The 57,671-nt window shown below is 67.7% G+C and carries 30 protein-coding genes, 1 tRNA gene, 1 other RNA gene and 1 pseudogene (1 of these 33 running past the window's edge); 16 read left to right on the top strand and 17 right to left on the bottom strand.

The features are described 5' to 3' along the window. Positions 1-1,073: the 5' portion of a hypothetical protein gene (locus tag GXY15_08930; GenBank protein NLV41334.1), read on the bottom strand. 112 nt of this gene lie to the left of the window's left edge; only the first 1,073 of its 1,185 coding nucleotides appear in the window; it begins with the start codon at positions 1,071-1,073; its stop codon lies off the left edge, out of view. 159 nt (positions 1,074-1,232) lie between these two features. On the opposite strand from GXY15_08930, the gene ssrA reads away from it, so the two are divergent. Next, positions 1,233-1,585, top strand: a transfer-messenger RNA (tmRNA) gene (gene ssrA / locus GXY15_08925). A gap of 195 nt (positions 1,586-1,780) precedes the next feature. On the opposite strand, the gene GXY15_08920 is transcribed toward ssrA, so the two are convergent. Further along, on the bottom strand, positions 1,781-2,599 hold the full coding sequence (locus tag GXY15_08920; GenBank protein NLV41333.1) for a glycerophosphodiester phosphodiesterase: 819 nt from the start codon (positions 2,597-2,599) through the stop codon (positions 1,781-1,783). Positions 2,600-3,336: 737 nt separating this feature from the next. Continuing rightward, positions 3,337-13,728 (bottom strand): hypothetical protein, encoded by a 10,392-nt coding sequence (locus tag GXY15_08915; protein NLV41332.1) that lies wholly within the window; start codon positions 13,726-13,728, stop codon positions 3,337-3,339. A gap of 482 nt (positions 13,729-14,210) precedes the next feature. On the opposite strand from GXY15_08915, the gene GXY15_08910 reads away from it, so the two are divergent. The 4 genes from GXY15_08910 (at position 14,211) to GXY15_08895 (ending at position 20,903) form a co-directional block, all read left to right on the top strand. Beyond that, on the top strand, positions 14,211-15,278 hold the full coding sequence (locus tag GXY15_08910; GenBank protein NLV41331.1) for a hypothetical protein: 1,068 nt from the start codon (positions 14,211-14,213) through the stop codon (positions 15,276-15,278). After that, positions 15,275-17,698: a hypothetical protein gene (locus GXY15_08905; protein ID NLV41330.1), complete on the top strand. Its 2,424-nt coding sequence runs from the start codon at positions 15,275-15,277 to the stop codon at positions 17,696-17,698. The genes GXY15_08910 and GXY15_08905 overlap by 4 nt, the downstream gene beginning before the upstream one ends. Before the next feature lie 97 nt (positions 17,699-17,795). Beyond that, positions 17,796-19,088 (top strand): SO_0444 family Cu/Zn efflux transporter, encoded by a 1,293-nt coding sequence (locus GXY15_08900; protein NLV41329.1) that lies wholly within the window; start codon positions 17,796-17,798, stop codon positions 19,086-19,088. A 36-nt stretch (positions 19,089-19,124) separates the two neighbouring features. Next, complete coding sequence (locus GXY15_08895) at positions 19,125-20,903, top strand: O-antigen ligase family protein (GenBank protein NLV41328.1); 1,779 nt, start codon at positions 19,125-19,127, stop codon at positions 20,901-20,903. On the opposite strand, the gene GXY15_08890 is transcribed toward GXY15_08895, so the two are convergent. Genes GXY15_08890 through GXY15_08875 form a run of 4 tightly spaced genes read right to left on the bottom strand, consistent with a single transcriptional unit; the run spans position 20,898 to position 24,998 of the window. Next, complete coding sequence (locus GXY15_08890) at positions 20,898-22,385, bottom strand: hypothetical protein (GenBank protein ID NLV41327.1); 1,488 nt, start codon at positions 22,383-22,385, stop codon at positions 20,898-20,900. The two genes, GXY15_08895 and GXY15_08890, sit on opposite strands and share 6 nt — an antisense overlap. Before the next feature lie 43 nt (positions 22,386-22,428). Next, positions 22,429-22,719, bottom strand: coding sequence for a hypothetical protein (locus GXY15_08885; GenBank protein NLV41326.1), 291 nt, complete (start codon positions 22,717-22,719; stop codon positions 22,429-22,431). 6 nt (positions 22,720-22,725) lie between these two features. Further along, entirely contained in the window at positions 22,726-23,997 is a 1,272-nt protein-coding gene (locus GXY15_08880) for a GAF domain-containing protein (protein ID NLV41325.1), read from the bottom strand. Beyond that, on the bottom strand, positions 23,994-24,998 hold the full coding sequence (locus tag GXY15_08875; protein NLV41324.1) for a M28 family peptidase: 1,005 nt from the start codon (positions 24,996-24,998) through the stop codon (positions 23,994-23,996). Before GXY15_08875 ends, GXY15_08880 begins: the two co-directional genes overlap by 4 nt. Before the next feature lie 205 nt (positions 24,999-25,203). Between GXY15_08875 and GXY15_08870 the strand changes: the two genes are divergently transcribed. Together GXY15_08870 and GXY15_08865 are read left to right on the top strand one after the other, a co-directional pair. Continuing rightward, complete coding sequence (locus GXY15_08870) at positions 25,204-26,301, top strand: threonine synthase (protein ID NLV41323.1); 1,098 nt, start codon at positions 25,204-25,206, stop codon at positions 26,299-26,301. A gap of 39 nt (positions 26,302-26,340) precedes the next feature. Continuing rightward, complete coding sequence (locus GXY15_08865; GenBank protein NLV41322.1) at positions 26,341-26,739, top strand: hypothetical protein; 399 nt, start codon at positions 26,341-26,343, stop codon at positions 26,737-26,739. Positions 26,740-26,933: 194 nt separating this feature from the next. On the opposite strand, the gene GXY15_08860 is transcribed toward GXY15_08865, so the two are convergent. The 4 genes from GXY15_08860 to GXY15_08845 form a co-directional block, all read right to left on the bottom strand. Then, complete coding sequence (locus GXY15_08860) at positions 26,934-27,581, bottom strand: hypothetical protein (GenBank protein NLV41321.1); 648 nt, start codon at positions 27,579-27,581, stop codon at positions 26,934-26,936. A gap of 896 nt (positions 27,582-28,477) precedes the next feature. Continuing rightward, positions 28,478-29,065 (bottom strand): ATP-dependent Clp endopeptidase proteolytic subunit ClpP, encoded by a 588-nt coding sequence (gene clpP, locus GXY15_08855; GenBank protein ID NLV41320.1) that lies wholly within the window; start codon positions 29,063-29,065, stop codon positions 28,478-28,480. A gap of 62 nt (positions 29,066-29,127) precedes the next feature. Further along, positions 29,128-30,591 (bottom strand): trigger factor, encoded by a 1,464-nt coding sequence (gene tig, locus GXY15_08850; GenBank protein NLV41319.1) that lies wholly within the window; start codon positions 30,589-30,591, stop codon positions 29,128-29,130. 32 nt (positions 30,592-30,623) lie between these two features. Continuing rightward, positions 30,624-30,708 (bottom strand) — tRNA-Leu (locus GXY15_08845). 338 nt (positions 30,709-31,046) lie between these two features. On the opposite strand from GXY15_08845, the gene GXY15_08840 reads away from it, so the two are divergent. Together GXY15_08840 and GXY15_08835 are read left to right on the top strand one after the other, a co-directional pair. Beyond that, the gene (locus GXY15_08840) at positions 31,047-32,372 is read left to right on the top strand and encodes an MFS transporter (GenBank protein NLV41318.1); all 1,326 of its coding nucleotides are present in this window, start codon (positions 31,047-31,049) and stop codon (positions 32,370-32,372) included. Positions 32,373-32,375: 3 nt separating this feature from the next. Beyond that, positions 32,376-33,008, top strand: a complete 633-nt coding sequence (locus GXY15_08835; GenBank protein NLV41317.1) for a hypothetical protein — start codon at positions 32,376-32,378, stop codon at positions 33,006-33,008. Positions 33,009-33,751: 743 nt separating this feature from the next. Here the strand turns inward: GXY15_08835 and GXY15_08830 are convergent. The 4 genes and pseudogenes from GXY15_08830 to GXY15_08815 all read right to left on the bottom strand — a co-directional run bounded on the left by GXY15_08830 (position 33,752) and on the right by GXY15_08815 (position 38,668). Continuing rightward, positions 33,752-34,063 (bottom strand): annotated as a pseudogene (locus GXY15_08830) (DUF1559 domain-containing protein). Positions 34,064-34,135: 72 nt separating this feature from the next. After that, a complete protein-coding gene (locus GXY15_08825) occupies positions 34,136-34,507 on the bottom strand; it encodes a hypothetical protein (protein NLV41316.1) in 372 nt (123 codons plus the stop codon). 590 nt (positions 34,508-35,097) lie between these two features. Then, the gene (locus GXY15_08820) at positions 35,098-35,610 is read right to left on the bottom strand and encodes a DUF2269 family protein (GenBank protein ID NLV41315.1); all 513 of its coding nucleotides are present in this window, start codon (positions 35,608-35,610) and stop codon (positions 35,098-35,100) included. A 73-nt stretch (positions 35,611-35,683) separates the two neighbouring features. Beyond that, positions 35,684-38,668: a DNA polymerase III subunit alpha gene (locus GXY15_08815; protein NLV41314.1), complete on the bottom strand. Its 2,985-nt coding sequence runs from the start codon at positions 38,666-38,668 to the stop codon at positions 35,684-35,686. Positions 38,669-38,942: 274 nt separating this feature from the next. Here GXY15_08815 and GXY15_08810 point away from each other — a divergent pair, with 274 nt between their 5' ends. The 4 genes from GXY15_08810 (at position 38,943) to GXY15_08795 (ending at position 43,954) form a co-directional block, all read left to right on the top strand. Further along, positions 38,943-40,121, top strand: coding sequence for a Fic family protein (locus GXY15_08810; GenBank protein NLV41313.1), 1,179 nt, complete (start codon positions 38,943-38,945; stop codon positions 40,119-40,121). Between the two features lie 76 nt (positions 40,122-40,197). Then, positions 40,198-41,289, top strand: coding sequence for a hypothetical protein (locus GXY15_08805; protein ID NLV41312.1), 1,092 nt, complete (start codon positions 40,198-40,200; stop codon positions 41,287-41,289). A gap of 38 nt (positions 41,290-41,327) precedes the next feature. Then, positions 41,328-42,248 carry a DUF362 domain-containing protein gene (locus tag GXY15_08800; protein NLV41311.1) on the top strand — a complete coding sequence of 307 codons (921 nt, stop codon included), beginning with the start codon at positions 41,328-41,330 and terminating at the stop codon, positions 42,246-42,248. Next, complete coding sequence (locus GXY15_08795) at positions 42,245-43,954, top strand: 4Fe-4S binding protein (GenBank protein NLV41310.1); 1,710 nt, start codon at positions 42,245-42,247, stop codon at positions 43,952-43,954. Before GXY15_08800 ends, GXY15_08795 begins: the two co-directional genes overlap by 4 nt. Positions 43,955-44,253: 299 nt before the next feature. Here GXY15_08795 and GXY15_08790 read toward each other — a convergent pair whose 3' ends face one another. Together GXY15_08790 and GXY15_08785 are read right to left on the bottom strand one after the other, a co-directional pair. Further along, on the bottom strand, positions 44,254-47,859 hold the full coding sequence (locus GXY15_08790) for a hypothetical protein (protein NLV41309.1): 3,606 nt from the start codon (positions 47,857-47,859) through the stop codon (positions 44,254-44,256). Then, complete coding sequence (locus tag GXY15_08785) at positions 47,856-51,188, bottom strand: DEAD/DEAH box helicase family protein (protein ID NLV41308.1); 3,333 nt, start codon at positions 51,186-51,188, stop codon at positions 47,856-47,858. Before GXY15_08785 ends, GXY15_08790 begins: the two co-directional genes overlap by 4 nt. A gap of 583 nt (positions 51,189-51,771) precedes the next feature. Here GXY15_08785 and GXY15_08780 point away from each other — a divergent pair. From GXY15_08780 to GXY15_08770, 3 genes are read left to right on the top strand one after another with little or no spacing between them, the layout of a single operon-like run. Continuing rightward, a complete protein-coding gene (locus GXY15_08780) occupies positions 51,772-54,345 on the top strand; it encodes a DEAD/DEAH box helicase (GenBank protein NLV41307.1) in 2,574 nt (857 codons plus the stop codon). Continuing rightward, on the top strand, positions 54,342-55,712 hold the full coding sequence (locus GXY15_08775; GenBank protein NLV41306.1) for a glucose-6-phosphate isomerase: 1,371 nt from the start codon (positions 54,342-54,344) through the stop codon (positions 55,710-55,712). The genes GXY15_08780 and GXY15_08775 overlap by 4 nt, the downstream gene beginning before the upstream one ends. Before the next feature lie 3 nt (positions 55,713-55,715). Then, entirely contained in the window at positions 55,716-57,296 is a 1,581-nt protein-coding gene (locus GXY15_08770; protein NLV41305.1) for a hypothetical protein, read from the top strand. Positions 57,297-57,671 lie beyond the last annotated feature (375 nt).

Below are 57,671 nucleotides of genomic sequence, written 5' to 3'. Positions count from 1 at the left end.
ATGGCGGCCCAGTCCCGGGGCTCCTCGTCGTGTCCGCCGTCGCGGTGCCACAGGGCGGCCTTGTCGCCCGCGCCGAGGAACTCGAACACCGGCAGCGCCGCGAGCAGGGTCTGCTGGGTGCCTTCGGGGTTCGCCCAGAGGTCCTCCAGCCCGATCACGTCGAGCAGCGCGCGCGGCGCGACCAGCGCCTTCAGGAAATGTTGGTCGAAGGGCAGACGGTCCTCTCTCTTGACGAACCCGCGCAGGCGCGGGGAAAACCAGTAGTGGAAGCGCTCGGGCCGGGTGATCAAGTCCAGCGTTTCCGCTTTCTTGGGCTGGATGCGGAAGGAACCCGAACCGCCCGCGCCGGAGGCGTGCGGCGCCGTCAGGGCGAACCGCTCATCAAGCGCGCCCGCGAGCAGGGCGGCCTTGCCGCAGCGCGAGTGGCCGGTGACGGCCATTTTGGACAGGTCCATGTCGCCCCGCGTGGCCAGATAGTCGGCCACACGCATGGCGCCCCAGGCCCACATGACCAGGCTCGCGCCGTCGCTGTCCGGATAGAAGGGATAGATGCCCGCCGACCGGTCGTCCTGGTCGTTGTCCACGTCATGGTAATCGAAGCCCGCGAACGCGTACCCGCGTTCGATCACCTGCCGCGCCGTCTCCTCGTTGTGCTTCCCGTACACCGGATTGACGGCCACGATGACCGGAAACTTCGGCCCGCCCTCCGTGGGGACGATCACCCCGGCGTGCATGGCGAAGCCGTCCCTGCCGTTCATGCGCAGCACGAACTCATGCACCCGCGCCTTTCCGTCGAACGCGTCGCGGACCGTCTCGTTCTCCACCGCCATGGAATCGGGCGCGGGGGGCGGGGTTCCGTAGGCGTAATGCAGCAGCATCTCCGTGATCTCGGCGCGGCGCGCTTCCCATTCCTCGCGGGTGGCCACGCGGCGGCCATCGCGCAGGAGGAAGGGGTCGGGCAGCTCCCCCAGCACCGGCAACTGGTCCGGCTCGGGAAAGACCGCCTTCGTGTCCGCCGCCGCACACACCGCCGCGCATCCCAGAAACGCCGTCACCAGCCCGAGAAACCGCATGGCACTGCTCCCGCCGCCTCTCCCGCGAGACCGGAGAGGGGCCGTTTGGAACGGTTTGGCGCGGGCGGGGAAGCGGTTCTCCCGCGCGCCCGCGTCTTATGGTACAATACCCGTGACATGCGGCATCCCTCCGAAGGGTGCGCAACCGCAGGATACTGTGGGGGCGACCAGGTTTCGACGGGGGTGGATGAAGCATGGGCTGCGTGCCGAGGACCCGCTGGCCTCGTAAAAAGCGGGAACCACATAACTGCGAACAACAGTTACGCTCTCGCCGCCTAAATAAAGGCGACGCGCCCCCTCCGCGACTGTCCGCTAGCGGATGCGGGGTGCAAACCAGCGGACCTCAAGCCGGGGGGTGGCGATGACCCGGTGCGAGTAGCAGTCGCCTAGCGAAGCGGAAAAGCGCGTCTGACGCGTTTCCGCCGGGCGAATCACCAAAGGACAGACTACGCACGTAGACGCCCATGTGGAAGCACCTTCGGACGCGGGTTCGATTCCCGCCGCCTCCACCATTCTTTTTTTCGCAACGGCGCTCCTTCGGAGAGGTTCTCCGCGGGAGCGTTTCGCGTTTTCGCCGTGTATTTGCAGGGGTTCCCGCAGTCTCCCGCCCCGCGGGATCAGGACTTGCCTCGCCGCATTTTTGCCCGATTCGGGCATGTCAAGCCAACAACACAAACGCCAGGCACAGTGACCGCCACACGCCGCCGTTACTCGTGCTTCGCCTTCCAAGTCTGGATCGCGACAGGAATGTCCGTGCAGAAGGCGTCCACGCCCAGACCGACAGCAAGGTGATAGTCCTGCAGACTTTGGCCGGGCCAGCCGGTCACAACGAGCCCGGCTTCCTGGGCAGCCCGCACTGCGGCCCGCGATGTTTCTTCCATCCGGCAGCCGATTCGCCTGATTCCCAGGTTCTGAGCGCGCTTCACGAGGTCCGGCGAACACGGCAAGTCGGTGGTGAGCAGCAGATCCGCATCCGCATCCAGAGTTTTGATGACTTTCAGAGGCCGTTCGTCAAAGGAGGTGCAAACATAGAACGAACCTTCCGGCTCATGGGCCTTAACGGCTTCGTGGAGTTTCCGGCAATACTCGTCAAGCCGCGTGTCCGGATACAACGCTTTGTCGCCGGTCTTCATCTCCAGTTCGAGATACACGCCGGGTTTGTCGTCGAAGTAGGACAGGAGTTCCTCCAGAAACAGGAAGGGTTGGCCGGTCTTCTTGCTGGTGACGGTGCGCAACTCGGCGGCGGTCTTGTCCTCCACCGCCCCTGTCGCATTGTGCGTGCGTTCAAGGTTGTCGTCGTGCAAAATGACCAGCATGCCGTCTTTGGTCATGCGAACGTCAGTCTCGAAACCGCGCAGCCCTTTCTCATAGCTCGACCGAAACGCATCCAGTGTGTTCTCATCGAATTCGTGCGCGCCGCCCCGATGGGCAAAAATGAGTCCTTTTTCCTGCGCGGAGACCGGGCCAATCGGACCCAACATGCCGCACATCATTAGGACCGTGACAGTCACCAGTCGAGTTCTCATTACGTCTGCCTTTCTCATTCGCAGCTGCCGCGGGCTATCGTAAAGTGGTTTGCGGACAAGGTCAATCTGTGAACTGTAACTTGGAGCGCACCGCGTCTGCAAACGCGCGAAGGACAGGACAGCGGCATGAAATGGGAATCACGGGAGCCAGTCCCGTTTCATTTTTCCTCGTTTGGAGACACGCCCCCCTTTGAGGCAGATTCGAGCGGCAGCGTGGCACGAGCGACAGCGACGGTTACGAAGCCGGATTCCCCGCCGCGTCTCACCACGTTTCCCCTTTGGCGAATCGTATCTGAAATTTGGGCACGTCCTGGTCGAAGATTTCCCCGGGGAAGACACTGTTGCGCAACGAATCGAGCAGCAGCCTGGCCAAGACCGTGACGTCCTCTGATCGTCGAGACCCTCGACCCAGGGGACGACCTGCGTGGCCGGCTTGCCATCGCGTTGCGTCTGTCGCGCCAGACGGTGCTTTCGACAACCCACTGCATGACAGGGGCTTATGCGGGAAAGTCCCACGCGCGATTCCACGCAGAGGACACTCTCCCAAAAACCCTTCCTTTGCGAGGCGCGTCGGTGCGCCGACAGCGATTCCGTAAACCGTTTCTACAAGACACCTTGGAAAGAACGATCAAGCAGAGCGCCTTTTCGTTTTCAGCGCCGAACCCTCCACCATTCTTCTTTTCCGAACGGCGCTCCTTCGGAGACTCTCTCCGAAGGAGCGCCGTTCGCGTGTATTCCTAGCGGCGTCCTTCCCTCCGAATCCGGGTCGCGCCGGCCACGGCTGCGAGCAGGGCAAGCAGGGCGCAGGCCGGAGCGCCGGCGACGGGCAGGTTGTGGGATTCGATGACGTCCACAAAGGCCTCATCGGACAGCTCGGCGCTGTAGTCGTCGGAGACCTCGCAGGTGTAGACGCCTTCGTTTTCGGGCACGGCGTCGGCGATGGTGTACGTTGGCGCGTCGGGCGCGCCGGCGATGGTGTCGCCGTTGCGGAGCCAGCCGTAGTGGAGCGCGCCGACGCCGCCTTCGGCCGCCACGGACAGCACGCAGCCTTCGCCCAACTGTATCGCGGCGGGCGCGGGCTGCTGGGTGATGCGGATGCGTTCGCCGTCGGCCACGACGAGCACGGCGGGGCTGGTGAACAGGGTCGTGGGGACCTGGTCCGTGATGGCGCACCGATACGCGCCGGAGTCGCCCGGCTGGAGGTTCTCGAACAGAAGCTCGGGCCCGTCCGCGCCAGGCACGGGGGTCTCGGCCTTGTCGAGGTCCTTGGCCGCGTCGTCGCGGTGCCACGCGTACGTGAGCGCCCCGAGCCCCCCTTCGGCGGCCACGGCGAACAGATGCGATTCGCCGCGGTACTTCACCGCGCCCACGGGCTGGCCGCTGATGCGGACGGGTTCGGCGTCGATCACGGTCAGTGCGGCCGCGTTCGACGTGAGCGTCGTCGGGAAATCGTCCTGGATGCGGCAGGCGTAGTCCGCCGCGTCGTCCAGGGTCAGGTCCGGCAGCGTGAGCTCGGCTGCCGTGGCGCCGGGCACGTCCACGCCGTTCTTGGTCCACTGATAGTGGATGGTCCCGTAGCCGTTGGCGACCTGCACGGCGAACGTGTGCGATTCCGTGCGGTAGCGCGTGGCGGCCGCGGGCTGGAGCGCGATCTCCGGGGGCAGGGCGTCGTAGACAAGGACCGTGCCCAAGTTGGACGCGGCGACCGAGTAGGCGTCGCTCGCCACGCACTGGTAGGCGCCGCTATGGGCCGGGGTCAGGGACGGGAGGTTGAACGCGGCGGCGTTGGGCAGGCCGGCCGGCGCGCCGTCACGGGTCCAGAGGTAGTTGATGTGCCCGAACCCGCCCTGAACGGCCACGGCCGCGGGATAGGACGCGCCGCGGTAGCACGTCAGGCTCGCGGGGTGGGCCGTGACGGCCAACGGGACGGCGTCGAGGACCTCGAGCAGGGCGGCGTCCGAGACCACGGTTGTGGGGACGTCGTCGTGGACGCGGCAGGCGTACGCGGCGGCGTCCGGGAGGTCCAGGGGCTCGAGGGTGAGGCTGGGCGTCGTGGCGCCCGGCACGTCCGCGCCGTCCTTGGTCCATTGGAAATGGAGCGTGCCCAGGCCGCCTTCAGCGGCCACAAGGAGCGTATGGCTCTGCGTGCGGTACTTGACCGCGCCCGCGGGGTGCGCGGAGATCACGGGCGGAAGGGCGTCGCGGACCTCGAGCGTGGCCGAAGCCGAGGACAGGCTCGTGACGTCGTCCGAGACCTGGCACGCGTAGGCGCCGGCGTCGGCCAGGGTCAACGGCCCGAGCACAAGCTCGGGCGCGTCGCCGCCCACGGGCGTGGCGCCGTCCTTGGTCCATTGGTAGTGGATGACGCCGACGCCGCCACCCGGCGCGACGGTCACTGTGAACGCATGGGTTTCGCCGCGATACTTGGTCGCGCCCGCGGGCTGGCCGTCCAGCGCCAGCGCCGCGCCCGTGCGCACGTCCAGCACGGCGGAATCCGACGTCACGGAAGCGTCCGTGTCGGACACGATGCAGGCGTACGAGCCAGCGTCGGCGGGTGCGACCGGGTTGATGGACCACGAGGCATCTGTCCGGCCCGGCAGGGGCGCGCCGTCCTTGGTCCAGACGTAGCTGAGCGGGCCGTAGCCGTTCTCGGCGACCACGCTGAGGTCGTGGGCGTCGCCGACGTTCCTGACGGCGCCCGCGGGCTGCGTGACGATGGTGATGGGCAGGGCGTCGCGGACCACAAGGCTGGCTTCCTGGGTCGAGACGCCGAGTGAGTCTATCTCGACGACGCCGCGCAGCACGTGGGTTTCGGCGAGGTCGTTCCACTGGCCGTCGCCGCGCATCTGGCCGCACCATTCGATGCCGGCGGCGTGATTGGGCTCGCCGTCGCCCCAGTTCGTATAGGCCGTGGGTTCGCCGCTGGCCCAGGTCCATTCGTCCTCCATTGTGGGATCGGCAAGGCCGATCCAGAGGTCCTCGCCGCCGAAATGGCCGAACAGGAACGCGTTCTCCGCGTCGCTCGTGACCGCCGTCAGATGCCCGCCCAGAGTCTGGGCCCACGCCTCGGCCTCGGGCCACGTCATGGCGGAAGGCGTCAGGCGGTAGAAGTGGCCGTCATACGCGATCCAGTCCGCGGCCGTGTCGTCATACACCCGGCAGACATAGGCCCCGGAGTCACCGACCGACAAGGGGCCGAGTGCGAGCGAGGACGTGGTGGCGCCGGGCACGACGGCGCCGTTGGCGCTCCACTCGTAATGCAGGGTCCCGAGACCGCCTTCCGCGGCCATGTCGAACACGTGCGACTGGTCCCTATAGCGGTTCGCGGAGGCGGGCTGGAGCGTGATGGTGACCGGCGGCGCGTTGATGATGGCGATGCTGGCCGGGTTCGACACGGCGCTCAGGCCATGGTCGTCCGTGGCGCGGCACGCGTAGACGCCGGCGTCGGCCGGCGTGAGCGACGGAATGACGAGGTCGGCGTCCGTGGCGCCTGGGATGTCCGCACCGCCCTTCAGCCACTGATAGGCGACGGCGCGGCCGGCGCTCTCGGCGAGCGCGGAGAGCGTGTGCGCCTCCGTGCGGTAGCGCACCGCCCCGGCCGGGTGCAGCGAGAAGCGCGGGCCGGAGTCATGCTCGAACACGCCCAGGTCCACTGCCCCGCCCAGGACGCGCGGGCCGCCGCCCAAATCCGTGGACACGCCGGCCGCGGCGGCCGTAACACCCGCGTCGCCCGCGGGCGAGCCGGAGCCGACGTGATAATCTATGACGAGGAAGCCGTCGCCGGCATCAACGTAGCCGTCCGGGCCCGTGGCGCTGGTGACGTCGCCGAGGACCTCGACCACGTCGGCCGTGTTGTCCATGACGTAGGCCTGGCGCGGCTGGGACGTGTCGGGATTGATCAGCCGGCCGGCGAGCGCGCCGGGGGCGAAGGGCGCGCCGGACGTCGTCAGAACCGTGACGTTGCGGGCCGCGTCATACGCGGGCGGCTCCGTCCAGGCGCCCGAGGGGCCCATCACGAAGAGCGGATCGGGATTGCCGAGCGCGTTGTCGTGGCAGTCCGCGACGCGGCGGCTAATTTCGTGGCCGCCGGTCAGGCCCGTCGCGCCCTCGTCAACGAAGTCGGCCCAGCCGTTGTTGCGGAACATGCAGTGGTCAACGACCACGTCGGAGGTCGCGTCCTCTTCGCGGATGCCTTCGTTCCACATGCCTTCGATGATGCAATTGGTCAGGCTCGGCTTCGAGTTCGTGTTGACGACCACGCCGCTCGGAATCTCCCAATTGTCCGTGTGATGGCTGCGGTTGCGGCTGAGCGTGCAGTTGATGAGGCGCGGGTTCGAGTGGCCCTGGCAATAGAGCGCGCCGGCGCACCAGTTGACCGTGTAGTTGCCGCTGATGACGCAGTTGACCAGCGTCGGGCTGGCGCAGTCGTGCGCGAACACGCCGCCGCCGCCCGAGCCGTGCCGGGTGGCTCCGTTCATGGCCCACGTGGCGGCCGCGTTGCCGCTGATGACGCAGTTCACGACCGTCGGGGACGACATGATGCAGCCGAGGCCGGCGCCGTAACGGTTGCGGTTGGCCGCGATCACGCAGTCGGAGATGCGGGCATTCGCGGCGCGGTCGCACATGATGCCGCCGCCAAAGTCGCCGGTGCCCATGCCGATGTTGCCGATGACCGTGCAGTCCGTGATCTCGACCGGGGACTCGGGCCCGAGATAGATCCCGGCGCCGCGGAACGCGCACTTGTTCTCGCGGACCACGCAGTTCCGGATAAAGCACGTGGCGGCCGCGCCGTGGACCGAGACGCCGCCCCCGTGCTCCTCGCTGAACCCGTTGCGCGCGGTGAAACCGTCGAGCCCGGCCCCGGCGATCGCGCCGAACGTGACGACCGTGCCCGTGTTGCCGCCGTCGAGGACGGAGACGTTCGCGCCGGGGACGCGATCGGCCAAGGTTGCGGCGCCGGGCGCGAACCCGCCATAGACCTCCACGCCGTCGGCCATGACCACGTGTTCCTGGTACACGCCTTCGGCCGTCCACACCCACGGCCGGACGGGGCCGGGAGCCGCCGTGGCCGCATCCAGCCCTTCCTGGACGGTTGCGTAGGCGTGGGCCCACGACGTGCCGTCGCGGGGGCCTGGCGCCGAGCCGTCAACGTAGATGACGTCGCGCACGCGCAGTTCGGCGGGCAGGGCCTGGGCCGAGCCGAGCGTGACGTTCTGGAACAGGATCTCGCCGGTGTGCGCGCCCACGGGCAGGGTCTCGGCGTTCGCGTTCACCGACAGCGTGACGGCAACCGTCTCGCCCGGCGCGAGAGAACCCGAGGCCGGCGCGGCCGTGGCCCACGCCGGGGCCGCAACGCTCCACGCCACGCCGTCGGGGCCGGCGTTCGTCAGCGCGTACGACGCCGTGTCCGGCGTGAACGGGCCGCCTGCCCGGCCCTGGGCCAGGAAGCCCGTCGGCGGCGCGAGGTTCAGCTGCGGAGACACGCGGAGCGCGGCCCCGCGCACGCAGGCCCCGCCGGCCGTGATGTTTTCGAACAGGAGATTCTCGTAGTGCAGCCCCGGGGCCAGCGCCTGCGCGACCGCGCCCACGAGACTCACCGCGACTTCGACCGTGCCGCCCGGGGCCAGGGTTCCGCTGGACGGCGTCACGGCGAGCCAGGCTGGCGCGCCGGTCACGGCCCAATCGAGCGGGGCCAGGCCGGTGTTCGTCAGGACATAGCTGGCCTCGTCGGGCGCGAACACGCCGTGTTCGATACCCTCGGCCGCGAAGGGCGTCTCGGGAGTCACCTCGAGGTCGCCCGCCAGACTCCAATTGACAATGGGTGCGGCCGGGGCTGCGGCCAGGCCGGCCAGCGCAGGAGCGGGCAGGCCGTCCAGGTACTGGGCGTTGGCCAGGGCGGCGGCGTTGTCCGCATTGGCGCGCTGGCCCGCGAAGTGCATCAGCAGCACGCCCGCGTGCGCCGGAACGACCACGGGGTACGACACGGAGTAGGGCGCTTCGGATGTCGAGGGCGCCACCGGGAACGCCACGGCGTCCGGCGTCACCCCCGCGCCCGCGCCCCAGAAGTTGAAGCTGAGCGAGGGGTCATGGCTCGCGCCGCCCGGGCCGTCGTCGTCCGACGTCAGCCAACGGTCCCCGGGGGTGAACGCCGCGTCGCCGCTGGACGTGGCGATCACGCGCTGGCCCTGGTCCGCGCCCAGATCACCGAAGATCGCGACGTCGGCCTCGATCGGCGCGTCGCCGGGATTCTCGAGATACTCCAGGAAGCAGGCATAGCCTTCCCCGGCGGTTTCGGGCACGAAACAGCGCCGCGTGACGACCAGTCCGCCGAGCGCCTCGGGGCCGGTTACGACCACGCGCCCGGCAAGGTCCGTAGTCAGCGCGGACCGGGGGAAAACCGCGCCGTTCACGGACAGGCGCACGGCGCGGTCGTAGGCGTCAACGGTCTCGGCGATAGTCGGACTGCCGTCCGCCACGGCACCGTCCGTGATGAAGTCCCAATAGTATCCAGCGCCGTCTTGAAGGAAATGGACGGCGTACCAGTATCCGCCCTCACCCTCACCTTCTCCTTCGCCCTCTCCTTCGCCTTCACCCTCGCCTTCGCCTTCGCCTTCGCCTTCACCTTCGCCTTCACCTTCACCCTCACCTTCGCCCTCGCCTTCACCTTCGCCCTCGCCTTCACCTTCGCCCTCGCCTTCACCCTCGCCTTCGCCTTCACCTTCGCCTTCGCCGCCCAGGACATCGAAGCTGTTGCTGTCTCCCGTGTGTCCTTCGGCGTCCTCCGCCCGCAGCCGCATGGCAAGAGCGCCGCCGAGGACGGTCACGTCGCCGGACCACACGCCGTTGACAAAGTCCGTCGTGGTGGTCGGCGCGACCGGGATGGGGCTCCCGCCCCATAGCCGGATGTTGGGAACGCCGTCCGTGGCCGAAGGCGCGGGCGTCCGGTCCGCCCAGGTCAGCGGATCGCCGTAACCGCTGTCGGTTCGGTAATACAGCGACCGCGTCCCGCCGGGCGTCGAATAGCGGCACGACCCGTCGGTAGAGTAGCTGCTGTTGTTGAAACTGAAATCGATCATGAGGTTGTCTACGCCGTTGTACGCGAAAGACGTCTGGAAGTCGAAACGGGTCCAGCCCGTGGCCGTGACCGACTCGTTGCCCTGGTATACGACGGTCCAGTCTGTGCTCTCCCATGGGGGCGATGCGTCGTAGGCGCTCAGGGTCGTGTGCTTCATGCGGATGGTCCAGGCGCTCATGAGCTGGGGCGGTATGGCGGCGACCTCGAGGGCGAGCGCGTCAATGACGCCGGCGCCGCCGATCTCGGATTGGAGGTAGATGGTCTGCGTGCGGGCATCATGGTAGAACGTGGCCATGGGATAGGCCCAGCCCGCGGTTCCCGTGCCGATGGTCTGGCCGCCGCCCAGGCCGCACAGGCCCTGAAGCGTCACCGGGGCTTCGAACGCCGTCACCGTCATGCCCTCGGAGTCCACCGCCGCGATCGTCGCAGGGAACGCCGCGCCCGCGTTCTGCGGCGACGCGACCGGTTCCCAGGAGAACGCCGCGGCCGGCCGGGCTGTGAGCGTCACGGTCCGCGCGACGCTGCGCGTCAGCGAGAGGTCCGTGAACGTCAGCGTGTCGGCATGCGCGCCTGCGGGCAGGCCGTCCGCGGCGGCGTTGACGCTCACCGTAATTTCCACGGGCGCGCCGCCGGCCGGAATCACGCCGTGGTCCGGGACGGCCGTCAGCCAGGGCTGGACGTGTTGGACGCGCCACTCGACGGGCTCGGCGCCGACGTTGGCGAGCGTGAATGTCGTGGATTCCGGGGCAAAGGGCCCGCCGGCCGGCCCCGCGAAGTCCGCGCCGGCCTCAGGGCTCACCGCGAGGGCGTCGGGCACGTCGCGCAGGAACCGGATATCGTCGAGGTTCCAGCCGGGGTAGTCCGCGAGGCTGTCCGTGGGGCCCATGGCCCAGCGGACGCGCCCGGCGGCCGCGTCGGCCAGGGTCTCTGAGAGGTCGAAGACGCATTCGGTCCAGGCCGCGTCCGAGACGTGGTCGGCGCCGTTCGCCCAGACCTCGGTCCAGGCGCTTTCATCGGGGCTGACCTCGAGCCGGGCGTGGTCCGCCCAGGCGGACTCGACCCCGAGCCACCGATAGCACTGGAGCCACACGTGTCGCGCGCCCGAGAAGTTGAGCGCGTCCGTGGTCAGGGTGTGCGGCGCCACGAGATTGGGCTCGTAGTCGCCCGCGAGGTTGTAACCGTAGACATTCGCGCCCGTGTGCGCCGCGGCCGGGTCGTGATGGAGCGACCCGCCGCCCAGGGGCGCGCCGAACTGCCACTTGCCTTCCCGGGTCCAGCCGGGGTCGGTGTCGAGCGGGAAGAAGTAGGCCGTCACCAGCGTCTTGAACCGATACGCCCGTCCGTCGTTGTCGTCCGTCACGGCGTTGCCGCCGCGGTCCCACACGTCTACCTCGAAGTAGTAGACCGCGTCGGATTCGAGGCCGGTCAGCGTGACCACGTGCTCGTCACGCAGGAGCGGATCGGCCGCCTCAAAGGGGTAGGGCCCGCCCGCCGTCAGGCCGTAGCGCACGCGCGCCGTGGCCGGACGGTCCGTGGCGAACCCGATCTTGGCCGTGCGGACGGCGATGTCGTAGACGTGGACGCTGGCGATGGCCGGGGCATCGCATTCCGCCTCGGCCGTGTCGTGAACCGTGGCCGGGCCCGCGCCACTGTCGGCGTCCTCGTACGTCGCCGTGATCGTCTCGCCCGTGGCGGTCTGGAGCGTCCCGTCGCCGACGGACAGGGCCGCGCCGGATGTCGCGATGGCGCCGGCGAACGCGCCGCTGTTGGGGGGCGTTTCGGTTAGGGCCAGCGTTTCAAGATCGCCGCCGGTGGCCGTCAAGAGGACGTTCTGGCTGCCGGCGCCGGCCAGGTCCGTGTCCACCAGGCTGACGCCCAGCGTGTCGGCGCAGGAGCAGTACGCCTGTTCGAGGAAGACCTGGCCGGCGGACCCGCCGGCCACCGCGGCCGCGCCCTCGTAGGGATAGTAATTGGCCGCGGTGATCGTGACAGCCAACGGCCCGCAGGATTCGGGGGCGATCTCGGCCTCGAAATGGCCGGCGGCGTCCGCGATCCCGCGCGCGTACACATCGTCCTTGGACAGGCAGACGCGCGCGCCGGGCGGGCAGCCTTCGACCGCGAACGTCTGGCGGCCCAGGGGAATGGCTGTGGCGTGGGTCGGGTGGGCCGTGGCCGGGTCGGCCGTGTACAGGGGAAGTTCGGGGTCGCCCATGAGGTTGAGCGAGAACTGCACCCACCGCATCGAACCGTCATAGGAACAGCTGCCGATCCAGTATTCCTTCGTGCGGGCAAACACGGACCCGACGTGGCCCGGATACGCCGCGGGCAGGCCCTGGAACAGGAGTTCGTAGAACGTCCGGTCGTAGAGGAACGACGTGCCGTGCGACGACCCGCCCGTGTCCCATCCGAAGCGGCTGCCGCCGATGTAGGTCACAGCCCCGCCGTGCGGATTCCGCATGAAGCCTTCGCTCAGGCTCGGCTCGGCTATGTCGAACGCGTTCGTCGAGCACGCGATCGTAAGGACGTTCGTATAGGCGTTTGTGTTGCCGACAGCCCCGGCCGCATCGGCCGAGTACCCCTCACCACGCTCCGTGGCGAAGATCGTCTCGCCGCCGTGCGTGGACATGTGGTAGAAGTTGTAGCCCCGCAGGATCTGCTCGTTCATGTTGGGCGTGCACACGTCGTACCCCGGCCCGGCCGCCAAGGGCTGCTCCCCATCGCACGCGCCGCCCGCGAAGTCCGTGTTCGAGTCGTAGAACCGCCAGCGGGCCCCGGACCAGTACGGGTGGATGTAGCTGGTGAACATGGACTCGGACTTGCCTTCCGAGTCGCCCGCGCTCCACAGCTTCACCCCGGTCAGCAGCATCTCCTCCGCGAACCCGCCGGCCGGGATGTGTTTCTCATAGGCCAGCGTTTTGTTGGCCACGGCCTCGGCGTCCGCCACCGTGCGAATCGGGAGCCGGCCCACAAAGACGTCCGGACCCATGTCTATGGTGTCCGTGGTCTCCGCGGCCAGGCCGTCGCCGTCGTCGTCCCAGTTCATGTCGTCCAGGCCCGCGTAGTAGAGGTCCGTGGGAATGGCGGTGTCGCTGTCCGAACCCATGTTCACATAGCAGTCGCGGTCCGGGACGATGGCGTCGTCGCCGGCCAGCGCGACCCATAGCGTGCCCTTGCGCTCGACATACTCCTTGATGCAGGCCTTGATGCGTTCCTGGGTGTCGGCCCCGGGGTAGTTGGCGCAGATCCATTGGACGTCCACAGCCTCGGCGGGCACGCCCTTCTTCGTCTTCCAATCGAGCAGCGGCTGGAACGCGCCGAACATCGACGCGTCCCCGATGAGGAGATACTGAACCTCTCCGGATTCGGTCATGGACAGCGGCCGCATCGGCGCGTATTCCGGCTTGTCCGCGGCCTCGGGGTTGATGACGTCCTCCCGGACCAGGCGCTCGAACGTGGGCGACGGCACCGCGTACGCAGCCGGCGTCGCCGGGGCCGCCTGGGCGCCAAACTCAAGGCGCAGCCGGATCGCTGTGCGCAGGAGCACCTGCTGCCTGGCCGGGACGTAGTCCACGGGATAAACCCGCACAATCGCCATCCGATAGCCCCGCACGAGCGCCGTATCAACCAGCACGGCCGCTTCCGGATGCAGGGGTCCCGTGGCCGCGTAGGCCGCCGGATCGGGCGGGACGAACGCGGCGTCGCGCAGGCCGTTCGTGGGCACAGGCGGCTGCGCCGGATGCAGCATGTGCGCGCCCTTGAGCGGGACTTCCTCGAGCACCTCCGCCGAGACGGCCGCCACGGCGCGCTCGCTTGGGATGAGAATATGGACGTTGCGCACCGGCAGCCACGGCGCGCCCGGGGCGCCCTCGAGGGAGCACTTGTCGCCCGCGATCTCGACGATGTCAAAGCCGTTCTCCGCGGACAGGCGCAAGTCGGCCTGGGACGTGGTGACGACGAGTTCGTCGGGCTGAGCCGCCGCGCCGGCGGCGACGGCGAGCGCAATGATCACGCCGGCGGCGACGGCGTACGGGCGCGGCATGGCAAGGGAAGTCATACTGTGTCTCCTTGCCCTGACGAAGGCCTCAGGGCGTTTGAAAAAGATAAACCCCAACTTCAACAGGAATAGTGTGCCTCAAACTCGCGCGCACGTCAAGTCCGACCGGGCCTCAGCTCAACGATCTGGGCCGTTAGGAAATATCGGCGCGGTGCTCAATTGTAGCGCAATATGATGGTGGAACGGTTTAACCAGAGCGGCGCGGCGGGATTCAAGGTCTAGGCGGAACGCGATGGGAGTCTCAGGGCAAAGCGATTGTGGATGCAAGAAAGCATGATCAAGAAGGGCGCCTTTTCGTTTTCAACATCGCCCCCCCACCATTGCCTTGAATGCAACGACGCACTCCCGGGCCGGCCCGGGAGGGCGTTCTACGTTCCGGGCTTGAACCCGCCCATGGCACGCCTTGATGCCGGAGCCGTGACAGGCGCACAGTATTCAGACGTGCGGCGGTGGTTGAGGCTTCCAAATCTGGAGGGACAGATATGCCGATCCGGTGTCTGAGGCGATGCGCCGCCATACTGGCCCTGCTTGGAACCGCGCCGGCGTTGCCGGCGGCGGCCGACGCCACTTCGGAGTATCGCTGGGTCAAGATTGCCCTGGAGGCCCCGTTCACGCCGCGCGATGGCGCCGGCGCCCTGGTGTACAAGGACAGAATGTGGCTCATCGGCGGCTGGAACAATGTGGACAAGGCCTATTTCCCGCGCACCTGCGTCAATGACGTCTGGAGCACGGCCGACGGCGCGGCCTGGGTCATGGAGCGGCCGAACACCTTCGGCAGGCCGGAATTCGATGCCGCCCGCGAGTGGGAGGGCCGCCACACCGCCGGCTGCGTTGTCTTTCAGGGGAAGATGTGGATCGTGGGCGGCGACCCGCTGCAGGGCCACTACCAGAATGACGTGTGGAACTCGGCGGACGGGAAGAGCTGGACGCAGGTGAACCGGGGGGCGCCGGTTCCCTGGGGCCCGCGGGTCCTCTTCCACACACTGGTCTTTGGGGACAAGCTATGGGTGATGGGCGGGCAGACCACCCCGCAGTATGCCCCGGCGGCGGAGCGGTCTTACAACGACATCTGGAACTCTGAGGACGGGATCCACTGGAACCGGGTGGTTCCGGAGGGGGAGCACTGGTGTCCGCGCGGCCTGATCGGCGGACAAGCCGTCTTCAAGGACCGCATGTGGATTCTGGGCGGGGGCACCTACGACACGCCCGCCGTCCCGGAACGCCGGTTCTTCAATGATGTGTGGAGCTCCCCGGACGGCGTCTCGTGGGAGTGCCTCGTCCGCCACGCGCCGTGGCATCCCCGTGAGTATCATGACGTGGCGGTGTTTGACGGCAGAATGTGGGTGATGGAGGGGTGGAACAGGGAGAACCGGAACGACGTCTGGTGTTCCGCCGACGGCGTTCAGTGGGAGGAGATTCCGGACACGCCCTGGAAGCCCCGGCATGCCGCGAGCGTCTTTGTCTTCAAGAACGCCCTGTGGATGGTGACCGGAAACAACATGGAGTCCGATGTCTGGAAACTGGAACGGGTGAGGGAGTCCGCACCATGAAGAAGAGCCTGCCGCTTTCCATTGTCCTTCTGTTCCTCGCGCTTTCCGCGGGCGCCGGGCCGGTGAGCAGGCCGGCCACGGAGGTCCTGCGCGACCCGCTCCCGTCGGAGGATCTGGCCTGCACTGAAAGCGACACGGCGATCACCGTTCAGGGGCCGACGTTCCGTTACGTCGTTGACCGGGCCACCGGCGCGGTCTCCGAACTGCAGGCGATGCGTGACGGCAAAGAGGTAGTCAGGCTCAGCAAACCGGCCACGCTCTGGCTCGATGACGCCAGTATGGCGGTGTCGGCCAGGGGCGCCACCAAGATCCTGAAACAGGAAAAGGACCAGGTAATTCTTCGGACGGAAGGCGTGTGGTGTCCCGGTGTGGCGTGCGCAATCCGCCATGTCCTCTACAACGACGGCGTGCTGGTCTCGGAAGTGACTTTGACGCCCGAGACGGACCTGGTCCTGCGCCAGGGGATCCGCCATGAACTGGAAGCGGCCGGCCGGTTCACCGGCTATCTGCACAAGCGCCGCGACACCGAGGGGATGGACTGCTTCCAGGGGGCGCTGCCGGAGCCGGGCGAAACGGCGCGCATGCACACGCCCACCTCCTGCCTCGAAGTGTTCAGCGCCGAGGCGGCGCTGGCCATGTTCACCGACATGGGCGACTTCCACCGGGCGCCGGCGGAGCTTGACACCGCCGCGGTCCGCGTTGATTCCGGCGGGGAAGGGGAGGCCACCCTCGGGCTGCACCAGCATCTCATCCATGTCGGCCCGGATGCGGAGCCGTTCACCATGCGCGCGGGCGAGCCGTTCACCTTCCGCGTCGGGCTGGCTGTCGCGCCGAACCGCCTGCCCCACCCGCGCCGGCCGGACCTGCGCATGTTCATCTGGGTGGGTGACGGGAAGCATCCCTACCCGTCCGACGATGAGATCAACACGGCGGCGCGGCTCGGTTTCACCCTGTTTCAGATGCACCGCCTGGGGCCGCCCGGACAGCCGCGCCCGCCCGCCGAGGAACTGGACCGCGTCATCCGGACGGTTCATGACGCCGGCATGCTGTTCATTTGGACGGCGAACGCCGACCTCCAGTACGCCCATGCGGAGCGTGTCGCGGAACTGGTCGCGGAGGGCAGGTGGGACCTGTGGCGGGGATTCAACTACGGGGGGAAGTACACGGCCGCGATGGACGGCTTCTGCAACACGCTGGCCACGTGCCTTGCGGCGCCGAACGGACTGGCCGGTTACCGGATCGAATGCAAGAGGCAGATGCTCGAACGGTATCCGGTTGACGGCATGTACATAGACGACAATCTGCCGTATGCGAACTGCACGCTCTGGAGGGAGCACGGGCACCCGCAGCCGGTCTACGACTGCCTCATCGAGCTGCATGACATGAACTGGCGGCGCAGGCAGGTGCTGCGCGAAAAATGCCCCCATGCCGTGCTGATTGACCATTCGAGCCACGGGTTCATTCTCCCGGCCATTTCCGCGTTTGACTGCCACCTCTTCGGTGAGGGCTACAGCTTCCCGTCCGTGGAGGCGTTTCGCGCCACGTTCGGCACGTATGGAAACATGCACGCGCAGGGCTGCCTTTTCGCGGGCGACAGCGAGACCACGCGCTGCGGCGCCGAGGTGGCCTACGCGTTCGACCTGCTCACGGGGGGCGGGCAGTACTGCTACCTCGACTGGCGGCTCTGGCCCGAAAAGTTCCCCCATGCGTCGGGCGTCAGCGCCCACGAGCCGCTCTTTGTGAGGACCTACAATCTGGCACAGTACGATTTCGGCCTGTACGAGTGCGGGCCCATGGCCGAGCTTGGAACCACCGCCGCGGGGCTCTACGGGACGCTCTATCACAACCGCGTATGGAACGAGAACTTGGTTGTGCTCGCGAACATGAACCAGGACGCGGCGGCCTGTTCGCTGGCTGATCCCGGCGCGCCGCTGGCATTGCCAGGCGAGACGGGGCCGACGGTTGTCTATGACATCCACGCCCGCAGCGCCGTGGTGGCTGGTGACGGCCGGGCGGAGGCGTCCTTTGTGAATGTTCCCCTTGAGCCGAACGAGGTCCGGCTGCTCCATGTCCGGAAGGTCTCGGCGGGCGCGGCCTATCACCAGTGGGGCGGCAAACGCATCTCGGAGGCGTGGGACGCGGACGGACGCAGGCTCTCGCTGCGGCTCCAGGGCCCGGGCGGCATGGAAGGGGTGGTCGTGCTGGGCACGGGCGGAAACACCCTTGGGCGGGTCACTGTGGACGGGAAACCGGCGGAGTTCTTCGCCGATCCCGGGCGCGGGCTGGTCCATGGAAAAGTGACCTTCGCGCGGGGGCCGGTGCGCCTGGAAACGGCCGCGGTGTCCGATACGGGCGCGGGCGCACTGCCGCAGCGGCCCATCACGGCGGACGAATTGACCACGGACTACAGGGGAAAATGACAGGGACGGGTCGCGAAGGCGGGTCCGTGCCCGTGCGGGGGGGAATGACCGCGCAAGAAGCCGGGTTTCCGTTGAAAGAGAAATGGTGTGACAAACGATGGCCGTGATTCTGGACATAGCGCGGGAAACCTGGGTGGTGGCCGGACAGATGTCCCCCTACCTGCTTTTCGGGTTCCTTGTGGCGGGCGGGCTGAGCGCCTTTGTGTCGCCGGAATGGTTTGAGCGCCATCTCGGCGGACGCGGCTTCAGACCCGTTCTCAAGAGCGTGCTGCTGGGCGTGCCGCTGCCTTTGTGCTCCTGCGGGGTGATCGCTGTGACGGCGTCCATCCGCGCGCGCGGGGCGAGCCGCGCCGCGGCCACGGGCTTCCTGCTGTCCACGCCGCAGACCGGGGTGGACTCCATTCTGGCGACCTGGGGCATGCTGGGGCCGCTCATGGGCGTGTTCCGCCCGGTGATCGCCCTGCTGAGCGGCCTGCTGGGCGGCGCGCTGGTGATGCTCTTCGGTGAGCCGGAGGAAACCGCGCGGGCGGCGGACCGCAAAGCGGAATGCTGCCCGGACGGCTGCCATGACGGGGACGCGTCACCGCCGGCGGGGGCGTGGGCGAAGACGCTGCACGCGCTGCATTACGGGCTGGTGACGCTGCCGGGCGACATTGCGCGGCCGCTCGCGGTTGGAATGGTGATCGCGGGGGCCGTCTCGGCCCTCGCGCCACCGGGGGTGCTGGGCCCCTCGCTGGGGGAAGGGCTTCCGGCCATGCTCGTCATGATCGCCGTGGGCGTGCCGTTGTATGTCTGCGCCACGGCGAGCATCCCACTGGCGGTCAGTTTCGTTCACCTGGGCGTTTCGCCGGGGGCGGCGCTGGCCTTTCTGATCGCGGGCCCCACGACCAATGCGGCGACGCTGGCGACGGTGTGGAAAATGATGGGGCGGCGGACCGCACTCCTCTATCTGGCGGCCGTCGTGCTGACCGCCCTGGGCGCGGGACTCGGCTTTGACGCGCTCTCGCTGGGCTTCTCCGGCGGCACCCTGGACCCGGCCCACGCGATGCACGGCGCGGAGGCCGGGGGCGGCCCCCTGTGGGCGGCCGTGCTGGTGGGCGTGCTGGTGTGGAGCGTGCTTGAGCCCCGTGTGCTGCGGCGGGTTTCCCGCGCCGCCGGGGAACGTCCCGTCCCTGCGGGGGCGGCCACGGTCACCCTGGAGGTGGGCGGCATGACGTGCAGCCACTGCGCGAACGCCGTGGCGCGCGCGGTGCGCGGGGCTGCGGCGGGCGCCGAGGTGGTGGTGGACCTGGCGGCGGGCCGCGCGACGGTCACGGGCGGAGACCTGCCCGCGGAGGCCCTCGCACAGGCGGTGGCGCGTTTGGGGTATGATGTCCGCGTGTCCGAATGAGCGGACCACACCCCCGCAGGCACGCAGCACCGGCAAATGATCCCTGAACCCGACATTCCCCCCCAGGACGGAAAGCTTGCCCGCCTCCGGACCGTTTTCCTGTTTGCATCCCCCGTGCTGGTCGCCTGTCCGTGGTCCTATGGCCTGACCTCCTTCCTTCATGCCAAGGAGGCCGCGCTTGCCCTGTGGGTGCTGGTCATGCTGCCCCTGTGGCTGGCGGCGCGGCCCCCGCGCGCGGCGGGGCGCGATTTCGCCCTGGCTCTGGCGGCCTTCTTTGTGTTTCTCGCGGGCATGGCCTTCCTGGAATCCGGAGAGCTGACTTGGTGGACCCGCGCCGCCCTCGTGCGGGCGGGGCTCCTCATCTCCGGCCTGCTGCTGGTTGCGGACCTCTTGGGCCGGGACAGCGACGAGGGACTGCTGCGGGCGGTGCTGCTGTCCGGCGCGGCGGTGTCCGCGCTGGCGGTGCTGCAATACGCCGGGAGGCTCCCCCGGCTCTTTCCCGTCTTTCCGGGCTACGACCAGCCGGCCTATTCCGTGTTCGGCAACCAGGATCTGCTCGGCGGATACGCCGCCCTGGCGCTGGCCGCAGGCATCGGGCTCCTGTCACGCCGTCTGGCGGAGGGGTGCCGGGCGGGCCGGACAGGCGCCTTTGCGGACCTTTTAGCGGCCCTGTGCTGCACCGGCGGGCTCGCGGTGTCCATGAGCCGCTCCGCCTGGCTGGCGGCGGCCGTGGGCGGTGCGGTGGCGGCGGCTTCCGCCCTGTGTCGGCGCGGAATCCCCTGGCGGCGGCGGATCGCGGCGGGGGCTGTGCTCGCGGCGCTGGTGCTGCCCGCGCTTCCCGTGCTGTCCCCCGTGCTGGCGCGGGTGGACGCCACGTTTGACGCGGGCGACACGGGCTACCATGTCCGCCGGTGGCTGTGGGCGGGGGCGTGGGACATGTTTCTGGACCGCCCGGCGACCGGCGCGGGGCTGGGCGATTTCGCCCGCGAAAGCCCCTGGCATCTGGGGCGCGTGCTGTGGGCGGACGGCGGCGGGCGGCACACGCACAACGAGCTGCACGCGGACAACGCCCACGGTGAGCCGCTCCAGTTTCTGGCGGAGAACGGCCTCGCGGGGGCTGCGGCGCTGGCCGCGCTTGCCGCATTCTGGCTCGGGAACCTGCGCCGGGGCCGCTTTCGGAGGCCCTCCGCAGGGGTTCTCGGCGCGCTGGCCGCGCTCGCCGTGTTCTGCTGCATGAACGCGGGCCTCAAGAGCGTCCCGCACGCCTGGGCGGGGCTGCTGCTGCTTTGCGGCGCCGGCACCCAAAGGCCGGCGGAGACGGCCGTCTCCGGAGGGCGGGCGGGGGAGGGGGGCCTTCGGTGCGCCGCGGCGTTGCTGGTGTGCGCGGCGGTTGCGGGGTGTTTTTGGGGCGTGGTGCGGCCCAGCCGGCTGCTGCGGCACGCGGAAGACCTGCATCTCGCGGGGGATCCAGGCGCCGACGCGGCCTACCGGCGGGTGTTTTCCGGCGCATGGCCGCCGCCGCAGGCGGGGGAGGACCACGCCATCCTGCTGCTTTCGCAGGGGCGGCCCTCCGAGGCCCTCGGCCGTCTGGCGGCGGGCCGCCGCGACGCCGACACGGGGCGGCTGCACCTGCTGCGGGCGGAGGCACTGCACGCCCTGGGCCGGGGGGAGGAGGCGCGGGCGGCGGCGGTGGAATGCGTGTTCCGGTGGCCGGGCAACGCGCGCGCGTGGGAGATTCTCCGGGTCACCGGCCGCGCGGGGGAATGGGAACACTGGGAGGCGCGGCGGCGGGCGCGGGAGGCGAAAGGGTCATAGAAACTCGGGGATCAGCAGGCTCTGCACGATGACCCGGGCGGCTTTTCCCGGGGGGCCCTCTGCGACGATCCGGTACTCCTTTCCAGACTCCACCTCGAAGAACCGCGTGTAGGGGCGCTCCGTCACATAGTCAAACACCCGCACCCCCGTCTCGTCATAAATCTGGAATTTGACCTCGGGGACGTCCCCCTCCGGAACGACCACAAACGCGACGGGCCCCGCCCGCCGGTCCAGCCACGAGGAACCTGTCTCCCGCCAGACGACCCGCTGCTCCCAGGGCAGGGTTTCGGCGGGCATCTGGTACATGCCCGGGTTGCCGTGCCGGCCCGCGTCGCCGAGGTGGCGGGCGACAGTGTGCAGCTCGCGCAGGGGGTTGACCGCCATGCCCAGCTGGAGCGACTCTGACGCGAAGAACAGCAGCGTGCCCGCGCCAAAGACCAGAAGACACTGGATGCCCCACGCTGCGGCGGCCTTGGGCGGGGTCAGCCTGAAAAGCGTGAGCAGCAGCACCAGCGACACCAGCGCGGGCAGCAGCAGGGCGAGGACATTTGCCGGATGGGGCAGGAAGGAGAGGGCGTAGCCCAGGGCGCCCAGAAAGACGGCCGAGAGGTTTACCACCACGGGCGGGGCCGGGCGGGCCTGGCGGACCAGCCGCAGGGCCAGCCGCAGGACAAGCGGCCACAGGAAGATGATGGCGATGCCGGCGAAAATCCGGCTGGCCGGCATCTGCCGGGCCCACACGTCGGCCAGGGTCGCGACGGGGCGGGGATCCTCCACCGCGGCCCCCGCGTCGCGCAGCATCAGCACGGTCCCATACCCTCCGGCCAGCAGGAGCAGCGCGACCACTGTGACCGCGGCGACCGCGGCGGTTTCCGGGCTCAGGGTGACCGTCCTTCCCGCCGCGCCCGCGGGGGCGGTGCGCGGCTCCGGCGTCTTCACGCCCCGGCCGCCCTCCCCGCACTGCCAGCACTCCGTCGCGTCATCGAGGTTGGCGGCCCCGCAGACCGGGCAGACCTTTGTGGCGCCGGCGAAGGCCAGAGCCCCGGGGGGTTTGTTGCGCTTGGTGCGCTCCGCCGCCTTGCGCTCGCTGCGCTTCAGGCGCTCCAGGGCCTTTTCCGCCAGCGGATGGTCGGGCTGCGCCTCCCGGATTTCCTCCCACGCCCCGCGCGCGCCGGCGTAGTCCTTGAGCGTCTCCAGCACCCGCGTCATCTGCTCTTTCAGCGACAACTCGTCCGGCCACCGGTTCAGGGCGTCGCGCAGTTCTTCGAGGGCCTCTTCGTTCTTCCCGAGCCGGTAATAGGTCGCCGCCAGATACCGGCTGACGTTCAGCCGGGGCTCCCATTCCTTCTTGAGGACCAGCAGCTGCTCAAGGGCCTGCTCGTATTCCCAGGCGGCGTAGAACTTCTTCGCCAGCTTCCAGCGTTCCTCGTGGTCGCCGGGATTCCGGTCCAGATGGTCGAGCATGTCCCAAATTTCTGCCATGAATCGTCTTCTCTGCGCGCCGGGGCCCGCCCCGGCGGGGGGGTCAGCGCTTCCCGTCTTTCTTCCGGTTCTTCTTCTTCTCCAATGCCGCGCGGCGTTTCCGCATCCGGAAGGCCGCCTCGTTAATGCCCCAGGAAATCACCCCGCCCAGGATGGCGGCCATGAAGGCCGCGGAGGACAGCTTGGTTGCCGGGGCCATGGTGGAGTAGGTGTAGGTGTAGAGAAAGCGCGCGCAGGGCCAGAAAAGCAGCAGCGTGGCGGCCGCCCAGAGCATCCAGCCCCGGACGTCCTCGTTTTTCCAGGCTTTCTTGAAGGCGGCGGACCACTTCTGCATGCGCTCTCACTCCCTGTCTTCGCTCTTGACCGCGGCGTCGGGGACCAGCATGCGGAAGCATGCCCCGGACACGGAGGGGGCCAGCACCAGGCTGCCCCCGTGCTCCTTGACGATCTTCTCGGACGTGGCGAGGCCGAGTCCGGTGCCCCGCCCGCCCTTGGTCGAGAAAAACGGCTGGAAGAGGTTCTTCCGGATCTCCGGCGGCACGCCCGGGCCGTTGTCCGCCACCAGGATTTCCAGGGCGCCGCACGGGGTGACGGACGCGGTGACAGACACCCGCCCGCCCGTCTCCGGCAGCGCCTCCACGGCGTTTTGAAGGAGGTTCAGCAGGCAGCGGAAGATGCCGTCCTCGTCAACGGAGACCGGACCGGAAACCCCCTCCAGGTCGAGTTCCAGCGCGGCGTTCCGCGCGGTCAGGGCGTCTTTGACCGACTGGGCGGCGTCGCGGACGAGGGCCGACAGGTCGGCGGGGCGCCGCACGGGGACGCGGGGTTTGGCGAAGGCCAGCATGTCCTGCACGAAACAGGACATGCGCGCCACATTCCGCTTGAGGACGGGCCAGGTGCGCAGGGCCATCTCCGTGTTTTCCCGGTCCAGGGCCATCTGGATGAGCTCCGTGCTGCTGCCCAGGCCGGTGATGATGTTCTTGATGTGGTGGGTGAGGCCCGCGATGGCCTCGCCGATGGCGGCGAGACGCTCGTTGCGGATCTGCTGGCCGATGAGGCGCGCGTTGACCATGGCGGTCGCCGCCACGTTGGAGAACATGGCCATCACATGCTCGTCCATCTCGGAGAACGCGTCTCCGCCCACCTTGTTCACCACCTCCAGCACGCCGATGAGCCGGTCGCGGTCCATCATGGGCACGGCCAGCAGGCTGCGGGTCTGGAAACGCGAGGCCGCGTCCGCGTCGCTGAAGAAGCGGGGGTCTTTGGTGACGTCCGGCACCGAGACCGCGCGGCGGGTCTGCGCGGCGAGCCCGGCGATGCCCTGGCCCATTTTCAGGCGCACCTCGCGCTTGAGGGCGTCCTGGTCGCCGCTGTCGCCCAGGGCCACCTGGAAATACAGCTCGTCCGTCTCCGCGTCGTAGAGCATGACGGAGGCCGCCTCGGCCGAGGCCACGGTGCGGCTCTCCTCGCTGATGCGGACCAGCAGGGCGTCGGGGTCCGTGATGGCCCCCAGCAGGGAATGCACGCGGTACAGGGCCCCCACGGCGCGCCGCATGTCCTCATGCGAGGCGCCGTCCAGCCAGGGAAAACCTTCTTGAAGGGGTGTGCTCATTGCGCTCCCGGGGGTCGCCGGCGTTTCCAGTCCTCATCCACCGCACTGAGAGCATGATAAAGGACATCGCCGACGGCCTTCAAACTCTCCGCGCGCACCCGGTCCAGGGTGTCCTCCGCCGTGTGCCGCAGGCGCTGGTCGGAGGTCAGCGACCCCCCGTAGGACAGGTCAGCCACCCCCAGGGCGGGCAGGCCCGCCCCGCGGAACGAAAGCAGGCTTCCCCCTGCGGGCCGTTCCTGATGAAGGAAGTGGGCGCCGTAGCCCAGCCGAAGGGCCGTCCGCCACACCGCGTTTCCCAGCCAGCGGGGCGCGCCGGGGTCGCGCGGGACCCCCAGATAGGCGTCGCCAATCCCGTCCACCATGACAACCGCCGCCACTTTTTCAAACATGCCCACTTCCCGCAGATGGTCCGCAAAGGCCCTGCCCCCGGGCGGACCGTTCTCTGGAGGGGCCTCTTCCGGCAGTTCCTCGCCGTCCAGCCATACCAGCCACACCGAGCAGCCTTTCCGTTCCGGGCCCAGTGCGCGCGCCATTTCCAGCAGCCAGGCCGTCTCCGCGCCGCCCCCGTTCGCCCCGACAAAGGGGAAGTCGTCAAAATGGCGGGTGTCGTAGTGGCCCGCCAGCACGATGACGCCGTCCAGGTCGCCCCGGCACTCGGCAAACAGGTTCACCAGGCGGACAGGGCCCTCCGGCCCGGCGGCGTCCACGGCCTGCTCCCGCACCACCAGCCCCGCCGTCAGCAGCTCCTTGCGCAGGTGTTCGCGCAGCGCCCCGGCGGCCTCCGACCCCGCCGGACGCGGCCCCAGCCCGACCACGTGCTCCAGGCCGGCCCAGGCCCGCTGCTGGTCGAAGGGCGAATGCGATTCCGCGACGGCCACCAGCTGCTTCTCCGCCGGCTGCACCGCCTGGCGGAGCATGGCGGACACCGCCCACAGCAGCACGAAGATGCCGATCCCAAAGACGGCGATGAACTTAATCGCCGGCGGGCCGTTCTGGTTCATCGTCCGGTTCCCCGTGGTTTTCGGCGGCCCCCGCACGGGGGCCCCTCCGCAACAGCCTACCGCCCCGCCCCCTCCGGAGTCCAGCGGCGTGAAACGCGGCGTTTCCGGATGCTATGCTACCGTCCGGTCGCCGGGGGTGTCCCGGCGCGGGGTTTCGGTCGTCAGGGGCGGCGTGGTGCGCCGCCAACGCGGGGATCATTCAGCCATGCGCAACCCGGGCATCATCGAGCGGTACAGAAGCCACATGCCGGTGTCCTCCGACACCCGCGTCATCACGCTGAACGAGGGGTCCACCCCGCTGGTCGCCGCGCGCTCCCTGAGCGCCGCCATCCATCCCCGCCTGGAGATCCACCTGAAGTACGAGGGGCTCAACCCCACCGGGTCCTTCAAGGACCGCGGCATGACCATGGCCATCACCAAGGCCGTGGAGGAGAAGTACGAGGTCGTCATGTGCGCGTCCACGGGCAACACCTCCGCCTCCGCGGCGGCCTACGCCGCCCGCGCGGGCATCCAGTGCGCCGTCCTCATCCCCGAGGGCAAGATCGCCTTCGGCAAGCTCTCCCAGGCCATGGTCCACGGCGCGAAGGTCATCCAGATCAAGGGCAACTTCGACGACGCCCTCAACCTCGTCCGAAAAATCTGCGACCACTTCCCCATCGCCCTCGTGAACTCCGTCAACCCCTACCGCATCGAGGGGCAGAAGTCCGGCGCCTTCGAGATCCTCGACGACTTCGACGGCGTCGCCCCGGACTTCCAGGCCATGCCCGTCGGCAACGCGGGCAACATCACCGCCTACTGGAAGGGGTACAGGGAGTACAACGCCTGCGGCAAGAGCGACAGCCTGCCGAAGATGCTCGGGTTCCAGGCGGCGGGCTCCGCGCCCATCGTCCTCGGCCACCCCGTGGAGCAGCCCCAGACCTACGCCACCGCCATCCGCATCGGCAACCCCGCCAGCTGGGCCTCCGCCGTCGCCGCCCGCGACGAGTCCGGCGGGCTCATTGACATGGTCACGGACGACGAGATCCGCGAGGCCTACAGCCTCCTCGCACGCACCGAGGGCGTCTTCTGCGAGCCCGCCAGCGCCGCCAGCGTCGCCGGCGTCATCAAACTCGCCAAGCAGGGCTACTTCGACGCCGTCACCCCCCGCACCGGCGACCGCATCCGCCTCGTCTGCATCCTCACCGGCCACGGCCTCAAGGATCCGGACAGCGCCATCGCCTCCGCCCAGCAGCCCTACACCGTGGACGCCGTCGAGGAGGCCATCCTCGAGATCCTCGGATACACCGCCCCCGCCGGGGTGTGACGCTTCCACGGTTTCGGACACCTTTTGGAGGAGAGGTCTATGAAAACGCAGGTCACGTTCCGTTCCGGCGCCTTCCCGCCCTATGACGGCGAGGAGGAGGAGATCAACCCCGGTCTCTGGGGGAAACGCCTCGCGGAGTATCTCGTGGAAAAACTCGGGGAGCGGGGCATCGGCACCGACGGCTATGTGACCGAGGACTGGGGGTGCTACCTGCCCGTCACCGTCAACGGCACCCGGCTCGCCGTCTGCTGCGGGCACCACAACGACGATGACGATGAATTCCTCTGCTTCACCGAACCCGCAACGCCGGTGGTCCGGAAACTTTTCCGCAAGGTGGACTTCACCGAACCGCTGGGACGGCTGGTTGCGGTCCTGGACGAAATCCTCACGTCAGACCCCGGCATCCGCGAGCTGGCCTGGCAGGAGCCCGGCCGGTAGCGGTGGGGCAATCCCGGGTTGAGATTTGATCTTCTCGAGAGGACGTCGAGCGCGGGCACCGAGGTGGCACGGGCTTCCAGCCCGTGTCTTGGGTCATGGATGCAGCCCAAGAAACACGGGCTGGAAGCCCGTGCCACCTCGGTGCCGTGCATCCGGTCTTCTTCCGCACAGGTGAAGGGCATTCCCGACCGATGCTACCGTTCCACCCCCCGGCGGAGGGCGGCATAGGAGGCTTTCAGCAGTCTTTCGACGGCGGGCCAGTCGGCGTTTGGGCCGCCCGCGTCGCGGAGGGCGGCCGCCCGCGCGCGGAGGACGCCCGCCTGCTGGACTTCCGCGTTGCTGCCGCCGTAGAGGAGGGCGTAGAGCGCCGCGATCAGGGCGCCCACCTGTTCCGGGCTGTCCTGTCCCGGGGTGCGGCGGGCGACCCACCAGGCCAGCTCGGCCCGGGCGGCCGCCCGGGGGTCCCAGTCTTCGCCGGCGGCCTCCCCGAGGCGGGCGTAGGCCGTTTCCAGTTCCGACAGCACCTCCGCCTCGCGGCGTCCCTCGCGGTCTCCCGCGAAGATCATGGCCCCCCGTGCCATGGGCTCGATGATCTCCCGGGCGGTCCACAGGGAGACACCCATCTGCTCCCGCAGGAGCGCCGCCATCTCCATCGCCAGGTCGGTGTGGTTACGCGTGTAATAGGCCTGCCACATCCGCGTCTCCGACGCCGCCAGTAGCGACGGGTCAAAATCGCGGTTCAGCCCCCCGTTGTGGAAGCCGACCCGCCAGACCACCCCGCCCCCCACCAGCAGGAGCGCGAGCAGCACACCCAAAAGGATGCTCTTCTTCGACAGACGCATCGAACACACCTCCCTGTCTAAGGCCGCAGGAAACCACAGCGTCACAGTGTAAGCGCACCGCTCCGCCTCCTTCCACATCACCCGAATCGCCGGATCAGCAACGGCCGCGGACGTGTTCGAGGGAAGGCACACCTTGGGGGTTCACGCTGAAAGCGGCGGCGGTGGGAAAGGGGCGTGATCACCCATGAGGTGTGGAGAACCTGAGGTCTTCCGACAAGAGATTGCCGCGGCGGCCCGGGGCGGCCGCCTCGCAATGACGCGCGTTTTCCCGTCATTGCAGTGACGCGTGTTTTCCCGTCATTGCGAGCGAAGCGCGGCAATCTCGTTCCCGCGACGGATTCGGTTCTCGCGATGCCTCATCCGGCGATCAGGGAAATCGCCGGATCAGCAACGGCCGCGGACGTGTTCGAGGGGTTTTTCGTTGACCCGAAGAACGCGCCAAGAGGACGCGTCCACGTTTCCGGCCCTCCCGCAGCCCCGGGTCCGCACAGCGCGCAGCGCCTTGGAGTGCGGCAGCTTGCTGCCGCCTTTCTTCGTGCGGGCTTGCCCGCGCGGGGTTGTGGCAGGACAGGTTTTCCGGGGAAAACCGCCCCTTTCTGCGCCTCTCTCTGGCGCAGGATATATCCGCTCATCCTGTGGCCGCTGTCTGCGGCGGACACCCCGGTCCTTTCCTCACCCTCAGGAGGCGCGAAGCGGAGCTTCGCTGGCAAGCGCATTCCCAAGTAAAACTTGGGAACGCGCGAAGGAAGAAAAGGGGACGCGCGCTTGGGCGCGCGGGGCCAGGCTGGAGCCTGGCGGTCCCAGGGGGGGGCACGCCGGGGCATGGCGGAGATTCTTGGTGGAAACAGCAACGCCCCGCGCCGGGTGGGCGCGGGGCGTTCGCGTTGTCTTTGGCGTTACTTCGCGGCGGCGGGGTGGCGGGTGAGGACGGCGTCCACGAGGCCGTAGGTCTTTGCCTCCTCGGCGCTCATGAAGAAGTCGCGGTCGCTGTCGTGGCGGATGTCCTCGACGGTCCGCCCGGTGTGCTTGACGAGGATCTCGTCCACCATCTCGCCGATGCGGACGATTTCGCGGGCCTGGATCTCGATGTCCGTGGCCTGGCCGCGCACGCCGCCCATGAGCTGGTGGAGCAGGAAGCGGGAGTAGGGGAGGGCGAAGCGCTTGCCTTTGGCGCCGGCGGCCATGAGGACGGCGCCCATGCTGGCGGCCTGGCCGAGGCAGATGGTCGCCACGTCGGGCCGGATGAACTGCATGGTGTCGTAGATGGCGAGGCCGGCGGTCACGCTGCCTCCCGGCGAGTTGATGTAGAGGTTGATGTCCTTCTCCGGATCCTCGGCCTCGAGGAAGAGAAGCTGGGCGATGATGTAGTTGGCCACGTCGTCGGTCACGGGCATGCCGAGGAAGACGATGCGGTCCTCCAGCAGGCGGGAGTAGATGTCATAGACGCGCTCGCCGCGGCTGGTCTGCTGGTAGATGGTGACCATCTGCGGGTCCACCGGCGCGCCGCCCCAGGGGGGCGTTCCGGCGATGTGGGGGCGCGTCTCGCTCATGCTTCCTCCGTCTCCCCGGCCTTGTCGTCGTCCTTGAGCTCCGTCGCGATGATCTTGGCGTGCTCCAGGACGGTGTTCAGGACCTTTTCCTTCATGAGACGGGAGTACAGGTCGGACATCTGGCCCTCGCGCTGGTAGTAGGAGAGGACGGCCTCGGTGGGCAGGTTGAGGGAGGCGCCGACGGTGGCGGCCTCCTTCTCGAAGTCCTCGGCGGTCACCTCGACGCCCTCGGTGTCGGCGATCTCCTGGATGACGGAGAAGCGGCGGATCTCGTTCATGGCCTCCTCGCGGGCCTCCCCGCGCTCCTTCTCCATCGCGGCGTCGTCCTCAAGGACTTCGCGGCTCAGGCGCTTGTTGTTGAGGACGTCGCGGACCATCTCGTCCAGCATGGCCTTGGAGACCTCGAAGGTGGACGCGGCGACGATCTTCTGGAGGGCGTCCTCGCGGGCGAGGCGCAGGGAGTAGTCGTCGTTCGCGCGCTGGAGGCGCTCGCGGGTGCTTGTGGTCCAGGCCTCAAGGGACTCATAGCCGAGTTCCTTGGCCAGGTCTTCGGTGATCTCCGGCAGCTGGCGGCGCTTGACCTCGTTCACTGTGATGGTGAAGCGGGCGGTCTTGCCGGCCAGGTCCTTGTTGTGCCAGTCATCGCCGAAGGCGACGTCGGCCTCGGCGGTGTCGCCGGCCTTTTTCCCGAGCAGCGCCCCCTCGAACTCGGGCAGGCGCCCGGAGCCCATCATGTAGGGGTAGTTCTCGGCCGTGTTGCCCTCGAAGGCCGCGCCGTCAATGGTTCCCTCGAAGGTGATGAGCGCCTGGTCCTCCGCCTGCACGGCGTCCTCGACGCTCACGAAGGTGAGCATGCGCTCGCGCGCGCTGTCCATGGCCTGCGCCAGCTCCTCGTCCGTCACGGTGACGACGGGCTTCTCCACCTCCAGGCCGCGGTAGTTGCCCAGGTCGCAGCGCGGGGCCACGTCGAAGGAGAGGGAGAAGACGAGGTCGTCGCCCTCCTTGAGCCCCTCGATGAGCTCCTCCAGTTTCTCGACCTGCGGGGTCTGCCAGACGCGGAGCTTCTCGTCCTCCACGAGCTTCTTGAAGGACTCCTCCACCAGCTTGCCGACCACCTCGGCCTTCACGTTGCGGCCGAACTTGTTCTGCAGCAGCTTCAGCGGGGCCTTGCCCTTGCGGAAACCGGGAAGCTCCACCATCTCCATCAGCTCGTCGAACTGGGTGGTGGTCTCCTTCTCCAGGTTCGCCGCGGCGACGGTGATCTTGACCTCGTAGGCGCAGTCGCCCTTGTACTGAAGGTCAAAGACCGGGGCCACGGTGAAAACGAACTTCTCCTCCTCCTGCCCCTCCGCGCCGGAAACCTCGTCCGTCTCCTCCGGAGCGGCGACCGTCTTCCCTTCGGGCTCGACCGCGGCTTCGTTGTTTTCCAGGGCGTCGTTCTTGCTGTCCATGTCGCTCATTGTGGGGGATCCGCTCCAAGTTGTTCTTCATCTGGTGGGCGAGGCGGGACTTGAACCCGCACACCTTTCGGCACTGGAACCTAAATCCAGCGCGTCTGCCAGTTCCGCCACTCGCCCGGGCCGTCTCATTTGTGCAAAACACGGGAAAAACGCGGAAACATGCCCGCCGGAGCCTAGTTTGGATGAAACGCATCTCCCGGAAACGCAAAGGCAGGGTCCGCAGTGCCGGGTACTATGACAGAAAAAGGCCCCGTGTGTCAAGGAATGCCCGGATTCCGGGCATTTCGGAACCCTTTGTCCGGCATACGCTTTGCCCGGCAGAAGCCCCCCGCGTGGATCGGAAACAAAGGTGCGGAACACCGCCCTTCGTCCGGTGCCCGGGCCTCCGGGCGATGGGGGCGGGTTGTTTTCCCCGGTGAGGTATGGCAGACTGTGCGCCCGGAAGGAACCACATCATGCCCGCAGTACCCGGTCCCGAGAGCGCCGAAATGCCCCCCCTGACCTCCGAGCAGTGGAAATGGCGCTGGCGCATCCTCATCGCCACCTACACCGGCTATGCCGGCTACTACCTCACCCGCAAGGTCTTCACCATCTGCAAGACCTCCATCGCCGCGCAGATGAACTGGGAGGTCAGCGACACGGCCCACATCTGGACCGCCTTCCTGTTCGCCTACATGCTCGGGCAGTTCATCAACAGCTTTGTGGGCCGCAAGTGGGGTCCCCGGGTCATCATGCTGGGGGGGCTGGGCGTCTCCATCGTGTGCAACACCGTCTTCGGCTTCGCCAACTCCTTCGCCACCTTCATGGTGTTCATGTTCATCAACGGGCTGGTGCAGGCCAGCGGCTGGCCGGGCGCCGTGGGCGGGGTCTCCCGGTGGCTGCGCGAGAAGGAGCGCGGCACGGTGATGGGCATCTGGACGACAAACCACATCGTCGGGAACCTGCTCTTCAAGTATGCGGGGGGGCTGCTGCTTTGGCACGCGGGGTGGCGCTGGGCCTTCTTCGGCATGAGCGCCCTCACCCTGGCCGTGTGGTGGCTCCTGTTCTTCTGGCAGCGGGACAAGCCGGAGGACGTGGGGCTGCCGCCCATCGTGGACGCGTCGCGCGAGGCGAACCGGGCCGTGCAGTCCTCCGAGGAGGAGCATGTGTCCCTCTCGGAGTACCTCAAGGTGGCCTTCAACCCCCTCATCCTCATCATGGGGTGCAGCTATTTCTGCGTGAAGTTTCTGCGCTACGCCCTCGACTCCTGGCTGCCGGCCTTCCTCAACCTCCAGGGGCTGGCCGTGGACCAGGCCAGCTACTACTCCACCATCTTCGACTGGGCGGGCATCGGGGGCACCATCGTCGCCGGGTATGCCCTGGACAAGTGGTTCCGGGGCAACTGGCCCATGCTCTGCTTCACCATGTCCGTCGGCGCCATCCTCGGATACATCGCCGTCATGTACGCGGGCACCAACCCGCTCACCATCGCCCTGTGCTTCGGGTTTGTCGGGTTCATGGTCTACGGACCCGACAGCCTGCTGACGGGCGCGGCCGCCATCTCCGTGGCCGGCGGGGCGAACGCCGTGGCCGTGGCCGGGCTCGTGAACGGCATCGGCAGCATTGGCCCGGTGGTGCAGGAGCAGGTCATCGGCTGGCTGATGCGCGGGGATGTGAACGAGGGCATCCGCAACACGAACATTCTCGCCCTTTCGATGAGTGTGATGCTGGCGGTCATGATGCTGGTCGTGTCATGGAGCTACCGGCGCGCCCACCGGAAAGCGGCCAAACGGGAGGAATAGAAGATGCTGTTTCTGAAGGGGTTCGTCCTGACCTGGCCGCTGTGCCTGGCCTTTCTCGCGTTCTTCGCCGCCGTGTCCGCCGCCGCGTGGGCCCTCCCCGCGCGCAAGGGCCGCACCGTCGCGTCCATGCCCGTGTTCCATGTGTTCACCGTCCTCTGGGTGGTCACCATGGGCGTGTGCCTCACCTTTGTGGACAGCCCCCGGCTGAACCTGTCCAAGGAGGCCATTGACTGGCTCTTCATGCTGTCCTCGTTCCTGGGCATCCCGCTGACGATCCCCCTGCTCACGGGGGGCGTGTGGGCGCTGGCCCGGGGCGTGCGCGGCGAGCGCACCCGCATTTCCGACCTCGCGCTGGTCATGCTGGCGGGCTTCGGGCTGGGCTGCGCCGCGTCGAACATCCACGACATCGCGTGGTGCGGCATCATCACCCAGGGGTACACCCAGCCCTTCAAGGCGGGCTACGACCTGCTCGCCTTCGCCACGGTGGGCGGGTGGTTCGGCATCCCGGAGGAGGTGCTCTACGACTACGCCACCCTCGGTCCCTGCGCCGCCGTCCTCGTCTTCGGCGAGCTGTGCGTCTCCGCCGTGTGCTTCGCCCGCCTGCGGCGCGACGGATGCGCAAACCGCGCCGTCTGAACGCCGAAAGAAACTTTCCGCCGGGGAGCGGCCGGTTGCGCCGCTCCCCGGCGGTTTGCGTTCTAGTGGATTTCGAGCCCGTGGCTGGCTTCGTGGAGGATGAGCCCGCCGCCGTTCACGGGGAACCCGTTCCCCCGGTTGTACTCGCCGTGGCTGTCGGGAATGTAGCGCTGGAACGCGGCGTGGCCGTCCATGTACAGCACGTTGGACCCGCCGGGGATGTGGTTGAACGCCTCGTCGGCGTTGTCCGAGATGGCATCCCAGAAGACGGGAATCTCCGACTGGGCCTGCGCGCTGGCGGCGGCGTTGTTGATGTCCGTGATCATGAACCGCTCGATGCCCTCGCGCAGGCGCCAGGCCACGCCCTGCCGCGCCATGACGCTGTCCTCCGGGGCCTGCTTGGCGGCCTTCGCGCCGTGGATGTGGTCGCGGAACTCCCAGTCCTCGTCGGCGGCCTCCACGGCCAGCGCGGGGGTGGGCGCGCCGGTGATCTCGGCGGCCTTCGAGTTCACCGCGTCATGGAACACCTCGAAGTCCATGTCGGCCTGAAACCACGCGGGGACAACCGTCCAGCCGAGGTAGGTGTAGGGGTGGTCGTAGACCTCGCAGGGCTCCACGGCGCCGTTGTTGTGCACGGAAACCCCGTTGATGGTCATGCGCCCGTCCGCCAGCGCCTCCCGGTAGTTGGTGGAGATGGTGTTTCCCTGGTCCCATATCTGGACCGGGGAGCCGTTTTGCGCCGCGCTGGGACACACCAGCACCGCGAGATCCGACAGGTACTCGGGGTACGCCGTCGCCATGTCGGCCATGGTGGTCAGCCGGGTGACCACCGACCCGTCGCAGTTCAGCGTCTTGACCGGCGGAAAGCGCGCGCCCTCGCTCTCACCGGAATACATCTTGAGCACGAGACCGAGCTGTTTCAGGTTGTTCTGGCACGAGGCGCGCCGGGCCGCCTCGCGGGCGCGCGCCAGCGCGGGCAGCAGGATCGCCGCCAGGATGCCGATGATGGCGATGACCACCAGCAGTTCAATCAAAGTGAAGCCTTTTTTCCGCATGGGGATGAATTCCTTTCGGTTGCATGAAGACACGACCCTCCCATGAATGAACGGGGGGTGAAAAAACGCGTCTCAGCAGCCGGAAGGGGGGCCACGGGGCCGGTCGGGCGGGATGGACTCCCTGCCATGGGGGCGAATGGTCCCCACGGGGGGCTCCGCGGCGAAAACACAGGGGGGCAGGTCCTGGTCCGCCGCAAACTCAGGCAGGGTCTGGGGGCAGGGCGGATGGGCGGGGGTGCAGTGCGGGCAGGCATCCCCCACATGGGGATCGGGGGCGGCCTCCAGATGCTCCGCATGGTGGCAGGCCGCCAGCCCGCAATAGTCATGGGTGAGATGGTGGCTGTGGCCGAACACCGCCACGAAGCACACTCCCAGCGACAGCAGCGCCCGGCACCGGAAGCGCCGGTCCCGAATCACCCCCATGCTGTGCCGCAATGTCTTCATTTGGCCACCCGCCGTCACGTCCTGTCAGAAATCACTTCCGTCATTATACCCGCCTCCGCCGGGTCCTTGTCCATCGCAACACCAGGGCAATCACACTAAAAAGCCCCTCGAGAAACGCCTGTGGGCGGCATGAACCTCTCTCGGTTATGCGATTCTGTCTTTGTTGTCCCAACGGGACATCCGCATATAGCCCAGGCCAGGCCGCCGCCCGAAGGGCCAGGCCTGTCCTGGGTTGCACGTCCCAAAGCACTTTTTGCCCTGAAAGGGCATCCGAAATTTGCGCGCCGGGAAGAAGACACGGCAGGCGGGACGCCTGCGGTACGGAACCGCGCCCCGGAGGTCTTCTTCGCACCGCAGGCGTCCCGCCTGCCTTGTCTTTGGGTGCCCGCTGCAATTTCGGCTGCCCCGTTGGGGCATGATCCTTCTTTCCCGGTAACCCAGGCCAGGCCTGGCCCTTCGGGCGGCGGCCTGGCCTGGGCTATATTCGGCAACGCTTTCAGCGTTGAAGCGGTCGTACAACGGGCAATTACCGGACTCCATCCAGAAAGCCCCCACGGATTTTAGTGCGATTGCCCTGAGAGTAACACCGTTCAGGCGCGGCCGCTTCCCTTTTTTCGGCCCCAGGGCTTGAACACCGACAGCCAGACCATGACCGCCAGCAGGGCCACCTGGGCCATGCCGAAGCCGAGGTTCAGCCGCGCGCTGCGCAGGTATTCTGCGTTTTCCAGCGCGGCGAGACCGAGGTCGCGGGAAAGGTCGAGCATCCGGGTCTCCCAGGGTCCGAGGAAGAAGGTCCCGAAAAGAATCGCCCCCACGGTGGCGACCCACTTGAAAATCAGCCACCCGTGCCGGAAGAAGCCCCAGTTCGTGAAAAGGCTGTACAGAAGTCCGGTGACCAGGCAGCCAAACGCCCCGGGAACCACGACCACGGCCATGTCCACCCGGTGCATGCTGTGGTTGACGCCGTACAGCGCGCCGCCGTCCAGGGCCTCCCTGCCCCCGTGCAGCACCAGCAGGGACACGGCGCCCCCGATCCAGCAGCACACGGCCAGCAGATGCAGCGTCTTGAGCCATTTGACCCCGCCGGGCCCGAGTCTTTTCATTGCCTGTCCTCCAAAATGCCTGGGGTCTTGGACGGCAGGATACCTTAAATCGGCCCGGGGCCGGGAACAATGCCTACCGGCGCCGCGCGCATTCCATGCCCTCGACCACCAGGACGGGGTTGCCGTCATCGGCCTCCACCCTGCCCGTGACCACCCAGGGACCGCCCGCCGCGAGGACAGCCCCGAGCCGCCGGTAGGTCTCGGGAAAGAGAACGGTCTCGCAGACGCCCCAGCCGTCGTCGAGGCTGATGAACTTCATGCAGCCGTCGGTGCCCGTGCGCACGGCGAGCCGCCGTTCGGCCACGGGCCATCCCGCCAGCACCACGGTCCGGCCCGCATAGCGGTCCAGGAGGGCGCTCGGGGTGAGACAGCGGTCCTGCAGCCAAGGCGCGGCCTCCCGGAGGGGATGCCCCCGCAGGAAAATCTCCAGCACCTCCCGCTCGTCATCGGCGCGGCCCCGTTCGGAACGCCGGGGCCGCGCCGGGGCCACCGTGCCTGTCCCCCAAAGGGTTCCCTGACCCCCGTGTTCCCGGACGGACGAGGAAAGCGGCGCCGGTCCGGAGGCGGCGGGATCCAGCGCGTCAAACGCGCCGGCGCGGGACAGGGCCTCGCGCTCGTCGCGGGCGGCGGGCACCCGCGCCCCAAAGTCCCCCTCCGAGACGAAGGGGCCGTCCGCGTCCCGCGCCGCCAGCAGCCGGGCGATGGTCTCCCGGCCCAACCCCTTGATCTCCAGCAGGCCCACCCGCAGGGACGCGCCCTCGGCGGCGCACACCGCCCCGCTTTGGTTGATGTCCGGCGGGAGCAGGATTACCCCGCACCGTTTGGCCTCCTCCGCGTAGACCGCCGGGGCGTAGAATCCCCCCCGGTTCGCGAGGACGGCGGCGAAGAATTCGGCGGGAAAATGGGTCTTGAGGTAGGCGGCCTGCCAGGCCAGCTCGCCGTAGGCGGCGGCGTGGGCCTTGCAGTAGGCGTAGGACGCGAACTGGGCGATGAGTTCCCAGATGCGCCGGGCCCGCGCCCCGTCCACGCCGTTTGCCTCCGCCATCTCCAGGAAGCGGCGCATGTGCCGGGCCATCTCGTGGGGGCCGCGTTTCTTGCCCATGGCGCGGCGGAGGGCGTCGGCCTCCGCCAAGTCCATCCCGGCGACGGCATGGGCGACCTTGAGCACATCCTCCTGGTAGATCATGACGCCGTGGGTCTCGCCAAGCACCGCCTCCAGGGCGGGATGCTCGTAGGCCACGGACTCCCGGCCAAGGCGGCGGTCTATGAAGTGCTGCTTCATGCCGCTGCCCGAGGCGCCGGGCCGCACGAGGGCGATGCTCTGGATGACGGCGTTGGTGTCGCCCGCCGCCACCCGGCGCAGGAGCCCGCGCATGGCGGGCGACTCGATCTGGAAACAGCCGAGGGTGCGCCCCGTCCGGAGGGTTTCGGCGGTGGCGGGGTCGTCGCAGGGCACGGTCTCGATGTCGAACGCCGGCGCGCGGCGCGCGCGGACCGCCGCCGCGGTGTCGTGGAGCACGCTGAGGGCGCGGTTGCCGAGAAGGTCCATCTTGACCAGCCCCAGGGCCTCCACGGCGTGCATGTCGCCCTGCGTGACAACGATCCCCTTGGCGGCCCGCCGCAGGGCCAGATGCCGGGTGAGGGCGTCGGGCGCGACCACCACGCCGCCCGCGTGGACGGACATGTGGCGGGGGCACCCGTCCAGGGCGGCGCACAGGTCCAACAGCTCCCGCAGGGGGCCCTCGGCCAGATGGAGGGCGCGGCATTCCGGCGTGCGCAGGGCCGTCCGCAGGTCCCCCGCGCCGACATGCGGCAGCAGGCGCGTCATGCGGCCCAGTTCCTCCTCCGGATAGCCGAAGACCCGGCCGATGTCCCGCGCCGCCGCCCGGCCCCGGAAGGTGTTGAAGGTGCCGATCATGGCGGTGCGGTCGGCGCCGTAGACCTCATAGACATGGGCGATGACCTCGTCGCGCCGCCGCCAGCAGAAGTCCAGGTCTATGTCCGGGCAGTCGGACCGGCCGGGGTTCAGAAACCGCTCGAAATAGAGACCGTAGCGCAGGGGGTCGCAGCGGGTCATGCCCAGCGCGTGGGCCACCAGGCTGTTTCCCGCCGACCCGCGCCCCACCACCGGAATGTCCCGCGACCGCGCAAAAGCCGCCAGTTCCTCCACAATGAGAAAATAAGAGGCGAAGCCCGTCCGGGCGATGATGTCCAACTCGTGCCGCGCGCGCCGCACCGCCGCGCGCCGCACCCGGGGGTAGCGCCGCCGCAGCCCCTCGAAGGTGAGCCGCTCGAGGCGGCTTTCCGGCGTCTCCCCCGGCGGCAGGGGAAAGGCCGGGAACAGGGGACGGCCCAGCTCCAGTTCCACATCGCACTCCCCGGCCACCCAGAGGGCGTTGTCCAGCGTCTCCGGCCAGAGCGCAAAGAGCCGCTCCAGTTGGCGTGGCGACCGAAACCACGCCCCGGGCGGCGCGGCGTCCTCCGGACGCAGCGTGTCCAGCAGGGTGTTGTGCCGGATCGCCGCCAGCACCCGGTGCGCCGCGTGGTGGGACGGGTCCGCGAAATGCACCGGCGCCACGGCGACGGCGGGCACGCCCAGCCGCTTCGCCAGCGCCACCATCGCCCCCGCGCGGCCATGCGAGGCCGCATCCCCGTAATGCTCCACCGCCGCCAGGGGGGACAGCCCCCGCCGGACCAGCCGCCGCAGCAGCGCTGGGTCCGCGCACAGGAGGAACAGGCGGGACGGGTCCACCGCCTCCGGCCAGGGCTCCAGCCATGCCGCGCCGTCCAGATGCGCCGCCGTCACCAGGGCGCACAGGTCCGCATAGCCCTGCCGGTCCCGCGCCAGCACCACGCAAGCCCCCAGGTGCGCGCCCAGCAGGGGCCGCACCCCAGCCTCCCGCGCCGCCTGGTAGAAAGGAACCGTGCCGTACAGTCCCCCGGTATCCGTGAGGGCGAGGGCCTTCATGCCATGCTCCACCGCCCGCGCCACCAGTTGGCGCGGCGCGGCCAGCCCCTCGCAGAGGGAATAATGACTGTGGACATGCAGGGGTATCATGCCCTCAGGATACTGAAAATATATTCAGCTTTTCAAGGCGGGGGATGGGAATTATGGGAAGTAGGGGAGGTATGGGAGGCTGGGAATGACCGGGTTTGCCGAGGGAGCCGCCCTCTTGGGAACGATACTCCGGTGACTCTCCTCCCATCCTCCTTATACTTCCCCTCCTTCCCACACCTCCCATCTCCTCCCGCCCCCCTTCTTTCTCCTATTATAGGATAAGTCTTTATGGTAAAATAACGGGGTGGCTTATTTTAGGTTCGAGGAACACGCGATGAAACGGGGTCTTCAAGGCGGATATGTGACCATCTGCACGGTGGGCGAAAAGGCCCGGGCCTTTGTGCCCGCGCCGCTGCCGCCGCGCCCGCCGATCCTCTGGACGCCCGAACTGCGGGGCAAGTTCGACCAGGCGCTGCTGGCGCTGGGGCGGCTGGACAGTGTCTCGACATTGCTTCCGGACACGTCGCTGTTTCTTTACATGTATGTCCGCAAGGAGGCGGTGCTCTCCTCCATGATCGAGGGGACCCAGTCGTCGCTGTCGGACCTGCTGCTGTTCGAACTGGACCAGGCGCCCGGGGTGCCGCTGGATGATGTGCGGGAGGTCAGCAACTATGTCGCCGCCCTGGATCACGGCCTGCGCCTGCTGGAGGGCGGCCTGCCGCTGTCCCTGCGGCTGTTCCGGGAAATACACGGTGTGCTGCTGGCCCGGGGCCGGGGAAGCGCGCAGGCGCCGGGCGAATTCCGGCGCAGCCAGAACTGGATCGGCGGCACCCGGCCGGGCAACGCGGCCTTTGTTCCGCCACCCGCCGAAGCGGTGCCGGAGTGCATGGGCAGGCTGGAGCTCTTCCTCCATGACCGGCCCGGGCCGACCCCGGTGCTGCTCAAGGCGGCGCTGGCGCATGTGCAGTTCGAGACCATCCATCCGTTCCTCGACGGCAACGGCCGTCTGGGCCGTCTGCTGATCACGCTGCTTCTGTGCGAGCAGAAAGTGCTTCGGAAGCCGATGCTCTATCTCAGCCTCTATTTCAAGACGCACCGCCGGCGCTACTATGAACTTCTGGACCATGTGCGCCTGCACGGGGACTGGGAGGCCTGGCTGGACTTCTTCGCCGAGGCGGTCACCGTCACCGCGGGCCAGGCGGTGGAAACGGCGCGGCAGCTTCTCGACCTGTCCAACCGGGACCGCGACCGGATCGGCGGTCTGGGCCGGGCGGCGGCGTCGGCCTTTCAGATCCACCGGGCGCTCATGGAGCACCCCATCGCCACCTCGGGCTCTTTGTCGGCCAGGACCGGCCTTACGCCAGCCACCGTCAACAAGGCGCTCGGCCACCTGCAGCGGCTCGGCATCGTCAGGGAGCTGACCGCACAAAAACGCAACCGCCTGTTCAGCTACACGGGCTACATCACGATCATGAACCGGGGCACGGAGCCGCCAGACGGAAACCGGGTCTGATTGTTTTCCCGCAGGGCAATTTGGTTTCATAGGGACGCCGCGCGGGCGGGAGAACCGGCGGCGGAAAGGAGTTTCCATGAATTCCCGTGAACGGGTGATGGCCGCGCTTCGCCGGGAACCGGCCGACCGGATTCCCGTGTTCATGTGGTTTCATCCGGACACGGCGGCGCGGCTGGGCGCGCTGTTGAACATTCCCCCGGCACTCGTGGGCGAGGCCATGGGCAACGACATCCGTCAGACCTGGGTGAACAACAACTACGCCATGGAGGGGATCGTCCACGAGCGGGAGGGCGACGCCCACACGGATTTCTGGGGCGTCCACTGGGCGAAACGGGGAGCCTTCAACCAGATCGAGGGGTTTCCCCTCGCGGGCCGTTCCCCGGAGGAAGTACGCGCCTACCGGTTCCCGGCCGAGCACCTGGAGTTTCTGCTCGCCCGGATGGCGCCCCTGCTGGCGGACCGGGGCGACGCCTTTATCGGCGTGGACGTGTCCCCCTGCGTGTTCGAGATGTACTGGCGCCTGCGCGGGATGGAGGACGCCCTGCTCGACATGGCGGCGGACCCGGAGCTCGCGGACGCGATGCTGGGGCGCTGCGGCGACTTCTCCGTCATGCTCTCCGCGGCGGCGTGCGAGCGGTTTGACCTGGACTGGCTGTGGCTGGGGGACGATGTGGCGGGACAGCAGTCCCTCATGATGAGCCCGGACCTCTGGCGCGCCCTGGTGAAGCCCCACCTGAAGCGCTCCGCCGACGTGGGCCTGCGCCACGGCCTGCCCGTGGCGCACCACTGCTGCGGCGCCCTGCGCGACATCATCCCCGACCTCATCGAGATCGGCGTGTCCGTGCTCAATCCCGTCCAGTGCGCCTGCGCGGGCATGGAGCCCGCGGGCCTCAAGCGCGACTTCGGAAAGCACCTCACCTTCATGGGCGGCGTGGACACCCAGGGCGTCCTGCCCAACGGCACCCCCGCCGAGGTGCGCCGCGCCACGGAGCGCCTCATCGCCGACATGACCCCCGACGGCGGCGGTTACATCCTCGCCGCCTCCCATACCATCCCCCCGGAGACGCCTGACGAGAACATCTTCGCGATGTACGAGGTCGCGGGCATCCCCCGGGAGGAGATATTCGACCGGGCGGCGGCCCTGCGTTCAGCCCGGAATATTGTATGATACGGTCAACCCTTTGGAACCAACAGGAGACGGCAGCAATGGCAAAGCAGACCAGGCGTCAGTTCATTGGGACTTCCGTGGGCGGGGCGGTGTTCGCGGCGGGGCTCGCCCGCGCGCAGGAGGCCCCGGCAGCGATGGCGATTGCGCGCTGGAAGGGCGAGCCGGTCATGGACGAGCCGACCGACGTGATGGCCCCCAAACTGGCCCGCGCCGCCCTGGACGCCGTCGGCGGCATGGGGAGGTTCGTCAAGAAGGGCGACGTGGTCTGGATCAAGCCGAACATGGCGTGGGAGCAGCCGCCCGAGCTGGCGGCAAACACGAACCCGCACCTGGTGGCGGCGCTGGTGAAGATGTGCCTGGAAGCCGGGGCGAAGACGGTGAAGGTGGGCGACAACACCTGCCACGACGCCAAGAAGTCCTACGTCGCGAGCGGCATCGAGGCGGCCGCGAAGGACGCGGGCGCCGAGGTGGTGTACGTGGACCGCGACCGGTTCCGCTCCATGAAGATCGGCGGGGAGATCCTGAAGGAAATCCCCGTCTGGCCGGGGATGGTTGAGAGCGACCTGCTGATCAGTGTGCCCGTGGCCAAGCACCACGGGCTGTCCACGGTCACCCTGGCCATGAAGAACTACATGGGCGTCGTTGAAAGCCGCGAGAAGTTCCACCAGAACATCCCCGGATGCCTCGCGGACCTGACGGCCTTCCTCAAGCCGCGCATCAGCGTGCTGGACGGCATCCGCATCCTCACGGCGAACGGCCCCACGGGCGGCGACCCCAAGGACGTGAAGCGGTGCAACGTGGTGGCCGCCAGCACGGACATCATCGCCCTGGACGCCTTCGGCGCCGAGCTGCTCGGCTACAAGCCCGCCGACATCAGCTCCATCGCGGCGGGGGTGAAACTGGGACTGGGCGAGATGGACTACCGGAAGCTGCCCGCCCGGGAAATTGAAGTCTCGTGAAGGCGAAGAGCCCCCGGTCCCCCATGCGCGCGCTCCGGCGGGTGAGTCAGGGCGTGTTTCTGGCGCTCTTCACCTGGCTGGTCCTGGAGACGGGGTTCAGCGAGTCCCCGCCGCAACTCCTGGAGCTGTTCTTTGACCTGGACCCCCTGATCTCCCTGTCCACCTGGCTGAGCGCGCGGTCGCTGGCCGCCGGGTCCCTGCTGGCCCTGCTCACGCTTGCCGCCACCGCCCTGCTCGGGCGCGTGTTCTGCGGCTGGATATGCCCGCTCGGCACGGTGCACCACATCGCCTCCCGTCTCCGCCCCAAGAAACGCGGCCGGGCCGACGCGGAGGGCTTCTCGCGCTGGCAACGCGCCAAGTATTTCCTCCTGGCCGCACTGCTGGTCATGTCCCTCTTCGGGGGGCACTGGGTGGGCGTGTTCGATCCCCTTTCGATCATGTGCCGCAGCCTGACCACCCTCGCCTTCCCCGCCGCGCAGTACCTGGTCGCCGACGGGGCGAACGCCGTCTACGACGCCGACCCGCGTCTCGGGCCCCTGCGCCTCACCCTGCTCACCGAGCCCGCCTACCGCTTCGCGCGCGACGACGTGTTCCGCGTCAACCGGCAGACCTTTGCGGGCGGCCTGCCCGTGCTGGCCTTCTTCGTCCTGATCGTGGCGCTCAATTTCGTGCGGCCGCGCTTCTGGTGCCGGTATGTCTGCCCCCTCGGCGGGCTGCTCGGCCTCTTCTCGCGGCGCCCCGCGCTGCGGCTCAAAAACGACAAGGATGCCTGCCGCAACTGCGGGCGCTGCGCGAAAACCTGCCCCGCCGCCGCCCAGCCCCATGAGCCGGGGAAGTGGCTCCCCTCCGAGTGCTTTGTGTGCTGGAACTGCGCGGCGGAGTGCCGCTCCGACGCCGTGGCCTTCGCCCTCGAGTCCCCCCTCACCCCGCCGGCCGCGGGGCGGGTGGACCTCTCGCGCCGCGCCACCATGGCGGCGGGGGTGGGCGGCGTGGCGGCCCTCGCCGGGTTCCGCATCGCCCCGGAGACCCGGGGCGAGCAGCCCTTCCCGTCCACCCTGCTGCGCCCGCCCGGAGCCCGCGCCGAACGCGAATTCCTCCAGCGCTGCATCCAGTGCGGGGCGTGCATGCGGGTGTGCCCGACCAACGCCCTGCATCCCTCGGCGCTCGAGGCGGGACTGGAGGGGCTCTGGACGCCCCGCATGGTGGCCAAGATCGGGTACTGCCGCCAGGAATGCACCCTCTGCGGGCAGGTGTGCCCCACCGGCGCCATTGAGCACCTGCCCCTGGAGGAAAAGAAAAAAGTCAAGGTCGGCCTGGCCGCCTTCGACGTGTCCCGCTGCCTGCCCTACGCCTACGGCCGCGAGTGCATCGTGTGCGAAGAGCACTGCCCCCTCTCCCCCAAGGCCATCTACGTCGTCCCCGTCGAGGTCACCCTCCGCGACGGCTCCAAGCGCGTCATCAAGCAACCCCGCGTGGACGCCGACCTCTGCACCGGCTGCGGCATCTGCGAATGGTCCTGCCTCTTCCAGGACCAGGCCGCCATCCGGATCTACAGCGCCAACGAGTCCCGCAACGCGAAGAACCAGCCCATTCTGCCCGGTCCCGGGATTCCCCCGGCCGCCCCGCCCGCAGAGGCCGCCCCCCCGCCGGCCGGCCCCTACGGCGGCGGCGAGACCACCGGCGCCGGAAACGCGTCCCCGTACTGAAGACAGGGTCCCTGCGCAATCCGAGAGCCCCTTCCGCGCGCAAAGCGCGCCTTGGAGTGCGACAGCTTGCTGCCGCCTTCCAGACCGGGGCACATGATGAACCCCAGCGGAAGCGCCCCCCTGGGAACGCCGATCTCCCGATCGGCATCTTCCCTCTCCCCCTAATCTGCGAACATCTGCGCAATCTGCGGACTACCCAACCCGGCCTTCCTGTTTGATGACAGCCAGGAGGTCGGGGCTGGCTCCGGCATCGGCTTTGGCCAACGGGAGGCGGGGGAACCGGCGCTCGCTCGGTGGGTTTATGGGGCGGTGCCCTCCACGATGGCGATTTCCTCCGGCGTCAGGCCGTAGAGGGAGGCTACGGCGGCGTCGATTTGGGTTTCTAGGGCGTCGATGTCGGCGACTGGATTGACGCGTTTGAGGCTGAGGATATGATCGACGAGATCGATGATCGGTTGTTGCTGATCGGCGGAAACATCGGGGATAGGGAGCTTCTTCCAGTCGTCGGGGTAAAGGTCTGTATTGCTGCGCCTGTTGCAGCGAAGGAAATCGCGGGCGCTGGCGGAGTTCATCACGCCAAGCAGGTATTTCACTGGGAAACGACGGCTGGTGGCCTCCAGTTCCTCGCGTTTCGGGAGGTCGGGGCGAAGCGGCTTCTCGCCACGATAGCGAGCGGCTTTTTTTAGTGAGTTATTTCGGACGCCGCGCAGCAAGTGCCAGGGCACCGCGATAATCGAAGTGTGATTCGTGTAGAGCTGCCTTGTATCATAGCAGGAGCGCAGATCGCTTCCGGCAACCCTCATAATGAGAATCTTCTCCGGCACTTCGTAGAGTTCCTCGAAAGTGATTCGCCTGAAGTGGCTCGGCGCGCGCCTTGTCCCCCACTCAAGCCAGCGGTTGCTAAGAGGCAGCCACTTAGCTAGAAGTTTTCCCTCCACCCAAGGCTTCGGATGTCTGTCATCGTTGAAATCTTGCGTTACATCCTGGGTGACGAACTCCCCTTTGTGCAGCTTTTCATCGCTGCTAGCCGCGAGACCGTAGCTGAGGTAGCAAATTTCACAGATAGGCAACGTTGGGCTGGTAAAGCCGTCATGCTCGTCATCGTGCGGGAAAAACGCGCGATAGCTCGACTTCGCCTGTTCATCGCTGGAAAGCTTAACGACTTCACCGAATACATCCCGATGCAAGCGTCTCTCAGGCTTCCAGTTTGCGCTGTCGGCTTTTTGGAAGCAGGTGATGACGTTGTGAACGGCCGCGTCGAAAATTTTGACTTCACCGCAGAAGTCGAGGCGAAGGATGCGGGCGTTTTGCAGGAACCAATTCTGAGCCTTCTGTGCATATTTGGAATGGCAAAAGGCATCTGAGACGATCATGGTGCTAACACCGCCCGGGCGGAGTAGGTTGTAGGAGCGTTCAAGGAACGGGACAAAAAGGTCCCATTTTTCCCAAAGAGTCTCGTATTGTTTGCTGGCAAGGATAGCGGCTCGCTGAGCTATGTTTGCCTCGCTTTGCTCGTCTGCGCGGACATAGGGTGGGTTCCCGATGGTGACGTCGAACCCGTCGGCTACTGAAATGCCGAACATCCAGTGCGGCTCGAAGAAGCCTGCGGAGGTTTGCGGATCGAAGGGGTCCCACCCGGCGACGAGTTTGGACTTCGACGGAGACATGGCAGTGTCGGCGAGGAGCGTGGCGAGGTCTTGACGGAGGGCTTTGATCTGGCGCTGGAGGGTAAGCTTCTGGTCGCGTCGCTGGATTGAGAAGTGACTGTGGTAGAGGGATTCGATCTCCGCTTCGATTTCGTAAACACGGGAATCGACCAGTTCCATCTGATCCAACTCCGGCAGTCCGATAAGGCTATTCGCAGCGACGAACTTGGTCTCCAGGTTGGGCAGGGGGCGGATGCCGTGGTTTTCCTTCTTGTTCCGGTTGGTCCGCTGGTCGCAGACGAGGGAGATGAAGAAGCGGAGTTTGGTGATCTGGATGGCGACGGGCTGGATGTCCACGCCGTAGAGGCAGTTTTCGATGAGGTAGAGCTTGCGTCCGTAGTCGTCGTTGTTGTCGGCGAAGGCGCGCTCCAGCTCCTCGCGCATGGGGGCGGAGTCGAGCTTGGCCAATTGGGTCCGCTTCCAAAGGTCGTTCTCGGGGTCGAGCTTGCCCAGGATATAGACGAGCTTGTGGAGGACGCCCATGGGGAAGGCGCCGGAGCCGCAGGCGGGGTCGAGGACTTTCAGCGAATCAATGGCGGCGATGAGGCAGGCGACTTCGGCGTCGGAGAAGGCGTGCTCCCTCTCGGTGTAGGCGAAGAGAATGTCCAGTCCGGCGCGGGCGTCGGGCTCCTTCATGGTGGCCTGTTCCACGAGGGCGCGGGTGAGGTGGGCCTTGAGGGACTCGTCCACCATGTAGTCCACGATGGGGCGCGGGGTGTAGAAGGAGCCGGTCTGCTTGCGGGCGGTGGTCTTGGTCTCCTCGTTGTAGGAGGCGAGGAGGTTTTCAAAGACCTTGCCGAGCAGCTCGGGGTCGAGGGCGATTTCCTGGTCTATGGGGGTGTTTTCAACGATGGTGAACTTGTAGCGGTTCAGGAGGGTGATGAGGCCGGTGACCTTTTCGGATTTCCGTTTCTTGTCGCCATAGACTTCAGAGAGGTCGGCGGTTTCCCCGCTGTCGAAGAAGAGGCGGTCGGGGACATGCGGGCGCTTCCTGGCGATGCGGGAGAAGCCGTCGAGGTAAAGCTTTCGGTCGGTGCCGTCTTCGGTGCGGTCTAGGCACTCGAAGAGGCCGCCGTTGAGGAAGGGGATGTCCTCGAACAGGGCGAGCGCCTCCTCCTCGGAAACGGCGAAGAGGCTCTCGTAGCGGTAGAGGGTGTTGACGTCATAGGTGGCGCGGTTCTTCTGAAACCCCTCGTCCCGGGCGAAGAACCGGTACGGTTTGCCGGTGCTGTCCCTGCCCATGCGCTGGTTGAGCGTGGCGAAGAAGAGGTTCTGGAGGATGGCGAGGTAGTACGTGGAGCTGGTCTCGCTCTCGGGATCGAAGTCTTTGAGGATTCCTGCGAGGTCTGCGGGGTGGAAGAGCTTTTCCGGGATGAGGTCCTTTTCCTTGATGAACCAGCAAAAGATGAGGCGGGTGAGGAGGCGGATGAGGCCGGTGGCGCGGCGTTTCTCCTCATTGGGCTCCAGGTCGTCGGGGAACTTGACCTGCGGGAGCGCCCAGAAGTACCAGTTGGCCAGCTCGCGGTAGAAGCGCTCGTTGAGCAGCTCGACGTTGAATATCTGCTCCCACGCGGCGTGGAGGGTGTCGAAGTCGGTGATGGGCTTCTTCTGCGGGTGGACCAGATTGGGCAGCGCGAGGGAGGCGAGGATGTCGAGGTGGCCGCGGTGGGGCTGGGCGAAGCTGATGTCGCGGATGAGGGTGGCCTTTTCCAGGACGTCCCTGCTGTCGTCGAGCTTGTTCCGGCGGCGGTTGATGACGGCGATGGTGAGGCGGTCGCCGTGCCTGAAGAGCACCATGACGGGCATGGGGAAGAGGCGGTTGATCTGGCGGGCGACGGCGGAGAACTTGCCGCGGGCGTAGTCCCGGCCCTTGAGCCCGATGGCGACGAAGACGTACGACTTGAGCAGGCCGCGCTGGACGGAGTCGTCGGTGAAAAGGCTGTATTCGCGGCTGAGCTCCTGGTCCGTGAGCTGGAAGAGGAGGTCGGCGGATGTCCACTCGGGGACGAGGGCCTTGGCCTGGTCGAAGGGGCGGCCGGCGGCGAAGTGACCGAGGAAGTCCTGCGGCGTGGAGCCCGCGCCGGCGAGGAACCGGTCGCTCTCGTACCCCAGCTTCGCAAAGAGCTGGCGGGCGGCATCCTTGAGCGGGAGGGTCTGGAACTGGGCGAGGGCCGCTGTCACGGGGGCGCCACCGCTCATGCAATGTCCTCCTTGATGACCAGCCAGGTGATGAGTTCGAGGTCCGTGTCCTCTTGAACCTGCTCGCGGGCGTTCGGCAGGACGAAGCCGCGGCCGGACTGAAGGCCGGAGGCGGCGCGTTTGCGGAAGGTGGCGGCGATGGAGGCGACGGCCTTTTGCAGGAGCGCGCTGTAGTGCGCCATGTCCCGGCCGTTGTCGGTCTCGCGGTCAAAGAGGTCGCAGAGACCGCGCCAGGGCTCGCCGACGCCGAGGCAGAGGGAGCGGTAGATTTCGAGAATCTGCTTGGGGCTCGTGAAGGTGTAGCGGACCTCGCCGTCGTCGCGGATGTAGACGAGGAAGTAGGGGTGGAGGGGGTTGACGGCCTCGTTGCCCCGGCCCTCGCCGGTGTGGCGGAGGCAGAAGATGACGCCGGGGCGGACCTGGGGATATTCGGAGTCCGGGAGCGCGAGGGCGTAGAGGCCCAAGGGGGCCTTTTCGAGGCGCTCGCGGTTGGCGGCGATGTAGTTGGCAAGCTCCATGCGGAAGTCGTTGAGGTTGAACTCGCTGAGGGCGACGGACTCGTTGAAGTCCTCGAGGTCGAGGATTTCGTCCTTGAGCCGGAGGAGCTGGCGGTCGCGGTAGCGGAGGTCGGCCTGGATCAGCTCGCGGAGGTCGTCGGCCTGGAGGATGTTGTCCTCGGCGGTGGCGGAGAGGTCCACGAGGGCCATGCGGGCCTCGACGCGGTTCTTGAGGTTGATGTACTTGTTGAGGTCGGGGGTGGGCCAGAAATTGACGAGCTGGATTTCCTTGTTCAGGCTGCCGATTCGGTCAATGCGCCCGAATCGCTGGATGATGCGGACGGGGTTCCAGTGGATGTCGTAGTTGACGAGGAGGTCGCAGTCCTGGAGGTTCTGGCCCTCGCTGATGCAGTCGGTGGCGATGAGGAGGTCAATCTCCTCGTTCTGCGGGAAGGCGGGCATCTTGTCGCGCTGCTTGGCCCGGGGCGCGAAGTTGACGAGGATATCCGTGTAATTGGGGCGGCCCAGGGTGGTGCGGTTGGGCCGGGTGCCGCCGGACACGAGGGCGATGTGGATGCCCAGCTCCTCCCTGGCCCATGTCTCGAGGTTCTCGTAGAGGTAGGCCGCCGTGTCGGCAAAGGCGCAGAACACAATCACCTTGCGGTTGGCCTCGCCGCGGCTGTTGACCGTCGGGTGCTTGACCTTTTCCTCGATAATGCCGCGCAGGTCGCGCAACTTGGCGTCGCGGTCGGCGGTGACGGCCTGGGCGTGGCTGGAGAGCATGGAGAGCTGCTGCTTGTCCTTCGCCAGGTCCTTGAGCCACTGGTCCACATCAAGGTGCTTTATCTGGAACTCTCGGCGGCCAATGACCTCGGAGACGTTCGACAATTCCCACTCATCTCCGGGCATTTCTATTTCGAGCTGCTCGGGGGCGAACATATCCTCCTGGACCGTCAGCGTGACCGCGCGCGAACCCTGTTCCTTGGCCGCCCTCAGGCGTTTTTCCAAGACTTCAATCTTGTCAACGGTGCGCGCCATGGTGACGGCAAAGGAGTGGACGGAGCTTTCGAGACGCTTGAGGAAGTTGACCTTCATCATGCCGATGAGGAAACGCTCGCGGTTGGCCTGGGACAAGTTCTTGTACTTGTCCTCCTGGTAAATCGCCTGGAACTTCTCCCGGACATATCGGGAGGGATTGAACAGGCAGAGCTGGTAGTTTGCAATTTCGTCGTTGAGGCGGTCGTAGGAGAGGAAGCGCCCTTTCAGGTCTATCTCCGAGATGAGGGAAATCGGCTTGAGGCGGCGGGGGAAACTGCCAATCTCCGCCAGCGTGGCCTTGTAGTAGCGCTGGATATGCTTGCGGGAGCGGGCAATGGTCAGCTCGTCGAGGAGGGTGAAAAAACCGGCGGGCAGGCGGTCCATGAGCACCCGGACGTCTTTGTCGCCCTGGCCGCGCGCCCATTCCGTAAAGGTCTTCTGCGCGGTGGAGAGGGTTGCGTTGATACTTGGCACCCCAAAGGACTCCGAGAAGGCGTTGTCATTGTTTTCGGTGGCGATGTAAATCTGGTTGCGCAGGTCTCTTAGGTCGTTGTTGACCGGCGTGGCGGAGAGAAGGAGCACCTTGGTCTTGACCCCCGCCTCAATGATGTCCTTCATGAGGCGCTCGTAGCGGCTCTTTCGGATGACATTCCCGTCCTCGTCCTGGCGGCCCCGCGTGTTGTTGCGAAAATTGTGGGACTCGTCAATGACGACGAGGTCGTAGTTGCCCCAGTTGAGGGTGCCCAGGTCTATGCCGTCGGACTGGCCGCCGTCGCGGGAGAGATCGGTGTGGGCGAGGACGGTGTAGGCGAAGCGGTCGCGCAGGAAGGGGTTCAGGGTGCTGTTGTTCTGGGCGAGGTAGACCGTCCAGTTGTCCTTGAGCTTCTTGGGGCAGAGCACGAGCACGCGGTGGTTGCGCAGCTCGAAATACTTGATGACGCCGAGGGCGGTGTAGGTCTTGCCGAGGCCGACGCTGTCGGCGAGGATGCAGCCGTTGTGGGCGTTGATCTTGTTGATGGCGCCCTTGACGCCGTCCTTCTGGAAGTCGTAGAGGGCGCGCCAGATGTCCGTGTCCACGATGGCGGTCCGGTCGAAGAGCCGGGCGTCGTCGTCCCCCTCCTGCAAAAACCGATCAAACACATGAAAGAGCGTCTTGAAGTACACGAACTCCGGGGAGTGGTCCGTGTACTGCTTCGCGATGGTTTCGAGCACCTTCTGCTTGACGTCCTCGACACGGTCCGCATCCCCCCACAGCTCGTCGAACCAGGCCTTAAGGTCCGCCCGGTCGCGGTCGCCGTCCACCACCAGATTCAGCTCAATGTTCGGGGTGGCGGCCACGCCCAGCCCGCGGAGGGTGAAGTTGGAGCTGCCGAGGAGGGCGTGCTCCCGGTGGCCGTCGTGGATGTGGTAGAGCTTCCCGTGGAGAAGGTTGGACTCGCGTATGGAGCGGATTTCGGCCTTATCCTCGATCCACCGGGCGCACCGGAGGGCGACTTCCTTCTGGTGAAGCTGATTCTCAAGGGACAATCCCCGCCCCTGGATTGTGAAAGCCTTGCTCTCGGAGCGCTCTGGGTCCACAGTGGTGACGTTGCCCGGCTCCCCGAAGAGGAAACGCATGCCGCCAATCCGGTCCAGATGGGCCGACAGCGCCCCATAGGCATAAATGTTGAAATACGCGGAAACAACGGACAGGGCACTGCCTTCGACAATGTGCGCCTTGAGAAACTCCGCCACTTTCCCCCTGCGCTGGTTGTCAATGATCCCCGAATTCGCCGCAACCCTGTTTTCTTCCATGCCTGTCCGCCCTTGACTCTTGGGACCGGTCAGGCCCCCGCGCTTGTGGTGGTCATTTTCGGGCCACCCGCCCCGTTCAGCCATGGTAGCCCGCTAGTACGCCCGGCATCAACTTTTTCGTTTGGCGCGCGGGCGAGCCCGCGCGAAGAAAGGCGGCAGCAAGCTGCCGCACTCCAAGGAGCTTCGCTCTGTGCACCGCCGGGGTTGAGATGGTTGGCCAAAGAGGGCCGGGAACACGGGACGCTGCCCGTGCTCCCCGCGCGCGCGCGCAGCGCGCCTTGGAGTGCGCAAGCTTGCTTGCGCCTTTCAGACCGGGGCCCGCGCAAGATTCGGAAAAACGTCCCGCCCAGTTTCGTCACGGAGCCCCCGCGCGCGGGCAAGCCCGCGCGGAGAAAGGCGGCAGCAAGCTGCCGCACTCCAAGGAGCTTCGCTCTGCGCGCCACTGGGGCCAACGGGGTGTCTCAGGGTTCCGCAGCGCGCTCCGCGCGCACTGCGCCCCGGTCGCGCCTTTCGGCTATACTACGGCCTGTTTTTCACCCGTTTGCGCCGTGAGGTGTTTCCGGCGCCATCCCGAAGGACCCCCATGCCCCGCGACAGCATAGGCGAAGACAGCCTGCGGCGCTTCCATCCGGAGGCGCTGGCGCAGGCGCAGGAGGCCGTCGCCGAGGCCGGCGGGCAGGAGGTTTTTCTGGCGGGCACGCTGGCGGAGGACGGGCGGGTGTCGGCGGTGCGGGTGCTGGCGCGGGGAAACAGCGACACGGTGCCCGCGCTGTTTGAGGGGCTGGACATCCGGGATGTGGTGATCCACAACCACCCGTCGGGCAACCTGTCGCCGAGCGGGCCGGACCTGGCGCTGGCGTCGGCCTACGCCGCCCACGGCCACGGCATGTTCATCGTGGACAATGAGGCGCACTCGGTCTATGTGGTGGTGGAGCCCTTCACGCGGAAGAAGGCGGCGCGGCTGGCGGCGGCGGAGTTGCAGGCCTTTTTCCGGCCGGACGGCCCCATGGCGCGGCATCTGGCCGGCTTTGAGCTGCGGCCCCAGCAGTCGGCCATGATGGAGGCCATCGCGGAGGCCTTCAACGGGGACGGCTTCGCGGTGATCGAGGCGCCCACGGGGGTCGGCAAGACCTTCGCCTACCTGCTGCCCGCGATCCTGTGGACCCTGCGCAACAAGGAGCGCGTGGTGATCTCCACGCGGACCATCAACCTCCAGGAGCAGATCATCCACAAGGACATCCCGCTGATCCGGCGGGCACTCGGGCTGGAGTTCGCCGCGTGCCTCGTCAAGGGCCGCAACAACTACCTCTGCCTGCGGAAACTGGGGAACGCGCTGGCCGAGATGACGCTGTTCGAGGAGGAGTCCGCGAAGGTGCAGCTGGAGGCGGTGGCCGAATGGGCGCGCACGACGGAGGAGGGCAGCCTGTCCGACCTGTCGTTCGTGCCGTCGCGCGACCTGTGGGAGAAAATCCGCAGCGAGGCGGACACCTGCGCCATGGGGCGCTGCCCCAACCAGCAGAAGTGCTTCGTGGGGAAGGCCCGCCGCGCCATGGCGGGCGCGGACGTGCTGGTGGTCAACCACCACATGCTCTTTTCCGACCTGGCGGTGAAGAAGGAGGCGGACGACTTCACGTCCATGGCCGTGCTGCCGGCCTTCCACCGGCTTATTCTGGACGAGGCGCACTCCGTGGAGGACTCGGCCACGGAGTACCTCGGCGTGTCGGCCACGCGCTTGGGCGCGCGGATGCAGCTGAACCGCCTCCACCGCACCGAGGGCGGGCGCGAGCGCGGGCTGTTCCCGCTGGTGCGCTTCAAACTGGCCCGGGAGTGCTTCCAGCTCCCGGCGGAGGACTATGCCCGGCTGCTGGACCTGCTGGAAAAGGATGCCGCGCCGGCCCTGGACGCGGCGCGCGACGCGCTGGAGACGGTCTTCACCACCCTGCGCGACCTGGCGGGGGCACTCAGCGGCCAGATCGGCCGGGAGATCAAGTGGCGGCTCACGGAGGAGGTGCTGGCAAAGCCCGAACTCCGGGAGGCGCACACGGTCTGCACCCTGCCCGCCGTGGAGGCCGTCCGCGCGCTGTCGCGGGTGCTGGAGGCGCTGGTCCGGAGACTGGGCGACATCCCGCGGGGTCCGGACGACGCGGAGCCGCCGCTGGTGTCGGAGGCGCTGGAGCTGAACGCCTGCCGGATGCGGCTGGAGGCGGTGGCGAACACGCTGGCCGAGTGCACCAGCGAGACGCTCCAGGAGAACACGGTGCGCTGGGTGGAGATGGACAGCGACAATGACCGGTACGTGCGCGTCGTGCGCTGCCCCCTGGAGGTGGGGAAACCCCTCGCCGAGTGGGTGTACCCGCAGTTCACCACCCTGGTCATGACCTCGGCCACCCTCACGGTCGAGCGGAAATTCGCCTACTTCTTCCAGCGGCTGGGGCTCAATCTGGTCGCCGGAGAGCGCATCAAGACCCTGGCCCTGGACTCCCCCTTCGACTTCAAGAGCCAGGTCATGGTCTGCGTGCCCACGGACCTTCCCGATCCCGGCGACCGGGCCTTCCTGGAGCAGGGGGTGGAGGCGGTCTGGCAGGTGCTGGAGCACACCCGGGGCCACGCCTTCGTGCTGTACACCTCCTTCGCCGCCATGAACCACGCCTACCGGAAACTGGAGGACCGCCTGCGGGCGGCGGGCATCACGGCCCTCTGCCAGGGCAAGGCCACCCGCACCCAGCTGCTGGAGGAGTTCCGGCGCGACACCTCCAGCGTGCTCTTCGCCACGGACAGTTTCTGGGAGGGCGTGGACGTTGCCGGGGACGCTTTGCAGTGTGTTATACTGCCAAAACTGCCCTTCAGGGTGCCCACGGAGCCTGTTCAGGAGGCCCGTGCCGGGGCGATTGAGGCCGCCGGAGGAAATGCCTTCATGGAGTATTCCGTGCCCCAGGCCGTCATTAAGTTCCGGCAGGGCTTTGGCCGCCTCATCCGGCGGCGGACTGACTGGGGGGCCGTGGTCATTCTGGACCGGCGGGTGAGAACCAAATACTACGGGAGGATTTTCCTGAAGTCCCTCCCCGACCTGACCGTGGACGCCGGACCGTCTGAGACCGTGCTGGCAAAACTCGGCGGCTTCTTTGACGCGCGCCGAAAAACAGGAAAAACCACATGACCAAGCCTCTCGACATCAAAGTAAATGTGGCCCGGGCCAAAGCCGCCGCCGTGGGCGCCGCCCATGGGGTGAGTCCGGCGGAGCTCGCCGAACTGGAGCCCCGCGCCCTGGAGATCCTCTCCATTCTCAGTGGGGAGCGGGCGGCGGCAAAGTACGGCTTCTACGACCTGTACAAGGACGACGCGGCCTTCGCCGGCGTGAAGGAGAAGGCGGCGCATTTCGCCCAATTCGGCTACGAGAACCTGGTGGTGCTGGGCATCGGCGGGTCCGCCCTGGGCCTGACGGCCCTCCAGACGGCCCTCAACCCGCCCTATTACAACCTGCTTTCGCGGGGCAAACGGCGCGGCCCCCGGCTGTTTGTCATGGACAACATTGACCCCGTGACCTTCAAGGCCATGCTGCGCCTGTGCCCGGCGAAGAAGACCCTCTTCAACGTCATCTCGAAGTCCGGCGGCACGGCGGAGACCATCAGCCAGCTCATGATCGTGGTGGACCAGCTGGAGAAGGCGCTCAAGGGCGCGCCGCTGGCCGACCATCTGGTGGTCACCACAAGCCCCCGCCACCCCGACGCCCCGAAGAGCCTGCTGCACCCCGTGGCGGACGCGTACAACCTCGTCTCCTTCCCGATCCCGCTCAACGTGGGCGGGCGCTTCTCCGTCTTCTCCCCCGTGGGCATGTTCCCCGCGGCGATGCTGAACATGGACCTCGACGCGATGCGCGAGGGCTGCGCCGCCATGGACGCGCGGTGCTCCCTGGCCTCCGTGGAGGAGAACCCGGCCTGCCTGCGCGCCGTGTTCCAGTACCTGCTCGACACGCGGAAGGGCAAGACCATGTCGGTCATGATGCCCTATGCGGACGGCCTGCGCGACGTGGCGGACTGGTACCGCCAGCTGTGGGCGGAAAGCCTGGGCAAGCGCTTCGGCCTGAGCGGGGACGAGGTCTTCACCGGGCAGACGCCCATCAAGGCCCTCGGCGCCACGGACCAGCACTCGCAGGTGCAGCTCTACTGCGAGGGGCCGAACAACAAGGTCTTCAACGTCATCGAAGTGGCCAAGTTCGGGACCGCGCTCAAGATCGCGGACACGCTCCCCCAGGTGCCCGGGCTGGACTACCTGCGCGGAAAGAGCATGAACCGCCTGATGGCCGCCGAGCTGCGCGGCACCATGGACGCCCTCAAGGCGGCCGCGCGCCCCGTGATCCAGGTGACGCTGCCCGTGCTCAACGCCCACACCGTGGCGCAGTTCCTCTACATGATGGAGGTGGAGACCGCCGTGGCCGGCAGGCTCTACGGCGTCAACACCTTCGACCAGCCCGGCGTGGAGGAGGGCAAGAAGATCGCCCGCAGGCTCATGGGCGGCGAGGCGTAGGAAATGGACGCCGGGACGCCCGGACACGACGGCGCCTCCGTCGGCGACGTGGCGCGGCTGCGCCGCAACCGGCGCACCTACCGCTACTGTGTGTCCGCGTGCGTCTTCTTCTGCCTGTCCCTTTGGTTCGCCGAGGGCTACCTCCGCTTTGACCGGTCGGAAACCCAGTACCGCATGGCCCTGAGCCACGCCCGGGAGTCCGCCCGGCCCATCCTGCGCAACGCCGTGAAACGGGACGCCCTGGTGAACGACCCGCCAACGGCCCGCTACCTGGAGGCGCTGGCAGACGTCGAGGAGTCCGACCTCGTGCTGCCCGCCTACGAGCAGGCCCTGCGCCTCGACCCCCGCAACGCCTTCCTCCTGGTGAAGTTCGGCTGCGCCCTGCTGGACGCCGGCCGCCCGGTGGACGCCCGGGAGCGCTTCCGCGCCGCCGCCCTGCATCCCCCCCGCAACGCCCTGCCCCGCTATCTGGAGGCCGCCGCCCTGCATGCCTCCCTCGGACCGGAGGATGACCTGGGCGAGGTGATGGCGCTGCTCGTGCGCACCAACAGCGCGGGGGATCCCGTGCTCTTTCCCGAGCCCCTCTGGCACGCCACCCTGCCCGGGCGGGGCGCCTGGCACGCGGACAGGGAGCGGGAGCTGGCCGCGCGGTGCCTCGCGCCCCTGCGGCGCATGACCGGAAACATCCTGTCACGGGCGGAACGGGACATCGCGGGCAATGATTTCAGGGACTGGGACGCCTGGCTGCGCGAAATCGCCGCCACGGGCGCCATGATCGCGGGAAACCCCAAGACGGCGGAAGGCCTTCTCCGCGCGGACCGCGCCCAAGAGGGGCTGCGCATCCAGGCGGAGGCGTTGAAACTGCGCCGCCGCATCGCCGAGGCGCGCGGGGACACCGCCGCCGCCGCGTCGTTGGACGCCCTCGACGCCCTCCTCACCCAGGCGCGGGACGGTCTGGCGGATTTCGAGAACCGGCGCGGCGGGGTGCTGAAGGCGCACGCGGACCGCCTCAAGGCCCCTTTGGCCGCCGTTGGAAAGACGCTCGCCCTGCTGACGGCGCTCTATCTCCTCCTCTGCGCCGCCGGCATCGGTTTCGGCGCGGCCGCGTCGGACGCGAAAAACATCCCCTCGCCCCTCCGCGCTTCCGCCCTGCACGGCGGCGTCGCCGCCGTCTGGTTTGCCGCCCTGATGCTGTTCAGCCGCGGCGCCCCCCTGGAGAGTCCCGCCTGGATGGGGGCGGCTGCGGGGGTCTTCTGGAACGCCGCCGTCATGGCGTCCCTGGCGCTGACCCCCGTTGCGGCGTGGATGCAGTGGCGCAACGCCTCCGGGGACTTCCGGCGCCGCCATGCCGCCGCGGCCGGCGCGCGCCGGTGGCTGGCGGGGACCGGCCTGGCCATCGGGCTTTTCCGGCGCAACATCGGCGCGTTCCTGGGGCTGTGCCTCTGCGCCGTGTGCCTCTGGGCGGTGGCGCACCGCCTCGTGGCGGGACTCTACCCCTACCAGATTCCCCTGCTGACCACAGGGCTGGAGTCGGAGGAGACGGAGTGGGTCAGGCGGATCCTGCTTTCGGTCCTTTCCCCCTGACGCGCTTTCCAGATGCGGAAACGCCCCGTTTCCCGCTTTTCCCGGACGCCGGGGCTTTCTTCCGGCCGAGAGGGGACGGCTGTTTCCGGCGGGGGCAGTCCGGAATGCAGGCAAAACAGGTGCCCACGCATGTGTCCTCCGCCGCATCCTCCGGGCGCTTTTTTTCGTCCAAGTCATCCATAAACGAATCATACGCACCCCCGCCGCGCCCCCGCAAGCCCCCCGCGCCCGCGTGCTAGGGCATTTTGTGGTTGAAATGCCGTATCGAAAGGAAGACGGCGGGGACGGACTTCGAGGTGGCACGGGCTTCCAGCCCGTGTCTTGGGTCATGGCTGCAGCCCAAGACACACGGGCTGGAAGCCCGTGCCACCTCGG

Source organism: Candidatus Hydrogenedentota bacterium (assembly GCA_012730045.1).
In the GTDB taxonomy this organism is placed as follows: Bacteria; Hydrogenedentota; Hydrogenedentia; order Hydrogenedentales; family CAITNO01; genus JAAYBR01.
Note: the sequence above shows the minus strand (reverse complement) of the source record. Positions and strands in the feature narration are given on the sequence as shown.

Bases quoted from the DNA above. Each gene is read 5' to 3' on its own strand.
- GXY15_08865 (NLV41322.1), top strand. From the start codon at position 26,341: ATGAAAACGCAGGTCACGTTCCGTTCCGGCGCCTTCCCGCCCTATGAC.
- GXY15_08905 (NLV41330.1), top strand. From the start codon at position 15,275: ATGAAGAAGAGCCTGCCGCTTTCCATTGTCCTTCTGTTCCTCGCGCTT.
- GXY15_08790 (NLV41309.1), bottom strand. From the start codon at position 47,859: ATGAGCGGTGGCGCCCCCGTGACAGCGGCCCTCGCCCAGTTCCAGACC.
- GXY15_08835 (NLV41317.1), top strand. From the start codon at position 32,376: ATGCTGTTTCTGAAGGGGTTCGTCCTGACCTGGCCGCTGTGCCTGGCC.
- GXY15_08895 (NLV41328.1), top strand. From the start codon at position 19,125: ATGATCCCTGAACCCGACATTCCCCCCCAGGACGGAAAGCTTGCCCGC.
- GXY15_08885 (NLV41326.1), bottom strand. From the start codon at position 22,719: ATGCAGAAGTGGTCCGCCGCCTTCAAGAAAGCCTGGAAAAACGAGGAC.
- GXY15_08890 (NLV41327.1), bottom strand. From the start codon at position 22,385: ATGGCAGAAATTTGGGACATGCTCGACCATCTGGACCGGAATCCCGGC.
- GXY15_08810 (NLV41313.1), top strand. From the start codon at position 38,943: ATGAAACGGGGTCTTCAAGGCGGATATGTGACCATCTGCACGGTGGGC.
- GXY15_08780 (NLV41307.1), top strand. From the start codon at position 51,772: ATGCCCCGCGACAGCATAGGCGAAGACAGCCTGCGGCGCTTCCATCCG.
- GXY15_08870 (NLV41323.1), top strand. From the start codon at position 25,204: ATGCGCAACCCGGGCATCATCGAGCGGTACAGAAGCCACATGCCGGTG.
- GXY15_08910 (NLV41331.1), top strand. From the start codon at position 14,211: ATGCCGATCCGGTGTCTGAGGCGATGCGCCGCCATACTGGCCCTGCTT.
- tig (NLV41319.1), bottom strand. From the start codon at position 30,591: ATGAGCGACATGGACAGCAAGAACGACGCCCTGGAAAACAACGAAGCC.
- GXY15_08875 (NLV41324.1), bottom strand. From the start codon at position 24,998: ATGAACCAGAACGGCCCGCCGGCGATTAAGTTCATCGCCGTCTTTGGG.
- GXY15_08815 (NLV41314.1), bottom strand. From the start codon at position 38,668: ATGATACCCCTGCATGTCCACAGTCATTATTCCCTCTGCGAGGGGCTG.
- GXY15_08800 (NLV41311.1), top strand. From the start codon at position 41,328: ATGGCAAAGCAGACCAGGCGTCAGTTCATTGGGACTTCCGTGGGCGGG.
- GXY15_08860 (NLV41321.1), bottom strand. From the start codon at position 27,581: ATGCGTCTGTCGAAGAAGAGCATCCTTTTGGGTGTGCTGCTCGCGCTC.
- GXY15_08805 (NLV41312.1), top strand. From the start codon at position 40,198: ATGAATTCCCGTGAACGGGTGATGGCCGCGCTTCGCCGGGAACCGGCC.
- GXY15_08770 (NLV41305.1), top strand. From the start codon at position 55,716: ATGGACGCCGGGACGCCCGGACACGACGGCGCCTCCGTCGGCGACGTG.
- GXY15_08825 (NLV41316.1), bottom strand. From the start codon at position 34,507: ATGAAGACATTGCGGCACAGCATGGGGGTGATTCGGGACCGGCGCTTC.
- GXY15_08785 (NLV41308.1), bottom strand. From the start codon at position 51,188: ATGGAAGAAAACAGGGTTGCGGCGAATTCGGGGATCATTGACAACCAG.
- GXY15_08840 (NLV41318.1), top strand. From the start codon at position 31,047: ATGCCCGCAGTACCCGGTCCCGAGAGCGCCGAAATGCCCCCCCTGACC.
- GXY15_08880 (NLV41325.1), bottom strand. From the start codon at position 23,997: ATGAGCACACCCCTTCAAGAAGGTTTTCCCTGGCTGGACGGCGCCTCG.
- GXY15_08915 (NLV41332.1), bottom strand. From the start codon at position 13,728: ATGACTTCCCTTGCCATGCCGCGCCCGTACGCCGTCGCCGCCGGCGTG.
- GXY15_08820 (NLV41315.1), bottom strand. From the start codon at position 35,610: ATGAAAAGACTCGGGCCCGGCGGGGTCAAATGGCTCAAGACGCTGCAT.
- clpP (NLV41320.1), bottom strand. From the start codon at position 29,065: ATGGTCACCATCTACCAGCAGACCAGCCGCGGCGAGCGCGTCTATGAC.
- GXY15_08775 (NLV41306.1), top strand. From the start codon at position 54,342: ATGACCAAGCCTCTCGACATCAAAGTAAATGTGGCCCGGGCCAAAGCC.
- GXY15_08900 (NLV41329.1), top strand. From the start codon at position 17,796: ATGGCCGTGATTCTGGACATAGCGCGGGAAACCTGGGTGGTGGCCGGA.
- GXY15_08920 (NLV41333.1), bottom strand. From the start codon at position 2,599: ATGAGAACTCGACTGGTGACTGTCACGGTCCTAATGATGTGCGGCATG.